Source organism: Mucilaginibacter sp. 3215 (genome assembly GCF_050433785.1).
GTDB lineage: Bacteria > Bacteroidota > Bacteroidia > Sphingobacteriales > Sphingobacteriaceae > Mucilaginibacter.
The window spans coordinates 1-57,671 of record NZ_JBNPWO010000010.1 but is presented as its reverse complement, the minus strand read 5'-3'; the positions used below and the strand labels follow the sequence as shown (position 1 = coordinate 57,671).

Here is a 57,671-nt window from a genome sequence, read left to right as displayed (position 1 = left end):
TTGCCTGTACTTGATATGGTTAAGCTGTTAACCCTGTAATTAAACACAGGTTTATTTGTATGAGCAATGCCTTTTTCACCACTTGCAATATAAGCCGATACATCATCCGAAAACCAAGCCAATGGGAGGTAAAAAAACCCCCCGCGTTTTTTCAAAGCATCTGTGCGATATAAAAAATCGGATATGTATTGCACCCTGAAACTGTTTATACGGTGCCAGATATTTTCATAAACTGATTCATACTCGGGCCATGAAGGAGTAAGCATCACAGGTTTTGAGTTTTCGTTTATTAAACGGGTACGACAGTGATAAACATCCAGCTCCGGATATTTTTGAATTAGCTTATCAAACTCCTCTAAATAATCAGGCTCCATACTGTCATCATCGCCCATCAACACAAAAAACTCCCCTTCTGCTTCATTCAGGCATTTATTCCAGTTGTTTACTACGTTTAACGCACCTGTATTAGTTTCGTTAACAAAGTATTTTATCCTTTCGTCATCAAATTGTTTAACAATGTCCCCAAGTGGTTCAGGAGAGCAATCGTTAATTATTATTAACTCAAAATCGGCATAGGTTTGGTTCAGTATGCTGGAAATGCATTCCTTAAGAAACTTGCTCTTGAACGCTGGTATCCCAATGCTGAACCGACTTTTGTGCGAGTTTTTTTTCATAAGATTTATCAACAAAATACAGCAGAAAGCAATAAAAAGGTATTGATCTGCCATTTGAATAAGATGTTACCAATACCAATATGATTATTGAATAATAAAAAAACAATCGGAGATATTTGTCTTCTTCGAGGTAATACCTCTTTCTTAAACCCTTGATGTTAAAGGCGATAACATTTAAAATGTAGAAGATTCCAAATTCATTAAAAGAGCCGATAATACCGATATCACTCAAATAAAATCCAAGACTTGTAGCGGTATTTTTTAACTCCAAGCCATAGCTTGAAATGCTGTGGGCGCGTCCGTTACCGAGAAATACGGCTGTCCAGTGAGGCCAGTATTCAAACATAAAATATTGTGCACATAAAATCCTTACATCACCATCTTTGTCATTAAACTGGTCACTTGTAAGCTCAATAAATTTGCTGAACAGCACATCCCGGTAAAAAATAAGAAATGTAGCTACAATGGCGATAAATATAATTGCAAGCACTTTTGTTTTACCGCTCTGCATAAATGCAGTCATGATAATAACCAAAATAAGGGCAATAGCAAACTGACGCGTACCAAAATAATAGAACCCGATTAATACGAACAATACATACAGCAGGTATTTGAATATTTTGGTTCTTAAAAATTTGTCAAAGAAATAAATAGCCACAAATTCACCAAAATCATATCTTGATAGCTGAAACCTGTAAATACCGGCTCTTAATATTGACTTACCTGTTTCTTCATCATCAGTTCTGGTAAAAAAGTAATAAACAGGATAGGTAAACTGTTGAACTATAGTAAGTGTAGCCCAAACAATACCTACAAAAGTCATCAGCCCTATTAATTTTTTAACCGGCACATTATAAATATGGAGTAAAAAATAAAAAAGCCAATAAAAGTTTGTTCGCAATATTAACAGGGAAAGATAAAATGGCTGATCGTGATATACAAACGCACCAAACATACTTATGACCGGGATAAGCATGAATAAAACTACATTATCCTTAAAAATTAGTTTTTTCCCTTTTATCTTTTTATAATTTACCCAAACAAAAAAGACGAGGAAGAAAAGTACAATTAATTCAAGCGCGTCATATATATTTTCAGGAATAGACTGAAACGACCAAGCCCTTATACTTACTATTGTCAAAAGAACAATGAAAAAGTATATCCCCCCTTTTTTCTTTTGCCGCCCTGTTACCAAATCAGTCATACTTAACTTTTTCTATACTAATTTCTTCCACAAAACTTTCAATTCGGCCGGCTTTACTATGAACGCGGTACAAAGCGTAAAAAACACAACAATCATAACTATTGTATTAATTATAAGTAAAACAGGCAGGCTACGCGTGTGAATCATATTATCCATAAGATGAATCAAAACGTATGGCACTATCCCAATTATTACTGCAGGCAAAAACGACTTAAAGAATATTTTCACCGAGCTCAAATCCAAAATCTTAGGCACATAATAAAAATAGTAAAAACTTATTTGAACTACCATATAGCCGCAATAGCCAACCATAGCCGCGCCCATACCATAATTAGCAGTTAAAATTGCCGTTAATACCAATGAAGCGATACATGAAAACCCTGAAGAATAGATCAAGAACTTTGTTTTCCCTGTTGATAGCACGAGGCTGGCTATAGGCGTTAAATGCATTTGAAGCAACTGCGTAATTAAACCAATTATTAGCCATAAAGAAAGATGCTCATATTCCTTGCCCACATACAGGTGTAATATAATTGTGGAATTAACCATCAATACAAAGATCATTATCGAAGAAAATATTGATATATACTTTGTACCGGTATAAATCAATTCTTCAATCTTCTTCTTTTCGTTAAGCGCCAAGCTCCTTGATGTAATTGGCAATAAAACCTGGAAAAATACACCGCCCAGCGTATTAACCAAAATAATTATGGTTTGAACAATGCGGTAATCTGTTAAAATTTGTGTGCCTTTAGTAGTGAAAATACCCAATACAATAGGGCGTAAACTATCGGCCGAATAGGTGAAAATACTCATTATGAATATCCCCATACTATAACCCAAAATCTCTTTAAATGCTTTACCATCCCATTTTGGCGTAAGCAGCCTGCCTATTTTTATATTGGTTTTGGTAAGCCTGATTGTATTTAAAGGGATTACTATTACCGTTGAAAGAATATACAACAGAAAATATACGGGCAGAGAAATCTTTAATTTAATAGCCACAAACGCGGTTATAAAATTAAAGATGCTGCTTATTGCCAGCGTCGCATTGATCCAACCCAATTCACCGCAGGCTGTTAATAATTGCCTAACAACAAAAGACATCCAGTTAAATATAGTACTGGCGGCCAAAATATACATCATCCATGCAAAAACTGTTGTTTGACTTGGCGGAAGATGGAAAAAATGATCCGAATAATAACCTGTTATGATAAAAATTATCGCGTTTATCAATCCAATTACACCATAAAAAACAAGGCTTGACTGTGCTACTTTTACTACTTTTTCCTTTTCGTCGTTTGCAAACCATATCGAGAAAAAGCGCACTGCTCCGGTTGTCATACCCAAATCCATTAGCCTCAAATAGGCATTCAATGAAAACGCCAACGCAATTAAACCATAATCGGCTTTTCCATAAAAACCAATAAGCATAGGAATGGTAACAAATTTGGCTATGGCATCCAGTATTTTAGCCAACATGCCCCACATGGAACCCGAGATAATCTTTTTAAAAGTGCTCATATAGTTTTATGCTGATGCAAGTATCATTTTTTTAATGTTATCGAAGCTTTTTTCAATTTGCTTAAATTGGTGTTCCCTGCTGGCTACCAACTCACTTTCGGGCACCTGGGTTAGTACGTCAAAGCGTTTTGGCATCGCATCAAATTCAACTACTCCTTTGAGCGATTCAACACCCCAGGTATTTATGTAGCTATCCAATTTTTTTATCCTCACACCAATATAAGGCACGTCAAAACTCATGGCAGTTATTGCACCATGCAGGCTGGTACCTATATAAGCATATGAGCTGCCTATCAGGTACATAATATCCCAGATAGTAACTTTCTCAAAAAAGTTTACCGGCACATCAAGCTGCTCTTTTATCTTTAGAAGAGGAATATGGTCTTCATGGCCTAAAGCCACGCCAATTGGGCATAAAACAATTTTCAAATCATGTTTCCTGGCTATCTCTGAAAGCTTTTCTGCAATAAGTGTTTCTTTGTTGATAGCCGACCCTTTGTTTGATTGAAAATAAATGTATTTCTTTTTATTTTGCTTTACATAACTTAAAATCTCGGGGGTTACCAGCTCTTCAAGTTTGCTTAAAGGAAAAAACTTTGACATGATAATTGCCGAATCGGGAAACAGGTTGACAGGGATCCCCCTGTTCGCCATTACATCATAAGTTTTTTTATCACGTACTGCAAAATAGTCTGCTTTTTTCAATTTACCTTCAAGTACAGCAAACTTTGAAAAAATCTGATCATTTATGCTTGAACCACCCAATGAATTCAGAATAACGTGATCAACACCTTTGAAATCTTCCTTAGCAAATATTAGCGGCAAATTTGTTTGGCCTTTAAGTATAAACCTGGCAATGCGATTAAGGTTAATAAAACGGGTTAGCTGCCTGTGATATTTATTAACCACGGCAAAACTGCCGCTAATACTTGAGAGCAAACCGTTCCAGGTAGCATTGATTGACTCGCCTCCGGCAATAATTACATTTACTCTGGCATTAACGTTATTACATTCTTTGTAAAATGAAAGTATATCAAGAGTTTTTTTTCCACCTACCTCGCTCAAATCACTTTTAACCAGGCCAAAATATTCAAACTCTATATTGGGATTATATGTTTTAAGCTGTTGCTCAATAATAAGCGGAAAAAGGAGATCGCCATAATTATATCTGTCAAATGCTCCCAAAACAAGTACCTTATTCATCGTCTTTTTTTTCTTTTAATGATTTTTAAGAAGGGGTTGCAAATACGGTAACGGCTCCCCCATTGCCGTCCTGAACAAACAATGGAGCAACTATAACAGTATTCAGCTTACCTGTTACTTTTTTTAAAGACATATCCTCAATTACAAGGATGCTCTTTTTCCCATTTTCAGGGCAAAGGAAAGCTTTGTGGCTTAACCTGCCTTCGGGACGATATTGATAGGAGGTTAGTGATATAAAATCAAATCCTACACAACGCAAAGCCGGAAAATTATTTCTGAAATGGTCAGCAAGTTCCGGAGCCAGCCCGGGGTTATTGTTCCAATATTTTTCTTCGTGCCTGTATTGTTCAAACCCTGTGCGGATGAGCAACAACTCGGTTTCGGGATGGATTGTTCCGGCATTGATAACATCGTTAATACCTATCAGCTTAGCCTCGGTGGCAGGGATATCAATGAACGAAACCTGATTGAAAATAAAATCATCCAGCGGGATCTCGAAGGTTTTTGCTCCATTTTCGCAAAAATGATAAGCAGAATCCATATGAGTACCTATATGATTATTTGAGAAAAACCAGCTTGAAGTATTAGCCGTATCCCCGTTACTTATTGACGAATTAGCTTTTATTGTGATCCTGTCCTTATTACCATAAGCAGGGGTATCTTCTGTAATAATATGTGAAAGGAGGATGCAATTCTTCATGCTCAGCTTAAATAGCTATTTTAATAGTGATCTTCTTAATAAGTTCGGGTTTATCAACGTAATGTTGAGGGCCATGCCCATCTTCAGGGAACATAATTGCAAATATGCCGTTGCCTATGTCAACTGAAGTTCCCTGTGGCGACGGGTCTTTATAAAAAGTGCGGTCGTGCTCCTCACTGTAAGGGATATTTACGTTCATCCCTTCAATAGGCGACCATTTAACCCTTTCAAGCCCTCTTACCGGGTATTGAATGTCAATAACATGTTTGTGAGCTTCATACCCACGTTCAAAATTTTCGACAGTGTGATATTCACTTACAATGGCTTTAACGTTTTCGCTAATTTGATATACACCAATAGCAATATCAGGATCGACGTTTTGAAGGTATTGTAAGCCTTCATATATATCAGCAGATATACCTTTGTATATGTCAATGTTTTTTAATTTATCTACAATCATGGGGTAATATTTTAAAGTTCGTTTTCGAAATATTCTTTAAGCCAGCCAACAAATTCCTCGTCCATAGCCCGCATATCCCTGAATATTTTGCCGTAGCCTTTATTTAGTATCAAGCCAAGGGTTTTGCCCACGTTCTTCTTATCCTTACTCAGGGCAACAGTAAATTTATCAAGTTCGATATCGTCAATGTGGGTACCTTCCCATATCTGGCTGGTTAACTCCCTGATATAATCCCTTGTTTCGGCAGATATATAACCTAATTTAACAGATACAAAGTTTGCCATATCCATACCACGGCTTACGGCAATGCCGTGCGGGATCCGATAGTTAGTTAACGATTCAATAGCGTGACCAAAAGAATGACCATAATTAAACACCAAACGTTCATTTTGATCAAATTCATCACGCTCTATATATCCTTTTTTAATTTCAAGGCTTCGGTTAATGATCCCAGCCAGCACTTTTTTATCGGTAAGGGCATCATTATATTCACGTTTAAAGCGTTCAAAATCAGCCTCGCCCGATACGATAAAATAATGAAGCATTTCGCCCATTCCTGATTTTATATCGGCAAGCGGCAGGGTATCCAAAAAATGTAGATTGATAAAAATTTGATTGGGCGGGTAAAATCCTCCTAACTGATTTTTAAAATTCTTGAAATTAATAGAGGTTTTGCTGCCTATACAGCTATCACCCTGTGCCAGCAACGAGGTTGGAAAAAACAACCACTTTACGCCCCGGTACATGATGGACGATATAAAAGCTGTGGCATCCTGGGTAATCCCCCCTCCTATTGCAACCAGGCGATGATTTTTGCGAAAGCCATTCTCAATAAGATCGTTGATAATTGGCTCAACACCCTGATAGCTTTTTACAGATTCATGCGCATCAATACCTATGTGCCTGTATTGAGCCAGTATTGGTTCAAGTGTATCGGCATACAAGGCTTTTATTTTATTATCGATGATGATAACATCACCCTCCTTAAGTTCATCAAGGAGTGTTTTTTGTGTATCCTCAATAAATGTTACACTATAATCATGAATTATAGATTTTACTGTAAAATTATACATTGGTGTATCCTCCGTCAATTATTAAATTTTGCCCGGTCATATATGAATTTAAATCGCTGCATAAAAACAGTATAAGGTTTGCTATTTCAACCGGTTGCGCAAAACGCTTAATGGGCACCATATTACTTAATCTTTCAATCTCTTCGGTAGTATTGGTTGCCAGTGTGAGCTCAGTTTCTGTAAATCCCGGCCCTACCGAGTTAACAAGTATATTATACTCTGCAAGCTCTACAGCCAGTGTTTTGGTAAGGCCGGCAATAGCATACTTGGTGGTAGTGTACAATGACCGTCCGGGGCGGGTAATCGCGCTCCAGATAGATGTCACATTTACAATGCGACCATACCCATTATGCTTCATCAGCTTACTTATTTCCCGGCAAAGCAAATAAGGCCCTTTAACATTGATATCATTCAAAAAGTTAAAATCGTCCAGGGTAGTTTCGGTATTATAAGCAACACGGTTTACGCCGGCATTATTAACAAGCACATCAATTTTACCGATAGAAGCAACCTTATCAAGGAAAACAGCACTGCTTTCCGGATCCGAAAAATCAACCTGGAGGTAGCTCACCCCTTCTATTTTATTTTCTTGATTAAGCTTATCAACCTCAGCCGCCTTTGTGCCCGTAAGGATAAGCGTTGCGCCCGCTTCAATAAAACGATTAGCGATGGCTTTCCCAATACCACGGGTACCACCTGTTATTAATACCACCTTACCGGTAAGATCAATACTGACTCCAGAAGTACTCATCCCGTAATTATTCTGCCAGGGCTAAAAACTCTTCATCTTTTGAAAGGTAGTTCACAATAATATGGTTTAATATCATGTGAACATCCTCGATTGGGCCATAATCGCCTTTCGGGTTTGGCGTATACAATGGTACTGTACATATTTCGTTAAGCTTACCGCCTAAAAAGCCAACAAAAGCAATGGTTTTACCACCCAGTTCGTTAGCATATTCAGCTGCTTTGACCAGGTTTGGCGAGTTACCGCTTGCGGATATTGCTATCAAAACGTCGCCTGCAACAAACTGACCACGCATTTGCTCAACAAATACGTCTTCAAAATTATTGTCATTACCAATAGCAGTAATCATTGGCATGTTATCAGTTAAGGCAACAATTTTAGGACGGAATTTTGAAAAATATCGTACGAAAAACCTGAAATCGGCCTGCATATGTGAAGCCGTTGCAGCGCTGCCGCCATTACCTACCACATAAATAGTGTTTTTGCTTTTAAAAGCCTCAATAAAGGTGGTAACAACTTCACCCAGTTTTTCAGGGTCAATTTTGTTTAAAATGTCGGTTAAACGGCCAACATAATCCTGTAAGTAATCTTTTAATAAACCTGTTCTTTCCATTTTATAATATTTTAAGGGGGTAGTCAATAAATTAAAAATCTTTTTGCTCGTAAACCTTATCAATAATGGTCATTAGTTTCAATGCATCATCTGAGCTACCGTAAACAACCGGTGAATGATTAGCAACACATTCAAAAAAATGATCCATTTCATAACGCCAGCTGTTGTTATTTACATATTTGGTAACAACCTCATCCTTCCAGGTTGCAGCAGGCGCTGTTGAACGGTTTTTGGCTATTGACAAAGTTTCTTCACCATATGACATAGTCGAAGTGATCAAGCCATTTAATACCATGTATCCTTTTTCGAGGAATATTTCGAGTGAAAAAAGGTGGCGCCACTGCGACATTGTTGAGTGTAATGAAGCAACCTTGCCTGTTGCTGATTCTTTAAGGATAACGAAGGCGTTATCTTCAACATCCATGTGCCAGTATAAATTTGACACTTCGGCCTTTACAACATCAAAATCGCCTGAAAGAAACAGGAAAAGATCCAGCATATGAATACCCTGGTCCATGAGGATTCCACCACCGGCAAGCTCCTTTTTAGCACGCCACTGATTAAAATAATCTTTAGTTACACTTTTTCCATAACGGCCGCGTAGCCAAAGTACTTTACCATATTCATTACTATCAATTAAGCGTTTCATATGCAGCACACTGTCATGATGGCGATGGTTAAAGCCATACATCAATGTTTTTCCGCTGCGCGCTTCAGCTTCTTTAATCTCTACGATATCGGCGGCAGTAAACGCAGGCGGTTTTTCACAAAAAACATGTTTACCCGCATTAAGGGAACGAATAGTTAGCTCCTTGTTTAAAAAGTTAGGCGTACAAACAATAACGATATCAATTTCAGGGTTATTGATGATATCTTCATGGCTTACATTTGGGATACCATCTTCTTCGGCACCAATAGATGGCTCAGATATAGCCACTATTGTCCCTTTTTTTAATTCTTCGATAGCAGTACGGCGTGTTTTGCCCATTACACCGTAGCCAATAATACCAATTTTGTAATTCATGGGATTAAACTTTATTTTAATTCGGCTATCAAATTTTTAACAGCTTCAATTTCCATCAGTAATTTACCCTCTTCGGCATAAGAACCTATGTGCGGGGTAAGGATAACATTATCAAGCCCGGTAAGTGGTCCCGAATATGGTTCATCAACAAAAACATCAATAGCAGCAGCAGCCAGCTTGCCTGTAGATAATGCTGTGTAGAGGGCGTCTTCATCAACAATACCACCACGTGAAATATTGATAAGCTGTGCGGTAGGCTTCATCAATTCAAGCTCTTTAGCAGCTATTACAGGAGATTTATCGGCATTGCCAGGCACATGCAAAGTGATAATATCGGCCAACTTTAAAACGGTTTCAAAATCAGCCAGCTCTACACCATTACTTGTAGCCCACGCCTGATCGGCAAAAGGATCAAATCCGATTACAGGGTTGCCAATTCCGCGAAAAAGCTGCGAAACCAGCCTGCCTATACGTCCTAAACCTATCACTCCAATCTTTTTATCAAGAATAAGGTTGCCGGTTTGTTTTTTCCAAACCTTATTCTTCAGAGAAGCATCGGCCTGGGGTATGCGGCGTAACAATGACAAAGTCATACCAAGTGTAAGCTCGGCCACAGCGCGGGTCGGTCCATCAGGCGTATTTTTAACAATAATACCTTTTTGCTTTGCATATTCAAGGTCAACGCTATCCATACCAATTCCTACGCGGCTTATCACTTTCAAATTAGGCAGTGCATCCATAACCCTTGCCGTAAGCGGTTCAACGCCGGCAACAATACCAATGCAATCTTTAGCAAGTTCAATTACTTCGTCTTCAGTGAGTTTACGTCCGTAGGGGTTATTGATTGCTTCGTATCCATTTTCTGCCAGCAAGGCAAATGGCTCGTTGCCAACCTGCCCAAATGACGATGGTGATGTTAGAATTTTCATAGGTGTCAATTATAAATACCTTTATAATCAAGTTATAAAGTAATGTTTTTTATTTCGACCAATAAGTCGGGGCTTCGTTTTCTGAAGTTGTGTTTTTTCTTGCTATTAATAGTGCCTCAGCCAGCCTAAAATCCTTTTCCTCGCTAACCTTAACCGCAACCAGCGGGTCTAACGGCCAGAATAATCGGTTTTTACCAAAATATCCACTACGGTTGCGTTCATAAAGCTCCTTAAAAGTAGCAGCATTCCAGATAGTTACTGCCCAGTTACAAATAGTGATAACTTCATTATTCTGCGATGGAGCAAGCGGTCCGTCAACAACAATATTTATCGGTTCATCACCCACAAATGATTGCATTTGGGTTTGAGTACAACCTATAAGGGTATCAGCGTCTGATTCTGCATAAGCTTTTAAAGCTGCATCAATATCCTTTGGCCTTATAAGCGGGCAAACCGGATTTATAAGCACAAGTGTATCCGGATTTTTGGCTTTAATAAAATCGTATGTAAAATCCTCGCCGGTAGCATCATCCCCGCCAAGTAAAGCAGGCCGTCTGTATATATTACAATTAAGGCTTTGGGCTACTGCCTCAAGACTGTCATCATCGGTATTTACGAACACATCGTTAAGTAAATTTGAACCAAGCGCACTTTCAATAGCATAGGCAATCATAGGTTTTCCGTCCATGAACCTTAAGTTTTTTGATTGTACCCTTTTGCTCCCTCCACGGGCCGGAATATGCGCTATAACGTTTCCTAATTCCATAAAAAGTAGTAATGTAATATAGTTTTAAGTTTATTCAATCAGTTTCTCAAGTGTACTATCGAGTTTTATCTTGCTCCTATCTTTTACAATTAATTTCTTAAATGCCTCAAATTCAGCATCCAGATCATGTAACCCTACTTTTTTTACAATTTTAAGCCCGTCTTCGAGCGAATTAAAGCTATCACGGTACCCTTTTACATAGCCAGTTTTCAGAAAAGTGAAACCAGTAATATAACACTCTTTAAAATCAGATTGTAAAACTGAATAAATAGCTGAAAAACCCGTTGTAGCCAATTTTCCGTTTATTTTATCGCGAATAATTGCTTTATCATCATCAGCAAATACCACCATTCTAATATCCTTCAGCTTGTGATGATATTTGCGCATAAAGAAATACATCAGCATTTGAGGCGATTTTATCCGCAGGAAAGGAAAAACAACATATTTGGTTTGTTGATCATGATATAAATCAAACAGGTACTTGCCCCCTGTTATTTCAGATTCGGAATGCGTACGAAAAAGCATATCAGTTCTTGAGCCAATATCCTTGCTGCTTCCTTCCTTTGCAACCATTAAGGGCGCCATATTCATCCTGATCACAATGTCGAAACCATCAATATATTCGCCCAGCCCGGTATTTAAAACACTATCGGCAGGGCCAACAATAGCAATCCTTTTACCATCAAAGATATCTTTAGTCCCAACAATAAACCTGTTTTTAAATGTTAACAATAACAAATCCCAAAACCAAAAGGTGGTATTATAAGTGGAAGTTAAAATAAACTGCTTTACCCGCTCTTTCATTCGTTGAAACCTATCTCTAAAAAATTAACGCTTAAATAATCTTTTCAGGAAACCTTCGGGCTTTTGCTCGCTGTAGTTACCATAACCATAACCGTAACCATAACCGTAGCCATAACCGTAGCCATAACCGTAGTAACTGCCCGTATTAATCTTGATGTCATTAACCACAATATAAGGGTTCTTGAATTTTCTTTCTTTTACCAGATTTTGAAGAATATTAAGTTGGTCTTTATAGGTATATGATTGACGAACTATGTATAGAACAGTATCAGCCAAATGCTCAATAATCAGGGCATCAGCTACAAGCCCAACCGGGGCACAGTCAATTACGATATAGTCAAACTCCTTTTTCAGTGTTTCAATTAACTCTTTGAGTTTACCGCTAAGCAACAACTCGGAAGGATTAGGAGGTACTGGACCGGACGAAATAAAGGAGCAATTTTCTGAGAAAAAAGTTGGTTTGATTATATCCGCCACACTTATCGTATTTGACACAACATAATTTGTGTATCCAAAATTATGGTCGGATCCAAGACTCACAGATAGCTTCGGTTTTCTTAAGTCAAGCTCAATCATACAAACTTTTTTATCCGACAGCGCGAGTACGCTGGCCAGGTTGGCGCAGATAAATGACTTACCTTCCCCGCTCATACTTGAAGTAAGCAGGATAACATTTGACTGATTTGGCTGAAGTACGAATTGAAGATTTGTTCGTAACGCCCTGAACTGTTCTGAAATATTTGAACGCGAATTATTAGTAACTACCAGCGAGGTTGCGTTTGCGTTATTACCTATCTCACCTAAAATACCAACCGATACTCCCTTAACAATATCATCTTTATTAAGAATCTTTACATTAAGCAGCTCTTTAATATATAAGAAAGCTCCCGGTATGAGAAGACCCAATGCTATACCAGCTAAATAATAAACCATTTTATTAGGTTTATATGGATTTATATTGGCGCGGGCCGAATCCAATATACGTGCTGTAGAGATTGTTGAAGTTTTGGAAATAGCAGTTTCTTCTTTCTTTTGTAAAAGGTAAAGGTAAAGTTCCTGCTTAAGGTTTTGCTGCCTTGAGTAATCAAGAAATATACGCTCCTTTTTGGGTACAGACTTTATCAAACCTGTTATATTATTATTCTCCCGTTTTAACTGATTATATGATGTTAAAAGCGATTGCTTGTAACCTTCGAAGGTTTTAGCCAAGCTCTGTCTAACACTCTCGATCTGATCATCCAGATTTTTTATGATAGGGTTAGAATCCATTACCGATAAGCCCTGGCGGTTACGGGTAGCCACGAGTTCATTATAACTTTTAACTCCGTCGGCAAAAACAAGATCAGGTATAGTTAACGAAGTCGGTATGATCTTTTTAGTATTTGGCGTATTAATATACGGAGCGATGTCATTTAGTATGCTCAATTGCAATTCCGCATCGCTTAACTTTTTGTAGTAATCTGATGCATTGCCCACTAAAATCTTTGATTGCTCAGAAACATCAGCAAGATTATTTTGCTGTTTAAACCCTTCCAGGTCTTTTTCAACACCATTTAGTTCTGTACTAACAATAGCTATACGCTTATCAATGAATTTTAAAGTACTGTCGGCAATCTGGTTTTTATTGTCCAGGTTAAACTTTAGGTACAGGTTCATTAATTGTTGCAAAATGAACTCCCCTTTTTTAGGATTGGTGTAGTTCAAAGTAAGATCAAGCGTACTGCTTTTTTTATCTGTGAGGGTAACGTCAAGAGCCAATGATAGTGCCGCAACTTTTGCATTTACGGATGTAACACGCATCAAGTAACCGTCTTTGTCATCTTCTTCTTTACTTGGTACTGCCTTAGGATTTGGTTGAAAAATAAGATCATAGCCATTTAATGAAAGTATTTGACCAAACTTTACTTTCTTACTCAATGTATCATCCTTACTTTTGATAGAAAGCCCATCGTTTTCAACAGCTACGTCAAAATCGTTACCGATTACCAAATCATTTTTTTGGATGAATCGAACTTTGAATGGCAGGTTTTCAAATAGCTCAACAGACCTGATATTCCCTTTTCGAAAAATGCTAACATTAAGCTGAAGCGAGTCGACAACTGCCTCCATTAATGTTCTTGAAGTCAGGATCTCGATCTCGTTCTCTGTATTGCTCGGCATATCGAACAGACTTGAGAGATCAATGCCACTGCCATTGGCCGCTTTGGTTTTAGTTTGATTGGCTTGGTCATCGATAATAACCTTACTGATTATTTTATAATCAGGCGTAGCATACCTTGCCATTAAAAAAGCTACGGCAAAGCATACAACAACACCTAAAACAAATAGGTACCATTTTGAAATAACAATTCCTATTAAGGCCTTAATATCAAAATCGCTCTCATCCTCAATATTATTATTTTTGAAATGCGGGATTTGATTTTTAGAATCACTGATCATAGTCTGGAAGCAATAATTATGAGTAATGAAAACAGGGAAGTAAGAATAGTAACGTTACGGGTTTGCGCAAGATCATTAGCTGCTGCTTTGCCCTTTGTAGGCTCAACGTATATAAGATCATTTTGGCGCAAATAGAAATATGGCGAATTAATAACTTTGCTACTATTTAGATTTACTCTATAAGCTATTTTTTCGCCTCCATTGCCTTCCCGTATAAGTAATACATTATCTCTTTTACCATATATGGTGAGATCACCGGCCATGGTAAGAGCATCTAAAATGCTCACTTTTTCGTTAGGTACAACATATACAGCAGGATGCGCAACCTCGCCGGTAACACTTATTTTAAAGTTAGTATACCGTACATTTACTATCGGCTCTTTAAAAGATAAGGCTGCTTTTTGCCTTATCAGTTCTTTGGCCTGGCTTGTTGTAAGACCAATAACCCTCACTTTACCTAAAATAGGGATATCAACATTCCCCTCTTTATCCACCAGATATCCAGAAGCCTGCATTGGATTTAAACTTGCCGCAGCTCCCGATATAGTACCGGTACCCGATGTTTGAATATTACCAAGGTTGATTGACTCTGTTGATTGAGGATCCAGGGTTTGAATATTAATACTTAAAATATCATCATTTTGAATGGTAGGTTCAACAAAAGGAGGAATACCCAACTTTGTAACGAGAGTTGAATCTGACAGATCTTCAAAATACTTAATGTGTTTAGCTGAGGAACATGATAATAGCGTTAAGGCCCACAACAATACCGGAACATAGAATATGTTCCGCGAATAGAGTTTTCTCATAAATATGACAATAGATGCAATTACTTATCTTAAACTTGTGCAAGTTAAAAATTCTTTTTCACAAAAAACATTAAAAAATTAAAATTTATTAAAAAAAAATCCATTAAATAAACTATTTAATAATATTAAAAGCGTTTTGATATAAATTTTTTAATTATGCTTGTCCCATTGTACCACCAAAATTCATCGGAAAACCCGGATGATCGGGCTGTACTTTGATGCGGCCGTTAATGGCTTCGTACTTTTCAATGTTATCTTCCAGGGCCGAAAGAAGGCGTTTGGCATGCTCGGGGGTTAATATGATCCGCGATTTTACCCTGGCCTTGGGTACGCCTGGCATTACCCGGATAAAATCTAATACAAACTCAGAGTTTGAATGAGTAATGATAGCCAGGTTTGAGTAGATACCTTCTGCAATTTCTTCTGAAAGCTCGATGTTGAGCTGATTTTCGTTCTGTTCTTCCATGCTACTAAAATAACAAAAAGACGTTCTCCATAAACAGCCTTTTTTTGAGGTGATTATTGAGCCTTGTTTTACTTTAGATAACTTGGATCAACCCCATATTGACCTTGCGCAAGGCCGAACGTAGAACATAGATGTTTTACTTTTGTTTTAACAATTTTAAAAAAAGACAAAAAAAAAGCCTCCCGGAAACCGGGAGGCTCAATAAAATATTCAAACCGCTGAAAATTAAGCTTCCAGCTCTTCTGCTTTTGAAGCCATCAGGCGGTCAAACTCTTCCTGTGAACCTACACGGATATTTTCGTATTCGCGTAAACCGGTACCTGAAGGTATTAAGTGACCTACGATAACGTTTTCTTTCAGGCCAAGCATATTGTCTTTTTTACCTGCGATAGCTGCTTCATTCAGTACTTTGGTAGTTTCCTGGAACGATGCCGCTGAGATAAACGACTTGGTGCCTAACGATGCCCTGGTGATACCTTGCAGTATCGGGCTCGATGTTGCAGGAATAGCGTCACGCACTTCAACCAGTTTAAGGTCGCGGCGTTTCAATACTGAGTTTTCATCGCGTAAGCGACGTAATGAAACTATCTGACCAGATTTCAGTGTAGTTGAATCACCCGGATCCGTAACCACTTTCTTGTCATAAATTTCATCGTTCTCGGTCATGAAATCCCATCCATCAACAGCTTCGCGCTCTAAGAAACGGGTATCACCCGCATCCTCGATAGATACTTTCTGCATCATCTGGTGAACAATAACCTCAAAGTGCTTATCGTTAATTTTCACACCCTGCAAACGGTAAACTTCCTGGATACCGTTAACAAGATATTCCTGTACGGCAGCAGGGCCTTTAATAGCCAGGATATCTGCAGGAGATATTGAACCGTCGGATAATGGCATACCAGCTTTAATAAAGTCATTATCCTGTACAAGGATGTGTTTTGAAAGCGGTACAAGGTATTTTTTAACCTGCCCGTCTTTCGACTCGATGGTGATTTCGCGGTTACCGCGTTTCACGCCACCTAAAGTTACCACACCGTCAATTTCAGTTACTACAGCAGGGTTTGAAGGGTTACGCGCTTCAAATAACTCGGTTACACGTGGTAAACCACCTGTAATATCTCGCGTTTTACCGGTTGAACGAGGGATTTTAGCAATAACCTGACCGGTTTGTAACCTATCGCCTTCATCAACAGCGATGTGTGCACCTACCGGGATGTTATACCCTTTAATGATGTTACCTTTTGTATCAGCAATCTGGATAGCCGGGTTTTTAGTTTTATCCCTGGTATCGATGATCACTTTTTCGCGGTGACCGGTTTGCTCGTCACTTTCTTCCCGGAAAGTGATGCCTTCCAATACAGCATCAAACTGAGCAATACCCGCAAATTCAGAGATAATTACCGCGTTGTACGGATCCCATGAACAGATACGGTCGCCTTTGGTAATCTTGCTGCCATCTTTTACATACAGGTATGAACCGTATGGAATATTATTAGTAACAATTACTTTATTGCTTCCTGCTTCGATAATACGGAACTCGCCCGAACGGCCTAATACCACATCAACAGCGCCGTCTTCGGCAGTTTCATAAGTAACGGTACGTACGTTCTCAAACTCGATGATACCATCAAACTTAGCGTTGATCTGAGATTCAGCAGCGATGTTTGACGCGGTACCACCCACGTGGAATGTACGAAGTGTTAACTGTGTACCCGGCTCACCGATTGACTGTGCAGCAATTACACCAACAGCCTCGCCTTTTTGCACGCGTTTACCGCTTGCAAGGTTACGGCCGTAGCACAATGCACATACACCACGTTTGCTTTCGCAGGTTAATACCGAACGGATCTCGATACCTTCTAACGGAGAATTCTCGATTTTTTTGGCAACCTCTTCGGTAATGTCCTGACCGGCTACCGCTAACAGTTCGTTAGTGATTGGGTCATGAACATCATGCAAAGTGGTACGACCTAAAATACGATCATATAATGGCTCAACAATGTCCTCGTTATCTTTCAGTGCAGTTGTGTAGATACCTCTTAAAGTACCGCAATCAACCTCACCAACAATCATATCCTGGGCAACGTCATGCAACCTACGTGTTAAGTAACCAGCATCCGCTGTTTTTAACGCCGTATCCGCCAAACCTTTACGGGCACCGTGGGTAGAGATGAAGTACTCCAATACCGACAAACCTTCTTTAAAGTTTGAAAGGATCGGGTTTTCGATGATCTCACCACCTGAACCTGATTTTTGAGGCTTAGCCATCAAACCACGCATACCTGCAAGCTGACGGATCTGCTCTTTAGAACCACGGGCACCTGAGTCAAGCATCATGTAAACAGAGTTGAAGCCCTGGTTATCGTTGCTCAGGATGTCCATCACGTTAGCAGTTAAGCGGTTGTTGATACGTGTCCAGATATCGATGATCTGGTTGTAGCGCTCGTTGTTGGTAATGAAACCCATGTTATAGTTGTTCATCACCTCATCAACCTGTTTAGAAGCAGTATCAATCAAAGTAACTTTTTCTGCAGGGATATTGATATCCTTCAGGTTAAATGATAAACCACCTTGGAACGCCATTTTAAATCCTAATTCCTTAATATCGTCAAGGAACTGGGCGGCACGCGCCATACCGGTGATTTTTACCACTTCACCAATGATATCACGAAGTGATTTTTTGGTAAGCAGCTCATTAATATATCCCACTTCTACAGGAACATGCTGGTTAAACAACACGCGGCCTACAGTAGTATCGATAATTTTGTTTACGATTTTGCCATCGCGCTCTTTAACTAAAGCTTTAACTTTAATGAACGCATGCAGATCAAGTTTTTTCTCGTTATAAGCGATAATTACTTCTTCTGCAGAGTAAAAAGTTAAGCCCTGGCCTTTAACCACGCGTGTTTCATCAGTTTTACGGCCTTTGGTTATGTAGTACAAACCAAGCACCATGTCCTGAGATGGTACAGTGATAGGCGTACCGTTAGCAGGGTTAAGGATGTTATGCGAAGCAAGCATCAGGATTTGGGCTTCCAAAATTGCCGCGTTACCAAGTGGTACGTGAACGGCCATCTGGTCACCGTCAAAATCCGCGTTGAATGCCGTACAGGTTAATGGGTGCAATTGGATCGCTTTACCTTCAACCAGTTTTGGCTGGAACGACTGGATACCCAACCTGTGCAGTGTAGGCGCACGGTTTAGTAATACAGGGTGTCCCTTCAATACGTTTTCCAAAATGTCCCAAACTAATGGGTCTTTACGGTCAACAATTTTTTTAGCAGATTTTACTGTTTTAACCACACCACGCTCAATCATTTTACGGATGATAAATGGTTTAAACAGCTCGGCAGCCATATCTTTTGGTAAACCGCATTCGTGTAATTTAAGGTTAGGACCTACAACAATTACCGAACGGGCAGAGTAATCCACACGTTTACCCAATAAGTTTTGACGGAAACGGCCTTGTTTACCTTTCAGGATATCTGAAAGTGATTTCAAAGCACGGTTACCTTCAGTTTTTACCGCGTTAACTTTACGTGAGTTATCAAATAACGAATCCACAGCTTCCTGTAGCATACGTTTTTCGTTACGTAAAATTACCTCTGGTGCTTTAATCTCAATCAAACGTTTTAAACGGTTGTTACGGATAATTACACGACGGTAAAGGTCATTTAAATCTGAAGTAGCGAAACGGCCACCTTCCAGCGGTACTAACGGACGCAACTCAGGCGGGATAACCGGAACAATCTTAACGATCATCCACTCAGGGTTATTCTCGATCCTGGTTTTTGCATCACGGAAAGCTTCAACAACCTGTAAGCGTTTTAAGGCTTCGTTTTTACGTTGCTGAGAAGTTTCGTTTGCTGCCTGGTGACGCAGGCTGAATGATAATTCATCAAGGTCAAGGCGTTTTAATAACTCTTCCAGAGCTTCAGCACCCATTTTGGCAACAAATTTCTGAGGATCTTTGTCGTCAAGGTACTGGTTTTCTTTTGGAAGGGTATCTAATACGTCAAGGTATTCTTCTTCAGTAAGGAAATCCATTTTATTGATTCCATCTGCCTCTTTAATACCTGGCTGTATCACTACGTAACGCTCGTAGTATATAATAAGGTCGAGCCTTTTGGTAGGCAAACCTAATAGATAGCCAATTTTGTTTGGTAATGAGCGGAAGTACCAGATGTGCGCAACAGGCACCACCAGGTTGATGTGGCCCATACGCTCACGACGTACTTTCTTTTCGGTTACTTCAACACCGCAACGGTCACACACGATCCCTTTGTAACGTATACGTTTGTATTTACCGCAATGGCACTCATAATCCTTAACCGGGCCAAAAATACGCTCGCAAAACAAACCATCACGCTCAGGTTTGTAAGTACGATAGTTAATGGTTTCCGGCTTTAAAACTTCACCGCTTGAACGCTCAAGGATAGACTCGGGAGAGGCTAAACTGATGGTAATGGTGGTAAAGTTACTTTTGATTTTATTATCCTTTTTGTAAGACATAGTCTACTTTGATTTTTTAAAGGTAATTTTTAGGCGAAAGGAAAGAGGTGAAAGGTAAAAGGCTTTGGAAGTTTCCTCCTAACCTTTCACCTTTAGCCTTTAAGCTTTAACCTTATTCTAATGTGATATCCAAACCTAAGCCGCGTAACTCGTGAACCAATACGTTGAATGATTCAGGAACTGATGGCGTTGGCAGGTTTTCACCTTTAACAATAGCCTCATATGTTTTGGCACGGCCGATAACATCATCCGACTTAACGGTCAATATCTCCTGCAGAATGTTTGATGCACCAAATGCTTCCAGTGCCCAAACCTCCATCTCACCAAAACGCTGACCACCGAATTGTGCTTTACCACCTAATGGTTGTTGAGTGATCAATGAGTACGGTCCGATTGAACGGGCGTGCATCTTATCATCAACCATGTGACCTAATTTCAGCATGTAGATAATACCTACAGTAGTTTGCTGATCAAAACGGTCACCTGTTAAACCATTGTATAGGTAAGTACGGCCTGATTCAGGTAAGTTGGCTTTCTTGATCCACTCTTCCACTTCTTCGTGGCTTGCACCGTCGAAGATAGGAGTAGCGAATTTAACACCAAGCTCTTTACCGGCCCAGCCTAATACGGTTTCGTAGATCTGGCCCAGGTTCATACGTGAAGGTACACCCAACGGGTTCAACACAATATCAACCGGTGTTCCGTCTTCAAGGAAAGGCATGTCCTCGTCACGTACAATACGTGCAACAATACCTTTGTTACCGTGACGGCCTGCCATTTTATCACCCACTTTAAGCTTACGCTTTTTAGCGATGTAAACTTTAGCCATTTGCACGATACCTGATGGAAGCTCATCACCCACGCTGATAGCGAATTTATCACGACGGTAAGCACCCAGCTCTTCATTGTACTTAATGTTGAAGTTATGAAGAAGGATCTTGATCTGATCGTTTTTATCGTCATCAGTAGTCCACTTAGTTGGGTTAATGTTATCGTAATTAAGCTCAACTAATATTTTCTGGGTGAATTTAACACCTTTAGGAACCTGTAACTCTTTGTAAACGTTATAAACGCCTTGCGAAGTTTTACCGTTAACGATCTCAAATAACTTTTCGATCAAAGTATTTTTCAGATCTTTTACAGCTTTATCATGCTTGTTATCCAATTTTTCCAACTGTGCTTTTTCTTCAGCTTTTGAAGTTTTCTTAGCACGAGAGAACAATTTGGTATCAATAACAACACCGGCAATTGACGGCGGGGTTTTCAATGAAGCATCTTTAACGTCGCCGGCTTTATCACCGAAGATAGCGCGCAACAGTTTTTCTTCCGGTGATGGGTCTGATTCACCTTTAGGGGTGATCTTACCGATCAGGATGTCGCCTTCTTTAACCTCGGCACCTACACGGATGATACCGTCTTCGTCAAGGTCTTTAGTAGCTTCCTCTGATACGTTAGGGATATCTGGTGTTAACTCTTCCTCACCGCGTTTGGTATCACGAACTTCAAGCTCAAACTCTTCAACGTGGATTGAAGTAAAGATATCCTGTGATACAACACGCTCAGAGATCACGATCGCATCCTCAAAGTTATATCCCTGCCAAGGCATGAACGCTACTTTAAGGTTACGGCCTAATGCAAGCTCGCCATTTTGGGTAGCGTAACCTTCGCAAAGTACTTCACCTTTTTCAACCCTCTGGCCTTTTTTAACAATAGGCTTCAAGTTCATGGTGGTGCTTTGGTTGGTTTTCTTAAACTTGGTTAAGCGGTAGCTTTTGCTATCTCCTTCAAACGAGATCAAACGATCAAGTTCGTTACGGTCATATTTAATACGGATTTCGTTAGCGTCAACGTACTCAACCACACCATCGCCTTCGGCGTTGATCAGGGTACGGGAGTCTTTTGCCACACGGCCTTCCAAACCGGTACCAACAATCGGCGCTTCCGGGCGTAACAATGGTACGGCCTGGCGTTGCATATTTGAACCCATCAATGCACGGTTAGCGTCATCATGCTCTAAGAACGGGATAAGCGAAGCCGCGATTGAAGTGATCTGGTTTGGAGCAATGTCCATCAAATCCAGACGCTCTGGCTCGATAACCGGGAAGTCACCCTCGAAACGTGCTTTTACACGTGGCAATTCAAACTCACCTTTGTCATCATACACAGCGTTTGCCTGGCCGATGGTTTTACCGTCTTCATCCTCAGCAGATAAGTAGATAACCGGCTCATCAACCATAACTTTACCGTCAACTACACGTTTGTACGGAGTTTCGATAAAGCCTAAGTTGTTGATCTTAGCGTGTACGCAAAGTGATGAAATCAAACCAATGTTCGGACCTTCGGGAGTTTCGATAGTACACAACCTACCGTAGTGGGTATAGTGAACGTCACGAACCTCGAAGCCTGCACGCTCACGTGACAGACCGCCGGGGCCTAAGGCTGACAGACGACGCTTGTGCGTGATCTCTGCCAGTGGATTAGTTTGGTCCATGAACTGTGATAACTGGTTTGTTCCGAAGAACGAGTTGATCACAGATGACAATGTACGTGCGTTGATCAGGTCGGTTGGTGTGAACACCTCGTTGTCACGAATGTTCATACGCTCACGAATGGTACGGGCCATACGTGCCAAACCTACGCCAAACTGAGCATAAAGCTGCTCACCAACGGTACGCACACGACGGTTTGACAAGTGATCGATATCATCCACCTCAGCTTTTGAGTTGATTAATTTGATCAGATATTTAACAATCGCGATGATATCCTGCTTGGTTAAAACTTTAGTTTCTTCCGAAGTGTTCAGTTTCAATTTACGGTTGATGCGGTACCGGCCCACATCACCCAGGTCATATCTTTTATCTGAAAAGAATAAACGATCGATGATACCACGAGCTGTTTCTTCATCAGGTGGTTCAGCGTTACGTAACTGGCGGTAGATGTGCTCAACCGCTTCCTTCTCAGAGTTGGAAGTATCTTTCTGTAAGGTATTGTATATAATAGTATAATCACCGCTGGTTGAAGCATCTTCCTTGTTAAGGATGATGGTTTTAACACCAGAGTCGATGATCATATCAATATGGTCGTCTTCCAGTAAGGTTTCACGCTCAAGGATGATTTCATTACGGGGGATAGAAACTACCTCACCGGTATCTTCATCCACAAAGTCTTCGATCCAGGTTTTAAGTACCCTTGCAGCAAGCTTACGGCCAATATATTTTTTAAGGCCTGATTTGCTTACTTTAACCTCGTCGGCCAGTTCAAACAGCTCTAATATATCTTTATCAGAGTCATAACCAATGGCACGAAGTAACGTAGTAACCGGGAATTTCTTTTTACGGTCAATGTAAGCATACATCACGTTGTTAACGTCTGTAGCAAACTCAATCCACGAACCTTTGAAAGGAATAACACGGGCCGAGTATAATTTTGTACCGTTGGTGTGGCGGCTCTGACCAAAGAACACACCTGGCGAACGGTGTAACTGTGATACAATTACACGCTCGGCACCATTAATAACAAATGTACCTTTTGGCGTCATGTATGGGATAGTACCCAGGTACACGTCCTGTACAATTGTTTCAAAATCTTCGTGCTCCTCATCATTACATGACAGGCGAAGCTTGGCTTTTAATGGTACGCTGTAAGTTAATCCGCGTTCGATACACTCTTGTATATCATAACGGGGCGGATCAATAAAGTAGTCAAGAAACTCCAGGACAAAGATGTTTCTTGAATCTGAAATAGGAAAGTTTTCGGCAAACACTTTAAACAGCCCTTCTTTGTAACGGTTGTCGGAAGTGGTTTCCAATTGAAAAAATTCCTGGAAAGATTGTAACTGAACATCCAGAAAATCAGGGTAATCAAGTACCTTTCTGCTGGTTGCAAAGTTTACTCTTTGATTATTATTGTTTGCCAAGGTATTTAAATTTTAGTTATTAATTTTTGTAGATGTGAGACTTGAGACATGAGATCTGAGATATGAAATAGCGATTCGAAAAATCTCAAATCTCATATCTAATATCTCACATCTAATTCAAAACCTTTATAAACAGCAATAGACCCCGACCGTTTATGGTCGGAGTCTTGATGCTATATTTCAGTAGGTTAAATTACTTAACCTCAACTACTGCTCCGGCTTCTTCTAATTGTTTTTTCAAAGATTCAGCTTCTTCTTTAGTTACACCAGTTTTAAGTTCTTTTGGTGCACCGTCAACAAGATCTTTAGCTTCTTTCAAACCAAGGCCAGTTAAGTCTTTTACTAATTTAACAACTGCTAATTTAGCGCCACCAGCTTCTTTCAGGATAACGTCAAATGCAGTTTGCTCAGCAGCAGCTGGAGCAGCATCGCCACCGTCAGCAGCAGGAGCAGCAACTGCTACAGCAGCAGCAGCAGGCTCAATACCATACTCATCTTTTAATATTTGAGCTAATTCGTTTACTTCTTTTACTGTTAAGTTTACCAACTGTTCAGCAAACGCTTTTAAATCCGCCATTTTATTTAAATTTTTACTTTTAATGCTTTTTGTTTGTTATTGTCGAACTTTTGTGAGGCGTTCGTTAACCTCTTTCTTGTAATGTTTTTACAAGGCCTGCAATTGTAGTTCCGCCTGATTGTAGTGCAGAAAGTACGTTTTTGGCAGGTGATTGTAGTAAGCCAACTATCTCGCCGATCAGTTGTTCTTTTGATTTCAGTTTGGTTAAAGTATCTAACTGGTTATCACCGATAAATACCGCTGAATCAATATAAGCTGCTTTTAAAATTGGTTTTTCACCTGTTTTCCTTAATTGTTTGATCAACTTTGCCGGAGCAGTTGCTGATTTTGAGAAAAGAATTGATGATGAACCTTTTAATACATCATATATCGGGCTGAAATCACCGCCTGCAGCTTCCATAGCTTTTTTAATCAAGCTATTTTTTGTTACCTGCATCGTAATGTCGTTTTCGAAACATTTACGGCGGATGTTGTTGATCTTGGCTACAGTTAAATCAGAGGTATCAGTGATATAAAAATTACCATACTCTTTGATTTGCTCAGTTAGGGCTACAACAAGGTCGTATTTTTCTTCTTTATTCATGATTAGATCCCCGCTACTGATTTAGTTTCAACTGTAATTCCAGGCGACATAGTTGAAGAGATATGAATACTCTTGAAATATGTTCCTTTTGCTGCAGAAGGTTTCAATTTAGAGATTGTTTGCAATACTTCTAATGCATTCTCATAAATCTTATCTGCAGAGAAAGATGCTTTTCCTATTGAAGTGTGGATGATACCGGTTTTGTCAACCTTGAAATCGATTTTACCACCTTTTACCTCAGTTACAGCTTTACCAACTTCTGGGGTAACTGTACCTGATTTAGGGTTTGGCATAAGGTTACGCGGGCCTAAAATACGACCTAAACGACCTACCTTCGCCATAACACTTGGCATAGTAATGATAATATCAACATCAGTCCATCCGCCTTCAATCTTGGCAATATAATCATCCAAACCTACGTAATCTGCACCTGCGTCTTTAGCTTCTTGTTCCTTATCAGGAGTACAAAGAACTAATACACGTACAGTTTTACCGGTTCCATGAGGTAATGTTGCGATACCACGTACCATTTGATTGGCTTTACGCGGATCAACACCTAAACGAACGTCTATATCAACTGATGAATCAAATTTAGTAAGGGTTAATTCCTTTACCAATGCAGATGCATCCTGTAATGTGTACGATTTGTTTGCCTCAATTTTGGAGAGTGCCACTTTTTGATTTTTTGTTAATCTTGCCACTGTCTTTAAACTGATTTGTATAAATTAATTAATTCCAGGGAGCTGTACCTGATACGGTAATTCCCATGCTGCGGGCAGTACCTGCCACCATTTTCATGGCCGATTCAACTGTGAATGCATTCAAGTCAACCATTTTATCTTTTGCTATAGTCTCAACCTGCTCCCAGTTAACACTGGCAACTTTTTTACGGTTAGGCTCAGCAGAACCACTCTTTAAACCGGTAGCTTCCAATAACTGGATAGCAACGGGAGGGGTTTTGATGATAAATTCAAATGATTTGTCCACATAAACAGTAATCAAAACAGGCAATACTTTTCCAGCTTTGTCCTGGGTGCGTGCATTAAATTGTTTGCAAAACTCCATGATGTTCACACCTTTTGCACCCAATGCAGGGCCAATTGGTGGTGATGGGTTTGCGGCGCCGCCTTTAACTTGCAGCTTAACCATTGCACCGATCTCTTTTGCCATTTTAATTTACTTTAATTATAAACTCAATGTTAGTAAGTGGAAGCTAAGTAACATTTAAGATTTTTGTGAGTGGTTGATTTTGTGAGTAGTGAGTAGTTTTCTCACTTACACTTTGCAAACGCTCTGTTTATTTTGTTGTTGGCTTGTTGTATGCAATTAACTATTCACTAATCAACTGCTCACTATTCACCAAACTTATTCTTTCTCTACCTGCATGTAATTCAATTCAAGCGGCGTACGGCGCCCGAATATCTTTACCATTACCTTCAGTTTCTTTTTCTCCTCGTTAACTTCTTCAATAACCCCGCTGAAACCGTTGAAAGGCCCGTCCATAACTTTAACTGCCTCACCAACATAGTAAGGTACATTCATGGTTTCGCCCTGTGTGCTCATCTCGTCAACCTTACCTAAAATACGGTTAACTTCTGACTGGCGAAGCGGTATAGCGTTTCCGGCTTTATCGCCCAGAAAACCTATAACGCTGTTTATATTTTTAATAATGTGTTCGGTTTCGCCATCTAAAACAGCTTCCATAAGCACATAGCCGGGAAAGTAGTTACGCTCTTTCGCGATCTTCTTTCCATCACGCATCTGGTAATACTTCTCCGTAGGTATTAATACCTGTGGTACCAAATGACTAATGCCCAAACGGCTAATTTCGGCATCTATGTATTGTTTAACTTTCTTTTCCTTACCACTAATAGCCCTAACTACATACCATTTCAATTGATCACTCATCTCCGTCTCCCCTGATATTATGTTAGTGATGTGTAAAACAGTTTAAGCAAATAATTAATGATCTGGTCCATACCTAAGATAACCAGCGCAATAATTATAGCGGCAACCAATACCAAAACAGCGCTGCTTTGAAGCTCGCGCCATGTAGGCCAGGTAACCTTTTCGGTTAACTCGATGTATGACTCTTTAATATATTCAGCTACGCCTGCCATTTTTATATTGTGCTTAAGCACGGGAACAAGGATTCGAACCCTGATCAAAGGTTTTGGAGACCTCTATTCTACCGTTGAACTATTCCCGTGTGTTATTTATAATAAGAAAACATAAGTTTGCCGTTGAAGGCTAAACTTATGTTTTCAAATTAACCTTTTTATTGAAATATTATTATTTCAAGATTTCAGTTACCTGACCAGCACCTACTGTTCTGCCACCTTCACGGATAGCGAAACGTAAGCCTTTTTCCATCGCGATAGCGTTGATCAACTTTACAGTGATTGTAACGTTATCACCTGGCATAACCATTTCTACACCTGGTTCTAATGAAATCTCACCAGTAACGTCAGTGGTACGGAAATAGAATTGCGGGCGGTATTTGTTGAAGAATGGAGTGTGACGGCCACCTTCTGCTTTTGATAATACGTAAACTTCTGCTTTGAAATCGGTGTGAGGAGTTACTGAACCTGGTTTGCAGATAACCATACCACGACGAATATCAGTTTTCTCAATACCACGTAACAATAAACCTACGTTGTCACCAGCTTCACCACGGTCAAGGATTTTGCGGAACATCTCAACACCAGTTACGGTTGATTTCAAGTTCTCAGCACCCATACCCAGGATATCAACAGGCTCACCAGAGTTGATTACACCACGCTCAATACGACCGGTAGCAACAGTACCACGACCAGTGATTGAGAACACGTCTTCAACAGGCATCAGGAAAGGAAGATCTGTCAAACGTGGAGGGATTGGGATGTAGCTATCTACAGCATCCATCAACTCCATGATTTTACCAACCCAGGTAGGATCGCCGTTAAGGCCACCTAATGCAGAACCCTGGATAACTGGAATATCATCACCTGGGAATTCGTAGAATGATAATAATTCACGAACTTCCATTTCTACTAACTCTAATAATTCCGGATCATCAACCATGTCAACTTTGTTCATGAAAACAACAAGTGCAGGTACACCTACCTGACGAGCTAACAGGATGTGCTCACGTGTTTGTGGCATCGGACCGTCAGTTGCAGCAACAACGATGATTGCACCGTCCATTTGAGCAGCACCTGTAACCATGTTTTTCACATAATCCGCGTGACCTGGACAGTCAACGTGTGCATAGTGACGGTTAGCTGTTGAATATTCAACGTGGGCTGTATTGATGGTGATACCACGTTCTTTTTCTTCAGGAGCCGAGTCAATTGAATCAAATGAACGAGCTTCTGATAAACCTGCATCAGCCAAAACTTTAGTGATAGCTGCGGTAAGGGTTGTTTTACCGTGGTCAACGTGACCGATTGTACCGATGTTTAAGTGCGGCTTACTGCGGTCAAACTTTTCTTTTGCCATGATCTATAAATTATTTTTGTAGGTTAATTTTAACTTTAATGTATGTTTTATAACACTGAGCCAACAATGGGATTTGAACCCATGACCTCTTCCTTACCAAGGAAGTGCTCTACCCCTGAGCTACGTCGGCTTATTTTTTGTTCATTGGTTCACTCGTTTATTAGTTCATTGGTCTTTGCAGCTGCCACTAATGAACAAGTGAACTAACCGACTAATGAACCAACCGAGCGGAAGACGAGGTTCGAACTCGCGACCTATAGCTTGGAAGGCTATCGCTCTACCAACTGAGCTACTTCCGCCTATTCAGTTTTCGGTTTGCAGTTTTCAATTAGCAGCTCAACCGCCCATGACACCCATTCCTCAAACCCTTTTAATCAAGTCAGCAGTTTACAATCCCGTTAACTTTATGCTAACCGCGAATTACAAACTGCTTACTTAATAAGTGGGGGGAGAAGGATTCGAACCTTCGTAGCCGAAGCAACGGATTTACAGTCCGTCCCATTTGACCGCTCTGGTATCCCCCCAGTAGTTGTTTCCGGATTTGCGATATCCAAAATTGAAGCTAAATACCTCAATCCGAAAAAAACTGAGCCTCCTATCGGGATCGAACCAATGACCTACTGATTACAAGTCAGTTGCTCTACCAGCTGAGCTAAGGAGGCTTATATTTATCTTGCCTTTCTATTACCTAAACCTAAAGTGGCTTTCGATAACGGAGCGCAAAAGTAATAAGCTTTTTGATATTTTAAAGAACTATTTTAACTTTTTTTCGAGGCGTTAAATACCTCCCCGAAAGGGACTGCAAATCTACAAAAAATAACGCCACGTCAAAATTTTTTATCAAAAAAAATCGGCAGGCTAAAAACCTGCCGATTTAGGCTTAAAACAAGCCTTTTTATAATATTAAAAACCCTCCTCAACTGCCGTTAAAACAGCTTTTTTTGCTGTAGCATCAGCAAGGGCTTTCTTTTGTTTATGCTTTTCAATTTGCTTCCTCAGGCTTTCAACCGCCAGGTCGGTAGCTTCCTCAAAACTCTTACATTTCTCTTTTGCAAATATCTGATTTCCGGGCAGCAATAATTTGATCTCCGTTATCTTATTACATTCATCTTCCACATTCTCAAGCTTTAAGTAAACTTCACCGCTAATAATATGGTCATAAAACGTATCAAGCTTATCAGCTTTTTTCTGAATAAAATCTAAAAGTTTCTTGTCTGCGGTGAAATGAATTGACTGCACTGTAATTTTCATGTTTCCTCCTTTTTAAGCCTTTGGATGGGCGAGTTTATAAATAGATTTTAGTCGTTCAACTGAATTGTGAGTGTAAATTTGGGTTGCGCTCAGGTTAGCGTGCCCCAAAAGCTCTTTAATTGAATTTAAATCGGCCCCGTTATTTAACATTGTGGTTGCAAAGGTGTGCCTGAGCACATGTGGGCTCCGTTTATTTTGGGTTGATATGTTAGATAGGTATTTTTGCACTATTAAATAAATCAATTTCGGATAAGCATCGGCTCCTTTATTTGTAACGATTAATGTGAAGGAATTGTTATCAAAATTTTGATTTTTCTTTGCCTCCAGATATTCGGGCAGCAGGGCCTTCAACTCATTATTAATAGGAATAATGCGCTCTTTGTTACGCTTACCCAGTACCTTTACCACTCCCCCCTCAAAGCTAATGTCCTGTTGCTTAATACCTAACAGTTCGGCAAGGCGGATACCTGTACCAAATAAAAGCTCAATAACAAGCTTATCGCGCAGGCCTTGAAAATCATTTGTAAAAATGTCATCACTATCTAACATTTTTGTGAGGCGCGTATCTTCAACCACTACGGGCAACGTTTTAGCAACTTTTTGCGACCGCACCCTCGATACCGGGTTTGTTTCAACAACACCTTCCTGCAATAAAAATTTAAAGTATTTGCGCAATGTGGCCATTTTGCGGTTAACAGAACGACCGGTAAGTTTTTGATCAATAAGCTCAACCATCCAGTTACGGATGTCGTGGTAGCTTACCTGCGATGGATGGGTAATAACCGGCTCAGGTGCGGGATCGGCACCGCCGGGATTGTTTAAAAAGCGCATAAACTGATCCAGATCAGACTGATATGCGGAAACAGTATGCACTGAATACCGCTTTTCGTACTTGATGTACTGGATAAAACGCTCTAAAAACATAAAAAACTATTTATACATCCGGGATTATGAATGTACAAATAGTTTTAATATAGTGTCAAGAAATTAATTAATTCTTTTCAACAAAAAAGAATTAAACAGTTTCCTGGTTTAAAGTCTGTTTGTAGATAGCATGTTTAACAACATGACGACGGGTTACAGATTTTTTTTCAAAAGCCTGACGACTGCGTAGTTCTCTTAAAACACCTGTTTTTTCGAATTTCTTTTTGAAGCGTTTCAATGCTTTGTCTAATGATTCGCCGTCTTTTACGTTAATAATGATCATAATTCCTAAAATACCTCCTTTCAAGGGAGGGCAAAGATAACCACAATGTTTTGAATATCAAATAGAGAGCGGGAATTATTTTTTAATTTGAAGATTACAACGATTGAAGTATGATTGCACCGATGGTATGATGAATTAAAGTACTATATCTTTTAATATAAAAACTACTTATCTAACTTTCTTAACAAACTTTACCCTCACATTCTTTTAATAGGACATTTGTAATAAATATATTGTAATATCAATCTAAATAGAATGAATTTCAACGACTACTTTCTTCATGACGCAACAGTTTTAAAGGTTATCGAATATCCAGAAACTCAAACATTCGACTTTCATATTAACTACCCTATAAATTGGGAAGAGAATATTTTTGAACCTAAGATTATAAGATTTAACAATGTTACTTTGTACCACCGCAATGAGATAAGATTTAATGGTCTTCCCACTATACTTAAAGTTGACATTATAAACGAGCATAAAATAGCGTTGATCACCAATTCAGGTGAAAGAATAATTGAATTTGAAACCTGGGTATTGATATAGATAAATCCTCCATAAACAACAAAGGCCGCCAATGGCAGCCTTTGTTGTTCTCATAACCTATAAGCAATAATTATTGTTTATCCCAATAAACCCTTGTATTAAGCGCATCCGGACCTTGACGGGCAATTACAGCATTGTAATTCGCAGTGTTAAGATCACTTTCTGTTTGTGGATATTGTTGCCTACGTGGAATTTTCTGGCCTGGGCTTAATGAACCAGGAACCGGGTCAAGCAATTTCGGCAAACCTGTACGACGGTACTCCGCCCATGACTCCCAACCATTGCCTAAGAAACCCGCTATCCATTTTTGGGTCATGATTTGATCCATAGCTGTTGCAGCCGAAAATTGAACCGATGCCTGTGCAAGATAAGCAGTTTCATTGGTAAGGCTAACGCCATTTTGCTCCAGCGACGCAGCTATACCTTTTTTATAGTAGTCTGCAGCAACTCCATCGCCACCAGCTATCCAGCCAAGATGAGCGGCTTCGGCCTGTGTAAACATAATTTGGGCATATGATGTCCAAACAGTTGGCGAAGCTTGACCAGAAACAGCTATACCTATTAATGATACGTTACCCGGTTTAGAACGTGTACCCTGATTGTAATCGCCTAAAGCATCACCATATGTACCATAGGGTAAACCTACGTAAGTACCTGAGGCAGTCGGTGCCGCGTAAACAGTCAACCTCGGATCATGAAGATTAGTTAGAGTATTAACAACTAAACTACTTACCGCGTAATCGTAACGGTTACGGTAGTTATTGTAGTATGGATTTTCGTTAGTTTGAGCTGCCAGATACGCATACACAGCATTATCACTGTTTGAGTTCATTAAACCACCAGCAACGGCTTTAGCATACTCATTTTTGCCGGTAGTCGGATCAACTTTCGAAAGCCTTAAAGCCATAATTGCATGCAATGAATTGGCCCAATGTTTCCATTTGGTAACATTACCTCCAAATAATATATCTTGCTGAGCCGGGAAAGATGCACCACCATCAAACTGTGCCTGCGCTTCGTCAAGCTCTTTCATTAAAGCTGTATACACATCTTTTTGAGCGTCAAAAGCCGGCGAAAAATTAGCCTTACCATTCAAAGCTTGTGAGTAGGGTATATCGCCCCATCTATCAGTAATTGTCAAATAGATAAAGGCAGTAAGAATCCTGGCTGTAGCTATTTGATTATTAGTAGATCCATATCTTTTAACAATCTCCTGATCCTTTTTAGAAGGATCGGTATTAACTTCAATAATTGTTTTTAAATCTTTTAGCGGACCTGTATAATAACCCTGATAATCATATTGCTTTAATGAAAATAATGATTCATTGGTATAAAAGGTTTCTGCCAGGTATTGTGAATATAATTCGCCTGTAAACGAGTTAATGTTCGTTGTAGCACCTCCCCCATTTACACCGCCAAGGTATTGAATGGCACTGGACAATAAAAAACCTGGCAGCGCAACTGGCGATTGATTAGGGTTAACATTCACATCGCCCCCGGTTTTACATGAGGCAAGGATAATCATACCCACCCCAACTATATATTTACTAATATTAGATAATCTTTTCATGATTTGTGCGCTAATTAGAACGTCAACTTGATATTAAACCCTAAATTCCTTGTGTTTGGTAACTGACCACCTTCATAGAAAGAAGTTTGCAGTTGAGACGGATCTACACCTTTAAGTTTAGAATAGATCATCCACGGGTTTTGAGAAGTTATGCCAAAATAAGCCGTTTGGAACGGTAGCTTACCCAACATCTTTTTGGGGAATGAATAACCTACGCTAACCTCCCTTAATTTTATATAAGAAGCATCATAGGTCCATTTTTCCCAGATTTGGCTGTATGACTGCTCATACAATGTACGGGTATCAACATAGGTAGTATTAGGTGAGCCATCTTCATGAACGCCTGCTACTAAAACACCGCCACCATCGGCAACGTCGTTACGCTTTGGATTGCCTTTAGCATTGTTGCCTACAGTTTCGATACCTAAGCCAGAACCGTTCAGGTTTTGCTGCGTAACCGATACAAATTTGCCGCCCTTTTGGAAATCAAGAGAGAACGCGAGTATAAAATTCTTATAGTTAAAAGAGTTGGTAAAACCACCAGTGTAACTTGGCAGCATGCTTCCTAAATTAACAGTATTGTTCACAATAGGTAAGCCGTCATCACCAACTACTATGTTACCATTTTTATCGCGGGTAAAACCTGAGCCTATGATTTGACCATAAGATTTACCTACGATGCCGTTAATACCAAAGCTTGGTGAACCGACAAAGCCAAAGCTTTGGGTACCCGCAGCCTGGTTACCACCCGAGGCGGTATAGCCACCTAAACCATCGGGAGTAACTTTCAGGTTGTTAAGACCGGGGTACAGTGATATAACTTTATTTCTGTTGAATGAAATATTGAAATCAGCATTCCAGGTAAATTCTTTCGATTTAATTGGTGTACCACCAAGAGTTATCTCGATACCATTGTTCCTGATCTGACCAGCGTTAATTACGGCTGTAGAGTAGCCAGAAGTCCCATTTACAGGAAGTGGCAGGATCTGGTCTTTTTGAGTACGCGTATAGTAGTTGAAATCAAACCTTACCCGGTCTTTGATGAAATGCAACTCGGTACCAATTTCATATGATGTAGAGAGCGATGGTTTCAGGCCGGGATTAGGTAACGTATTGGGCACAGTTTGAATTGCCGCGTTACCTGCTTTAGTTGGCCCGTATGGCGTAGTAGTTAAATTATACGTTTGATAAATTGAATAAATAGGTGCGTCAGAACCTAATTTCGCAGCAGAAAGCCTTAATTTACCAAATGTAAGGATATCATTTTTGGGCATCAGTTCGGTAAATACAAATGAACCTGACAAGCCACCGTACCAATATGAGTTGTTATTTATTGGTAAAGTTGATGAAATATCGTTACGCGCGTTGAAATCAAGATATAAAAAATCTTTATATCCAAATGAAGTAAAACCGTAATAGCTGTTTACCCTTGATAACGCTTTGTAGCTAAATGATGTAGGGGCATTCAACGAGTTTGTAAGTGTATACAAGTCAGGGATAGAAAGACCGCCATTTGTATTACCTGAAGTATAAAGGTAGCGATCCTGACGTGTTTCGGCATATAAGCCCGCTTTTACAGAAAGGTCTTTAAAATTGTGGCTATATGCTAAGTTAGCAACATAGTTATTCTCTTTGTAAGTATACTGGCTCTGAGAATATGAATCGGTATTAATAGTACCTGAACCTACGCGTGAGTTATCGTCGCGGTTTAATAAGTCTTCTCTGGCAATTAACGACAAAGACAGATCTTTAGTAAACTGATAAGTAGCGGTTAAGTTACCAAACACACGATTATTATTTGACTGTGAGGTATTCACATAAGACTCAGTGTACGGGTTATCCCAGTAATGTGGCGTTAAGTCGTCCGGACTGGTAATGTTCCATGAAGTGTAAGTACCATCGGGCCTTTTATAATTTTTAAGTTTGTTAATTTCAACATCTCTGTGGAACCACTGGCTAAATGAACCTGCAGTTTGTGTACCGTAACCTTCCTGAGGTATGTTGTTTGAATTGATTTGGGAAAAATTGAAGTTAGCGCTTACTGTTAATTTCTTGGTTAACTTAAGCTCGCCATTTAAACCAACATTGTTATGTTTTTGATTACTATTTGGAGTAATCCCTGTACGATCTATGTTCGTGTATGATACCCTGAAGTTGTAATTATCAGCAGCTTTTGAAAACGCTGCATTGGTATTGTAGGTTACGCCTGTACGATAAAAATCACGTACGTTATTTGGCTGCGGAACAAACGGCTTTAACTTACCAAAATCGGGATTTGACGGATCCCAGAAATACCATGGAGCGTACAGGGTACCATCCATTTTAGGTCCCCAGCTTTCGTCAACTCCGTAATCATAAATTTTTACGCCGTTAAACTTGGCAAATGATGCAGGAGAACCATTATCAGGATCATAAGTATAAGTATCCCATTTGGTGCTTGTTCCACCACCATATTCATTTTGGTACTCAGGTAACTGATAAACTTTTTCAAAAGTTGTTGATTGGTTTAATGACACTCCAATACCTTTATCAACGCCCTTCTTCAGTGTCACAACAACGGCGCCTTCAGATGCCCTCTGGCCGTAAAGCGCCGTAGCAGCAGGACCTTTAAGTACTGTCAATGATTCGATATCATCATTATTAATTGCATTAGGATCGGTAACGACACCGTTAACAATATAAATTGGATTTGCTCCCGATAATGAGTTGATACCGCGAATACGGATAGTTGAAGTACCAAACTTTGCACCCGAACCGCCTAAAACCTGTACGCCTGCAATTTTACCTGCAAGGGCGGTGTTAAGATCAGATTGCTTGGTTACTGTAAGGTCGTCGCCTTTTACCTGCTGAGCAGCGTAGCCCAGTGATTTTTGCTGCCTTGAGATACCTAACGCGGTTACGATTACCTCGTTAAGGCCGCGGGCTGATGCTTCCAAAACCACTTTTAGGTTTGCTGAAGCGCCTACAGGAACATCCTGTGTGGCATAGCCAATAAAACTAAATGATAGAACCGCGTTGTTTGGAACGCTGAGTGAAAATTTACCGTCGACGGTGGTTTGGGTACCGGTAGTTGTCCCTTTTATCTTCACCGATACACCCGGCAGAGGAAGGCCGTCCTCCTTGGCTGTTACCGTACCGGTAACAGTGTGATTTTGTGCAAAAAGCTGTGTTACAGCAAATACGAAACTGCACAAAATTAGTAGTAGTCGTTTTTTCATAGAAAAAATTTAGCTAATAGTTAAGGAAGCAAACTTAATAGCCAATGATAAAATAAAACAAATAATAAATGTAATATTTCTTTTACATGAATTTTTTTAACCACAGTGAAGGTTTTAGGAAATTATCAACAAGAAATTACCTTTGCTGTCGTTAATACCATATGGCCGTTAGATCCGGCCGGTAATAAGTCAGTTAATATTGTTAATTATAAGTTAGGAAAATGCGCGAGGCATTTTCCTAACTTGTTTTACAAGCTCTTGTAAATCAAAACACAATAAAGTTAACTGTTACGAGAAATCCAAAAGAAAAACTACAACTCACAGTTCCTTAAAACCTCTTTTTACAACAATAAATTGCACCATGCATAGCCCGTTGAAAAAGGCATGGCAGGAAGGAAAAAGCTTAATTTTTTCATACTTTTCGGCGAGAAATGGCCACGTAACAATATATTTACATGGTTTATTACAGAATATAGCTCATCAATCACTGCACTAAATGACTCAGGAGTGACAGAAAAAGGGCGTCACACTTCAAAAATTATTCAAAAATGGTTTAGAACATTTTGTTTAAAAAGCATATCAGTCCTTGTCTTCTTCCCCAATGGAGAGGGCGGGGGTGATGAGGCGACCTACCTTTACAAATCTCTCAAATACGGTTTCGGTATGTGGTGCGTCGGCAAGTTCATCTGTCAAATCCTGTCCGGCCCAGTGCTCATAATGTTTCCCGTTTCGCCATAATCGGCTTTCAGTTACATCATAAATATCACCTTTATAGGCAACCCAGATCCGGGGTTTATCCTGACCGTTGCGTAAAGCCAGCTGTGATTTGGTATATGTCGGCAACTCACTCATCGGCTTAACCTCTGTTGTTTAAAATATTCAAAGAACCCGATGTTCATGAGCAGTAAAGCCATCAGGTAAAAATGATCCTCAAATGGGATAGTGCCAACCCGCTTTCCCAGGTTTTCGGCATTGTTGTACAACACTATTGGGACAGAGGTTAATATGCCGTTTACTATATAAAATGGTAAAAGTGCTACAATATAAGCCAGGTAATAACGATTAACCCAATCGGCCTTAAAAACGTATTGAATCAACACCACAAGCAGTAGCAATAAGCCAAACGTAACCGCGGTATAAAGCCGGTCGTGATAAAATATCAGCATCAGGATACTCAGTAATATTACCATACTGCTTATAATACCGGTAAGCCTGAAAGGCATCAGCCATTTAACATAGTGATTAAGGCAGGCGTAAATAAATATACAGGCAAACGGTACCGTTAAAAAGAATAGTATTTCCTCTAAAGGCAAACCAAAAAACTTAACGCCAATGATGTATGCCGAATTGAACGACCAAACACCCCTGACGGTAAAAAGCACATCCCAAAACAAAAAAAACAAACCAGTAACGGCCATGCCGGGCCATATAAATTTCCAACTTTTGTAAAACCGCACCCTTTTATCAAACGAAAGCACAACGGGAAAAAATACCGTTAGCAGGTTGATCAGTAAATAGGTGTATCTCACGTAAGTTCGGTTAAGTGTTTATTGAGCGCCTGGCTTTGGGCAGGAGTACATCTTTTTGAATGAAGAAGGAATTTGATAATCTGGATGGTCAATTCCTTATCGGCCGAGCCATAATTCTTTTTACCCAGTTGGGCTATGATATCGTCGGTATCCGCCGCGAGGTCTTTATTAAAACCTAAAATGGAAGGCACGTTGTGTTCAACAGAAAAGCGCATGAACCTGATCTCGATATTATGCGGATCGTCAATTAATGCCTGCTTAAATACCTTTTCCGATCTGTTAAGATATTTCAATTTTAAATATGGGTTCCAGGCATGTTTCGCTTTTAAGGCAAGCAGGCCGCCTATGAAACCATTGACAATACCACTCTTTTCTTTGATACCATTAAGATTATTATACAACGAATCGGTGGTTTTGCTTTTATCAATAGCAATGAGCATTTGCTTACGCAGCATTTTCAGATTGGGTTCCTCGGCTTTAGCCATTCGCAACCCGAATACTACTACCAATATACTGGCTATAAAAAAGATCTTCTTTAACATTAAATAACATTTAACTTTTGCTGCAGAACAGCTTTGATGTACAAACTCATTTTACGCGCATCAGAAATCCTGATACGTTTTTGTAGTATTACTTTTGCAGGAGTGTAACTTATTTTTTTAAACAACTGCAGGTAGTAAATATAGGCAATATAAACCCCAAGCCTGGTGCCAGCCGGCAGGCATTTTATTCCCTCAAATGCTTCGTCAAAATCGTGTTTAATTTCCGCCTCAATGGCAAGCTTATCCCGCTCGGTAAAATTATTGAAATCGATCCCCGGAAAGTATGTGCGCCCGCGTTCTGTATAATCTGCCTTAACATCCCGTAAAAAATTGATCTTTTGGAAAGCGGCACCCAGGCTTCGTGCCTTGGGTACAAGAGCCTGGTAAAGGGTATCATCATTGGTAAAAACACGCAGGCATATCATGCCGATAACCTCTGCCGAACCATAGATATAAGTTTGGTAGCTGTCCTTATCATAAGCTTTGTTATCCAGGTCCATTTCCATTGATCTCAGAAAAGCCCTGATCAATTCATGATCGATCTCAAACCGGTTAACTACCTGTTGAAAAGAATGAATTACGGGATTAGTGCTGATCCTTTCTCTGATAGCCTTGAAAGTCTCTTCCTCAAACCTGCTGATCAGTTGCTGCTGGTTATACCCATGAAAGGTATCTACAATTTCATCGGCGTAGCGTACAAAGCCGTAGATGGCATAAATGGGATAACGAAAACTTTTATCAAAAGTTTTAATGCCCAGGCTAAAGGAAGTGCTATATTTTTTAGTTATCAGTTTACTGCATTCAAAACAAGTTTCATCGTACAGGCTCATCATCGGCACTCGCGTGGTCATTTTTTCAAAAGTACAAATTCAAAGCGGTATTGTTTTTTATAGGCCTAAAACAATTTGCTTATCTTAGGCTTCACATTAAACATGAGCAGCAAGCGTATTATTGTTATCGGTTCGGGCTTTGCTGGTTTATCGGCGGCCTGTGTTTTGGCTAAAGAAGGCTATAAAGTGACCATATTGGAAAAAAACGACCAGCCGGGCGGCCGTGCCAGGGCTTGGGAGCAGGATGGTTTTAGGTTTGATATGGGGCCAAGCTGGTACTGGATGCCCGATGTATTTGAAAACTTTTTTGCACTGTTCGGCAAAAAAACTTCCGATTATTATCGGCTAAAAAGGCTTGATCCCGGCTACCGTGTTTATTACAGCAAAAACGAAATATTTGATGTCCCCGCGGATATGGTTGAGCTTGAAGCCCTGTTTGAACAAGCCGAACCTGGTAGCAGTAAAGCATTACGCAATTTTTTAAACCAGGCGGCATATAAATATAAGGTAGGCATGGGTGAATATGTCTTCCGCCCTTCCCATTCCATCACCGAATTTATCGACTTTAACCTGATCAAAAAAAGCTTCAGCATGCAGCTGCTTACCAGTATGAGCAGCCATGTACGCAAATATTTTAAAAACCCCAAACTAATTAAACTACTGGAGTTCCCCGTGTTATTTTTAGGAGCCACCCCGCAAAATACCCCGGCCATGTATAGCATGATGAACTATGCGGACCTTGCCCTGGGCACCTGGTACCCTATGGGTGGCATGAACGAAATAGTAAAAGCTATGGTAAGCCTGGCCATCGAACTGGGAGTTGAGATCAGGCTCAATACAGAGGTTACAAAAATCAATATACAGGGTAAACAGGTTGATAAAATCCAAACCAATAATGGCGTATTCACTGCCGATATGGTAATTGCAGGGGCCGATTATGAACATATTGACCAGCATTTAATCGAGAAACCACATCGTAATTATACTACTAAATACTGGGATAACCGGACGATGTCGCCATCGAGCTTATTGTTCTATATCGGCACTAATAAAAAAGTGCCGGACATACAGCATCATAATCTATTTTTCGACGAAGATTTTGAATTGCATGCCAAAGAGATCTATACTGCGCCCCAATGGCCTACCAATCCGCTGTTTTATGTTTGCTGTAGTTCAAAAACCGATAGCACGGTTGCCCCGGAAGGCGGCGAGAACCTGTTTTTCCTGATGCCCATAGCCCCGGGACTAAACGATGACGAAACTATCCGCGAAAAATATTTTAACCTGATGATGGAAAGGTTTGCTCATATTACCGGGCACGATATCAGGGATTCGATCGTGGTGAAAAGAAGCTATGCGCTTAATGATTTTACAGCCGATTATCATTCGTTTAAAGGCAATGCTTACGGGTTGGCAAATACACTTGCCCAAACCGCTTTTTTTAAACCCGCCATACGGCCAAAACATATCAACAACCTGCTGTATACCGGGCAGCTTACCGTGCCGGGGCCTGGCGTGCCGCCGGCAATTATCTCGGGGCAGGTGGTAGCGAAGGAGGCAATGAAGAAGTTGGCGTATTAGCAATAACAGCGATGTCGTAAACATGACGTAAACAAGTCGGCAGTTAATATCTTTAGGGAGTTATACTTTTGTTCAGCAAAATATATCAATATGAAAACCTATAACCCCGGAAAAAAGATTAAGGAATTGCGCAACCGTAAAGGATTAAGCCAGGAAGAATTGGCTGAACAAGCCCAACTAAGTTTAAGAACCGTGCAACGAATAGAAAACGATGAAACAGATGCAAGGGGCGATACACTTAAAAGACTGGCAACCGCGCTAAATATTACCCCTGAAGATTTAACAGAATTACCTTTCGAGCCGGCAGGAATTTTGAATTATGATAGCAGAAACTTCTTACTACAATTCAATTTATCAGCCCTAAGCTTCATTATATTCCCGATGTTAGGAATAGCATTGCCACTGGCCTTGTGGTTATCCAACAGGAAAAAAATAAAAGATATAGATAAACCTTGTAAACGGCTTATCAATTTTCAAATATCATGGTGTTTAGCTATCGTTTTAACAGCTATTGTTCTTTTTAACCACGATTTTTTTCATATTCCCTCATCTATATTGAACCTTGGCGCGGGTGAACTTATCTTATTGAGTATACCGTTGTTTTATGCTATAAACTTTATTTATATCGTTTTCAACAGCGTACTGGTATATAACACCCGGCAAATATTTTATCAGCCAGCTGTACCTTTTTTTAAGATAACATAAGCCCGTTAATAACCTGGGCTAAAACAAGAAACCCGCCTCATGGGCGGGTTTCCTATTTATATATATGATGGAGTTTAATTGAACATTAATTCTCTGCGTAAACGGGTTTGGCGATTCCGTTATCATATGCCTTAAGGTTTTTCTTGAGCAGCTTGCGTGCTACGTGTATGCGGGTTTTTACCGTACCGATCGGAATGTCCAGGTGATCGGCAATTTCATGGTATTTATGACCTTCAAAGTACATGGTGAAGGGTACATAATAATCTTCGGGCAGCCTGTCTAAAGCTTTTTTAATATCATCCATAACAAATTTGGCTTCGCCCTGATTTTTGGTTGAACTAAATACCAGGTTTGGTGATGATATTTCATCACTTTTGGTAACGAAAGTGCTCATTTTAACAAAACGGCGATAGTTGTTGATGAATGTGTTTTTCATGATGGTATATAACCATCCTTTTAAATTGGTGCCTTCCTTAAACTTGTTATAGTAAGTTATGGCCTTCAACATTGTATCCTGGACAAGGTCGTTAGCATCGTCTGCGTCGTGCGTGAAATGTAAAGCGTATGATCTTAAAGAAGTCGCCTGACGTAGTACAAGGGTGTTAAACTCAATCTTTGTCATTTTGTTAAAGTTTTGTGTTAACAATTAGGCAAGCATGATGCCATTAAGCCAAAGTGTGTAGTAAAAAGTCCACATTTAAACATCGGTATTGAAACTTACCCATTGTGTACTCTTCACACATTGGCAACAAATACAATACTGAAAAACAGAATGTTATGAATTTTTACACCAGAAAATCAAACTTATTTAGGGAACATTTGTAACAGGAATGTTATTCAGAAGAAATTTTATTAAAAATGAAAATTCACTTTAAATAAAGTTATTTAACTAATAATATTAACCTCCCGTTGTAGTGTAACGCCAAATTTAGTGTACACACTGTCTATGATTTGCGACGAAAAGTTATACACTTCCTGCCCTGTGGCGCCTCCATGGTTCACTAAAACCAGGGCCTGGTTCTTCCATGTTCCTGTGTGACCCACGGTTTTTCCTTTCCATCCACATTGTTCAATGAGCCATCCGGCAGCCAGTTTTACGCCGCCATCAGCAGCAGGATAGTTTACCACATCAGGAAATTTAGCTTGCATTACAGCAAATTCTTCGGCACTGATCACCGGGTTTTTAAAGAAGCTGCCCGCGTTTCCTATAGTTGACGGATCGGGGAGTTTGGATACCCGGATATGCGCCACCACCTGCGATACATCTTTAATAGTAGGGTTTGAGATACCCCTGTTTTGTAATTCTTGCTCAATGGCCCCATACCTGGTGTTAATGCTTGCCACCAGCGATAAGTGGAACTTTACCGATACTATAATATACTGTTCTTTCAGTTCGGCTTTAAAAATGCTTTCGCGGTAACCAAATTTACAATCCTCTTTGCTGAAAGTTCTGAATGTTCCTGTCGCTATTTCAAAAGCGCGGCAACTGTGAAATACATCTTTAAGCTCAACGCCATAGGCGCCAATATTTTGTATAGGCGATGCCCCTACCGAACCCGGGATCAGGCTCAGGTTTTCGACACCAGCATAACCGTGATCAACACAATAATTCACCAAATCGTTCCATACCTCTCCGCCACCTGCTTCTACATAAACATCATTGTGGCTGATGCGGTGCTCAATACCACGGATGTTCATGCGCACAACCAGTCCGTCAAAATCATCAACCATAAGCATATTGCTGCCGCCACCGAGTATTAGTCGCTCTGTTTGCTGCCACTGCGGGTCGGCAAACAGTTCTGTTAGTTCGGTTTCATGGGCTATCTCTACAAAATAACGGGCGCTGGTATCAATACCGAAGGTGTTAAAATTTTTGAGGGATACGTTTTCTTGTATTTGCAGCATGTTTTTTTGATGTCGGATTTGAGATATTCGATTTCGGAGTTTTTATTTTCCGAATCTATTGAGTACAAAAGTAACCAAAAGATAGTGATTTTGCCTGAACCGGGATTTGGGGGAATTTTGTCTGTTCAGACCATCTTCTGTAAATTCTTAAATCCTGAAAATTCTGATTCAGACAATTACTCCCCCCCCACCAACCGTTAAAATTTGTTAAATAATTTCAAAACCACTTGCAAATACGAAATCTATCGTAGATATTTGTACGAAGAAATTCGTAATAGAGAGACAGATGGAAATTAAACCAACAGAAAGCGAACTTGAAATTTTACAGGTGATCTGGAAAAAGGGCCAGTGCACCGTACGTGAGGTTCATGAAGAGCTTGCTAAAAACAAGGATGCCGGCTACACCACTACTTTAAAATTGATGCAGATTATGCATGATAAGGGAATGGTTGAGCGCGACACCACTTCAAAAACCCATGTTTACAAGGCTTTATTCACAATGGAGCAGGCCCAAAGCAACGCTTTGGATAAAATCTTGTCTACTGTATTTAAAGGCTCTACTTCCGATTTGGTGATCCAGGCGCTTGGCCAGCACCGCGCATCAAAAGACGAGATTGACGCTATTAAAAATTTTTTGAATCAATTTGATCAGGATAAAAAATAAACGTGATGGAAAATTTATTCTATAATATAAGCCAGGTGTTGGGCGTAACTATTCTGCAATCGTTATGGCAGGGTTTGTTAGTATGGTTTGCCTTAAGGTTAGTGTTTATTTGCAGGCCGCAGTTATCGGCCATTAAAAAGCACAATTTGGCCATGGGCGCCATCCTTGCCATAAGCGCCTGGTTTATATACACGTTTATCCATCAGTTCAGGCTGCACGAGTGGATCAATTATACATCCGCCAATGCACCATCTTTATTACCACGTTTCTACCTTCCGCTGCATGAAGTAGCATTCAAACCGCAAAGCAATTATTACGAATACGTTATAAAAGGCTATCTGCCTTATATATCAGCCCTTTACTTTGCTGGTTTGGTATTTAACCTGCTTAAAGTTAGCTTAAGCTGGCAAAGGATCAGCCTGATAAAACGTACCATGGTACCCGCCGACAGGCTGCAGGACTTTGCCGATGCGCTTTGCCAAAAGCTGGGCATTACTAAAAATGTGTGGGTAAACTTTAGCCGTATGGTTGATGCCCCTTGTATGATAGGCTTTTTAAGCCCCATTATTTTGTTGCCGATAACCCTTACTACATACTTATCGGCTACCGAGGTTGAAGCCATTTTACTGCACGAGCTATCGCACATTAAACGTAACGATTACCTGCTGAACCTGATGCAGCAATTTATTTCCATACTGTTATTCTTTAATCCCTTTGCCCAATTAATTAATCGAATCATTAACCAGGAGCGCGAAAACAGCTGCGATGACCTTGTTGTGCAAACAACACAGCAACCCTTGATCTATGCACACGCGCTTTTGAAGCTTGAGCAAACCAGGCAGCAGCATTTACAACTGGCCCTGGCTGCTAATGGCAAAAAATATCATTTATTAAACAGAATTGAACGCATCATGAAAACAAAGAAACCTATAGGCAATATCCGCCACCTGCTTGTGGCCATTGCTATAATGACTGCCGGCGTTAGCAGCATTGCCTGGCTAAACCCCACCATAACAGATGGCAAGCTCACAGTTAAAAAAGTTGCTGCGCCTGTCGCCTTACATGCTCTATTTGTGGAAGATACCATACGCAAGGTGGCTCCTAAAACTAAAAAGCCTGTAACCTATAAAAAGAAAACCCAGGCCGAAATAGTTAAAGCCAAACAACGCCATGATTCTTTTAACTACGACGGTTTTAACGATACTGAGCTTGAAAAACTCAGCGCTGAAGTAAACAAACAAGGCGAGCTGATTGGTAAATACTACAACAGCAATGATTTCAAAAAGCAACAGGAAATGCTTGAAGCTAAAAGTAAAGCCCTGCAGGCCTATTATAACACTGAAGGTATGGAAAAAATGAAGCTGGAAATGCAAAAAATGGGCGAAGATTTTCAAAAGGAATATGGCGAAACATCCGAATCTAAAAAAACCAGTGAACAGATGGGTGAGATAGGCCGCAAGATCGGTGCTTATTACAGCAGTCCTGAGTTTAAAAAAATGAACGAAGAGCTGGAGAAAAAGTATGGCATTCCGCATAACCGCGGCTATAATAGCTATAATGACGATAGAGACCCTAACTACAAAAAATATCAGGATGAACTGCAAAGCAAGATCCCGGCTGATGTGAAGGCGCAAACAGAGCAGTTGAAAAACCTGGGCCAAAAAATCCGCAGCCGCTATGATTCGCCGGAGTTCATTGCTAAAAGAAACCGCATGCAGGCCATGGGCGATAGCATCAGGATGGCCTACAACAATCCCGACATGAAAAAACTACAGGAGGATATGAGGGACATTGGCCGGCAAATGCGCGGCTTCCAGGATAGCCCTGAAATTAGAGCGGCACAACAACGGCTTAAAGAAGCCAGCAAAAAACTGCGGGACTATATGAAAAGTCCGGCATTTAAACAAAAAATGAAGCTTTACCGCGATAAAATGGATAAAGACTTTGATTATAAGTTTGACACCGACGATAAAGAGGAAATCAAAGCCGATAGCGCTACAAATTGATACTCTGTCAGAAGTCTTAAGCCTGGAGTCTTAAGTCTCAAGTCCAGCTTCGACTTTGAACTTTGGGCTTAAGACTTTTGACTTAGTCCATCAAGACTAAATAAATTAGCAATTAGCATTAAAAATCTTTTTTAAAGAACCTTAATTTGTAATTTAGTGTCCTCAATAAAATGAGGACACTTTTTTTATGCTTCAAAAGCTAACCATTAATAATTACGCGCTTATCGATAACCTGGAGATAGGTTTTGATAGCGGCCTGAACATATTAACCGGCGAAACCGGTGCAGGTAAATCGATCATATTGGGTGCCCTTTCACTTATTTTAGGACAACGGGCCGAAAGCAAGTACTTTTTTAACCAGCAAAAAAAATGCGTTATTGAGGGCACTTTCAAAATCAGCGGCTTTCATTTGGCCGATTTCTTTGAAGAAAACGATCTCGATTACGAAACGGAGACCGTGCTGCGCCGGGAGATCTCGGCCGATGGCAAATCTCGTGCTTTTGTGAACGATACCCCGGTTAACCTCTCAGCCCTGAAACAGTTGGGCGAAAAACTGATAGATATCCACTCGCAGCACGCTACATTGGAAATTAATGACCCGGATTTTCAATTGTTAGTAGTTGATTCGGTTGCGCGTCATTCAGATTTACTGTTTGATTATCAAACAAAATTCCGAGCCTATAAAAAATCATTGAGTAAGCTTAACCAGTTAATTGCCGAAAGCGATAAAGCAAAAGCCGACCTGGATTATTTCCAGTTTCAGTTTGACGAGTTGGAAAAAGGTGCATTGGTTGCCGATGAACAGGAACATTTGGAACTGGAACTAAACACGCTCAACAATGCCGAAGAAATAAAACGCAACCTTTTAGGCGCTAATTACCTTTTACGGGACGGCGAAGCCGCTGCATTAACGCAACTAAAAGAGGCAGGACAGGCTTTGGGTTCGATAGAAAAATATAATCCTGCTGTTGCTGAACTGCACCAGCGCATTAATAGTGTCGTTATTGAACTAAAAGATATAGCTGCTGAAATTGACGCCCTTGAACAGCATACTTTTATTGATGAAGCTCGTGCCGAAGAGGTGAACACTCGCCTGAGCATGATCTATCACCTGCAAAAAAAACACAGGGTAAGCACCAATGCCGAGTTATTGCAGATTCAGGAAGAATTATCAGACAAAGTGCAGCAAGCCCTTTTTGGTGACGAAGCTATCGAAAAACTGCAAAAACAAATTGCCGCCGATAAAGCCGAACTTGAAAAGCTGGCGACACAGTTATCAGTCAACCGCAAAAAAGCTATCCCGGATATTGAGAAACAAATATTGGCAACACTGGCCGAGATGGGGATGGGAAACTCGATGTTAAGCATTGAGCAAACGCCCCCCCCGCCCCCTAAAGGGGGGGCTACTGAGCAATCTCCCTTACTTACTGCTACGGGGATTGATAACATTAAATTTTTATTTTCGGCTAATAAGGGACATGCTTTGGCTGAGATGAGCAAGGTGGCATCCGGTGGAGAGCTTTCGAGGTTGATGCTGAGCATTAAATCTATTGTGGCGCAATACACTGCCTTGCCTACTATTATTTTTGATGAGATTGACACCGGTGTATCAGGCGAGGTAGCCAATAAGGTTGGGCAGATAATGGAGCGATTAGCGCAAAACCTACAGGTAATCACCATTACCCACCTGCCGCAAATCGCCAGCAAAGGACAAAGCCATTATTTTGTTTATAAAGATGATAGCGAAGCCGCTACCTTTACCCGGATCAAGCAATTGGACAACGATGAACGCGTATTGGAGATAGCCAAAATGCTAAGCGGGGACAAGCCGGGCGAAAGTGCTTTGCAAAATGCGAGAGAGTTACTCTTCAGTTAGCAGTTTTGAGTTTGCAGCAGGCAATAACGGCCGTTAGTTTAAACAGCCAATCAGCAACTGAAATAAAATTATAACTTTGCTTCAATTATAAAAACTTAACAAATGGCTTATAATTTATTAAAAGGTAAAAAAGGCATCATTTTCGGTGCGCTAAATGAGCAATCAATAGCCTGGAAGGTAGCACAACGTGCCGTACAGGAAGGTGCTGAAATTGTATTATCAAATGCCCCTATTGCTTTACGCATGGGCGAACTCAATAAACTGGCCGAAGAATGCAACGCGCCGGTTATTGGTGCCGATGTTACCAATGGCGATGATATCAATAACCTGTTCACCAAAACCATGGAGCATTTTGGCGGCAAGGTTGACTTCATCCTGCACTCAATAGGCATGAGCGTTAACGTACGCAAAAACATCCCTTATTTTGAAAACAACTACGAATTTACCCACAAAGGTTTCGATATATCAGCATTAAGTCTTCACCGCATTTTGCAGGCTGCCATGAAACATGATGCCATTAATGAATGGGGATCAGTATTGGCATTAAGCTACATCGCAGCTCAACGTTACTTCCCTGGTTATAATGACATGGCAGATAACAAAGCGGTATTGGAAAGCATTGCTCGTAACTTTGGTTATGAGTACGGCATGGCTAAAAAAGTACGTGTTAATACCATCTCTCAGTCGCCAACCCGTACAACCGCAGGTTCGGGAGTAAAAGGCTTCGACGGCTTTATTGAGTTTGCCGAAAAAATGAGCCCGCTGGGTAACGCCGATGCCGATCAGTGCGCTGATTACTGCGTTACCATGTTTAGCGATTTAACCAAAATGGTTACTATGCAAAATCTTTTCCATGACGGTGGTTTTTCCTACACTGGCGTAACCCAGGCGGTTATTGACCAGATGGGGAAATAATTTCAAATGGTCTTAAACAAAAAGGAGCGTTGCGTTTGCAAGGCTCCTTTTTGTTTTGAGTTAGATTGGATTACGGCACCAATACTATTTTCACTTTTAATGGCCCGGGAATCCCTGCTCCTGTGGGTACGCTTCCATCCGAATTTTGAGCATCAATGTATAGCTTGCCTGTTTGATATACAAACCTGTAACTTATCCCCCCATATACGTCCGGTAGCTGTTCATAGGTACCATTATCTTCCAAATACACCAAAACAGCACCGTGATTATTATAGTAGTCAGTAATTTCGGGTACATTTAAAGTCGTGGTATAGCCGTTAATACTATTGTCGAGCGCAAAATTTGGAGTGGTATCAAAAATAGTGGTAGCGCTCGGGCTGGTAGTTACATATTCCTTTTTACACGATGTTGCAGCAAGTACTATAGTGCAGCAAATTAAAGTCAAGATTTTTTTCATAAAGTATTGCGTTAGTTATATAACTGTTTGAACAAAAAATTGTTCAAAGGTTTAAACGTTTTTTAAATTATTTTATTTCGAACCTTATTTCCTGATGTTTTTTCGCCACTTTTGATTAACTAATACCTTAGTTTAACTTTGGCTATGCATAAGTCCTTTTTGCTTTTATTGTTACTGATACCAACATATTGCCTTGCCCAAATAAAAATTACCGGCAAAGTGATTAATATGACCGATACCAAACCTGTGCCCAACGCAAGTGTATTTTTAAACAACGCCCAGGTAGGCAATAAAACGGCCGATGACGGAACTTTTACTTTAAGTAATGTAAAGCCCGGCAAATATGATTTTATTATATCTATAGTAGGTTATGAAACCTACACCTATAGTTTGCAAACGGGCAGTGCCGACGTCAATTTCGGTACCATCAGCATTATCCCCAAAACCTTTCAGCTAAATGAGGTTAAGATCAGGCCTGATCCTAACCGTGAAAAATACTATGCCATTTTCAGGCAGCAATTTTTAGGCTATTCAGACAATGCCGCCAAATGTAAAACCCTGAACTCAGATGTGCTTGACTTCGATTATGATGAAGCTACCCGAATCTTAAAAGCTACTTCTCACGATTTTTTGGAGATTGAAAACAAGGCACTGGGTTATAAGATCCGATACAAATTGACCAACTTCAATTACAACCCGGCAAAAGCTATGTTGTATTATGAGGGAATCTCCAACTTCGAAGACCTGAAGGGAACCGAAAAACAAAAGCGTAAATGGCGTAAAGAACGACAATTAGCGTACCTTGGTTCATATATGCATTTCTATCGGTCGGCTATAAAAGATAGTCTCACACAAGAAAACTTTGTTGTGATGCGCCTGATCCGTAAACCCAATTCAAATTACCACGGTGGCCTCAATAATAAATACCTGCAAAGTCTTGTCAATAAACCCTTAGACAGGGCCGACTTTTTCAAGCTAACAGACCAGGACGGCTTATTTGCTATAGGATTTACCGATTGCCTGTATGTTATGTATACTAAAAAAGGCCGAACCCCTTCGGATAATACCGTACAGGCTTTTAATATGCCTAACAATGCCACAACTATTATTTCTTTCGATGAGCCATATGCCTTTTTTGACAACAATGGTATTGTAGCTAATCCTCATTCCGTAATCTATGAAGGTGACTGGGGCATAAGTCGTGTTGCCGAAATGTTACCGGTTGATTATGAGCCGGTGGTAGATAAAAAGTAAGTCTGACAAAATTATGCCGTTGCGAGCATAGCGCGGCAATGGCACAGGAGCAGAGCCGCTCTGTACAGTATGCGATTGCCGCGTTGCACCCCGCGCTCTGTCCCATCTCGCTCCTCGCAATGACATTTTTTTCAATTTAAAACCTCTCCTTAAACAAAAACCCCGTTCCAAAAGAAACGGGGTTTTAATATTACTCACAGTACTGCAAAATTACTTTTGCTCTTCCTGCTCTGGCTTTTTGCTTTCACCTTTCCTGTCGGTAATTTTGATCTCCTTGGTTTCGGTATCAAAATCAACTACCATTACGTCACCTTCGGCTAATTCACCTTTAAGGATCTCTTCGGCAATTGGGTCTTCCAGGTATTTCTGGATGGCACGTTTAAGCGGCCTCGCACCAAATTGCGAGTCATAACCTTTATCGGCAATGAAATCTTTTGCAGCATCGGTAAGCTCAATTTTGAAACCTAAGCCATTTACACGGCTAAACAGATAAGCAAGCTCGATATCGATGATCTTGAAGATCTCTTCTTTACCTAATGAGTTAAATACGATAACATCATCAATACGGTTCAGGAACTCAGGAGCAAATGCACGTTTCAATGCATTCTCAATAACACCACGTGAATGGCTTTCGGCCTGTAAAGTTTTAGCGTTGGTGCTGAAACCTACACCCTGGCCAAAGTCTTTCAACTGGCGGGCACCGATATTTGATGTCATGATGATGATCGTATTCCTGAAATCAACCTTGCGGCCTAATGAATCGGTCAACTGACCTTCATCCAACACCTGTAACAGGATATTGAATACATCAGGGTGAGCTTTTTCGATCTCATCCAATAACACTACGGCATAAGGTTTACGGCGTACTTTTTCAGTTAACTGTCCACCTTCTTCATAACCTACATAACCCGGAGGCGCACCTACTAAACGAGATACCGCGAATTTCTCCATGTACTCGCTCATGTCAATCTGGATCAGGGCATCTTCAGTGTCGAACATAAAACGGGCAAGCTCTTTAGCAAGTTCGGTTTTACCAACACCTGTAGGGCCCAGGAAGATGAATGAACCAATAGGTTTTTTAGGATCTTTCAAACCGGCACGGGTACGTTGTATAGCGCGGGTAAGCTTTTTGATAGCTTCATCCTGACCAATGATCTTGCTGGCAACAGTATCGCTCATATGCAACAGCTTCTGGCTGTCGGCCTGGCCTACACGTTGTACAGGGATGCCGGTCATCATAGATACTACCTCAGCAACATTATCTTCGGTTACAGTGTAACGTTTTGATTTTGTTTCGGCTTCCCAAACAGCTTTTGCCTGGTCAAGCTCAACTAACAAATTCTTTTCAGTATCACGCAATTGGGCAGCTTCTTCGTATTTCTGACTGCGGACAACTTTATTTTTCTCGATCTTGATCTGTTCGATCTTTTGCTCAATATCTAAAATGTTTTGAGGCACATGGATATTGGTTAAGTGAACACGTGAACCTGCTTCATCAAGCGCGTCGATAGCCTTGTCCGGTAAAAACCTGTCGGTGATGTAACGGGTGGTTAAGTTAACGCAAGCATTGATAGCTTCTGGAGTATAAGTAACACCGTGGTGCTCTTCATATTTATCCTTAATGCGGTTCAGGATCTCGATAGTTTCAGTCGGCGTAGCCGGCTCAACCATTACTTTTTGGAAACGACGGTCCAAAGCACCATCTTTTTCAATGTACTGGCGGTATTCATCTAAAGTGGTTGCGCCAATGCATTGTATCTCTCCCCTCGCCAAAGCCGGTTTAAACATGTTCGATGCATCAAGCGAACCTGAAGCACCACCAGCACCTACTATAGTATGGATCTCGTCAATAAATAAAATTACATCAGGTGATTTTTCCAGTTCGTTCATTACCGCTTTCATACGCTCTTCAAACTGGCCACGGTATTTGGTACCGGCAACCAATGAGGCTAAATCAAGTGTAACTACACGCTTGTTGAACAATACACGTGATACTTTGCGCTGAACAATGCGCAATGCAAGACCTTCGGCAATGGCCGATTTACCTACACCCGGTTCACCTATTAATATAGGGTTGTTCTTTTTACGGCGCGATAGAATTTGCGACACCCTTTCGATCTCTTTTTCACGACCAACAATAGGGTCAAGCTTGCCATCTTCGGCGGCGCGGGTTAAATCGCGGCCAAAGTTATCAAGCACCGGTGTTTTTGATTTAATGTCAGATACTTTTTTAGGCTGACTGAATGACTCTTCTTCTTTAAAGTCATCATCACCGCCTGTAGGTGATCCCGGCATTTCGTCAGTAACATCGTTTTTATGTGATTCAACTTCACCCTTAAATACCTCGTAGTTTACATTAAACTGTACCAGTATTTGTGAGGCGATGTTGTCCTCATCGCGAAGGATAGATAGCAGCAGGTGCTCTGTACCAATCACATCACTTTTAAATATTTTGGCTTCCAGATAAGTTATCTTCAATACCTTCTCGGCCTGTTTTGTTAACGGGATGCTGCCGATATGTACGTTTGTTCCAATAGTTCCCTTTACTGCATCCTCAACGGCGCGGCGAAGTTTTGCGGTATCAACGTTCAATCCCTTCAGCAATTTAATTGCTACACCATCCCCATCGCGGATAAGCCCAAGCAAAAGATGTTCAGTACCTATATAGTCATGCCCAAGACGTAATGCCTCTTCCCTGCTATATTGAATAACATCTTTTACCCTCGGCGAAAATTTAGCTTCCATATATACCTTTCTAATTATTGAACGCCCTAATGTATAAATTATGATTTTACAAATTACGACGCCTGTTTTACTTTCATCAACAATATTGCCAACATTTAATGCTTTGCAGAAACAGACATTGTTATGATACGCAATGTATCAAAGTTTGGTATCAATCGGCAGTTTTTATCTGAAAAGCCCGCTAACAAGCATTTTTTTTACAATATACGAACGAAACTCACCTGTTTGATATAAATATCTTAAAAAAGTTTAAATAAATTTCAAATATTTAATAACATTTCCACCTTTTAAGGCATTTCGTCATAAACATGACAATTAGGCATTAGCCAGCAGATATCGTCATATAACTTTATATACGGGAAACCCGCGGTGATGGTTGTGCTTCTTTGCTTAAGGTTCAATTAAATTTAAATTAACATTATAACTCAAAAATCAGTTTAAAATTACTAATCCTAATCATTTAATCTGAAGCCTCCTTTTCATCTATTTTAGCCATATTTGAATTTCTATTTATCGATCAATTATAATGGCAGACGAAAAGATAATTTTTTCAATGGCCGGGGTGAGCAAAGTTTATCCCCCGCAAAAAACAGTATTAAAAAACATATACCTGTCGTTTTTTTACGGCGCTAAAATTGGCGTTATCGGCTTAAATGGCTCCGGTAAATCGTCATTGCTCAAAATTATTGCAGGGATTGATAAAACCAATATAGGCGAAGTGGTGTTTTCGCCGGGCTATACCGTTGGCTACCTGAGCCAGGAACCGGAACTTGACCCTGAAAAAACCGTGCGCGAAATAGTTGAGGAAGGGGTTTCTGAAACTACTGCCTTACTAAAGGAGTATGAAGAGATCAACGAAAAATTCGGTCTTCCGGAATATTATGAAGATGCCGATGCCATGGAAAAACTCATGAACCGCCAGGGCGAATTACAGGATAAAATTGATGCGGTAAACGCATGGGAGCTGGATAGCAAACTGGAACGCGCCATGGATGCCCTTCGCTGTCCTGAACCGGATACCAAAATCTCAGTATTATCTGGTGGTGAGCGCCGCCGCGTAGCTTTATGTCGCCTTTTATTAAAGGAGCCGGATGTATTGTTGCTTGATGAGCCTACCAACCACCTGGATGCCGAATCTATTGATTGGCTGGAACAACATTTACAGCAATATAAAGGAACTGTTATAGCTGTAACGCACGACAGATATTTCCTTGATAACGTTGCCGGCTGGATCCTCGAGCTTGACCGTGGAGAAGGTATCCCATGGAAAGGAAATTATTCCTCATGGTTAGATCAAAAAGCCAAGCGTTTGGCCCAGGAAGAAAAGAGTGAAAGCAAACGTCAGAAAACCCTGGAGCGCGAGCTGGAATGGGTGCGTATGGGCCCGAAAGGCCGCCACGCCAAATCAAAAGCCCGTTTAGGAAATTACGAAAAACTGGCATCTGAGGAAACTAAAGAACGCGAAGAAAAACTGGAGCTGTTCATTCCGCCGGGCCCGCGTTTGGGTAATGTAGTGATTGAGGCCAATGGCGTAAGCAAATCATACGGCGATAAATTATTGTTCGATAACCTGAGCTTCTCCTTGCCACCTGCCGGTATAGTTGGCATCATTGGCCCTAACGGCGCGGGTAAAACTACACTGTTCCGTTTAATCACAGGGCAAGATCAGCCGGATGCCGGTACTTTCCGTGTGGGTGAAACCGTAGCCTTAGGTTATGTTGACCAGATGCATGATGATCTTGACCCTAACAAATCTGTTTGGGAAAACGTAACCGGTGGTTTGGAAACTATTATGGTGGGTAACCGCCCGCTTAACTCAAGGGCATATGTATCCAAGTTTAACTTTAACGGTGCCGATCAGCAGAAAAAAGTAGGTGTACTATCAGGTGGCGAGCGTAACCGTGTGCACTTATCTATCACCCTCAAAAAAGGGTCGAACGTATTGCTACTGGATGAGCCTACTAACGATATCGACGTAAACACTCTACGTGCATTGGAAGAGGCACTGGAGAACTTTGGAGGCTGTGCTGTAGTGATCAGCCACGACCGCTGGTTCCTCGACCGTATTTGTACGCACATCCTGGCTTTTGAAGGTAACTCTCAGGTCTACTTCTTTGAAGGCAACTATTCTGATTATGAAGAAAACCGGAAGAAACGCTTAGGCGATGTTGCTCCGAAAAGGATTAAATATAAAAAGTTGACGGCGTAATAGGCCCTCCAAATCTCCTCCAAAACTGGGGGAGATTTTTAAAAAACAAGCTGCCCAAAATATGCAAATGGCTAATATTCTGTTTAAATGATCAGAAACTACTACGGGCCTCCAATTGTACCTAAACTATCTCGAAGAACCCGATTTTTTATATTTCTTGCCTTCTTTGCCGGATTGTGTGCGTTAGTTCCTGAAATCGGTTTGTTCAGACTTACGTTTATACCTCTGTCTGCTTGCTTAGAAATATGGACGGCATTTACTATAATCAGCTTTACAATACACATCCGTTTATTCTGGAAACGCTACTCTGTATCTAATGCGTTATGGCTTTCTGTGCTCTATGGCTACGCCTCGGCAGGACTTCCGCTGTATATTTTTATGGCAACAAATTATTATTGTGCCGATAACAAAACCTCGCAACAAACTTTCGGCGTGATATCGGCACAGGTTGGACAAGGAAAGCTTTCGCCCAATGTTGTGATCAATTATAAGGGATTAGATAAGCAGCTATTTTATCCATGGGATGCCCCTGTTACGAAATATAAAAGCGTTACATTGTCAATAAAAAAAGGTTATTGGGGCTTCGATATTATTTATCAGCAAGACATTAACACAGGCCTGTCAGAGCAATGATGAACAAAATGATCTTTTTTTACATCCCTCCTTTTCAGCTTTGACGTTATCGAAAGCAAAATCTTATCTGAATGAAAAATGCCACCCGATCAGGATGGCATTTTTTTATATTATCAGGACTACTTTATCCCGTAATGGTCATTCATCAACTTCTCAAACAAACCGCCCGGCAATATAGCTTTAAGCGTAGGCACAATGGTTTGGCCAACCTGCCCAACCAAATAACGATGTTTAGGGCTTGGCGAAGCTACTATCGAAACCAGCTTTTTAGCTAATGATTCAGGGCTTGGGGCAATGCTTTCGTCTTTTTCCATAGCGGCAACGGCGGCATTGTATTCAGTTTCAAGCTTATCATTTTTGATAGGAAATTTAACCTTAGCGCGGTTCTGGCTGAAATCCGATTTAAAGTCACCCGGGTTAAGCAGTGTTACTTTAACGCCTGTATTGCGCAGTTCCATCCTTAAACTTTGTGAGTAGCCTTCGATAGCATATTTTGAAGCGCTATACATACCCTGATAAGGCAAACCGAACAAGCCGGCCAATGAGCTAATATTGACGATAAGTCCCTGACCTTTTTCGATCATGCCGGGTAATACCGCTGAACTAACACGGATCACACCGAAAAAGTTAACTTCAAACTGCTGCTTGGCGCTTTCAACCGGCATAGCATAAGCCGGACCGGTTACACCATTGCCGGCATTGTTCACCAATACGTCGATTTTGCCTTCGGCCTTAATAATGGTGTCGATTGCTGCCTTTACCGAAGCATCGTCGGTAACATCAAGTTGAACAGGTTTAAATGCAACTGATGTCATGCGGCTTAAATCGCGCGATGAGCCGTAAACCGTATGGCCGGCGGCATGCAGGGCGTTAGCACAGGCTAAGCCAATACCAGAAGATGCTCCTGTTACTAATATTACCTTTTTCATTGTTTGTAAGGGTGAGTTTGTTTTATTGTTTATTGGTTTGATTGCGCCGTTTTTTGGCAACGTAAAGATGTGAATTTATCATGCAGCAAAGCAAGGGGATAGATTAAAAATAATGTTATCTACACGAAAAATTCATGATGGGAGAAGGAGGTTAAAACACATATCGTCATGCTGAGTATAAAAACCCGCAGGCCTCTGAAGGTGAAATGACAAAGAGGGCCTGTCAGTCTGAGCCTGTCGAAGACTCGTGCGCAGAGGCCCTGCCCACCATGCTTCGACGGGCTACCCATGACATAATAATTTAAGCAGGTACAAGTTCCCTATTTAATTCAAAGGCGAGTTTCTCTAATCGCCTTTGTTTCTGTTCCTTAATGATATTTTCATAGGCTTGCAGCCCCTTTTCCACAAAGTCGGCTCCTTTTACAATTAAACGCCAGTATTGAGCGGCCAGTTTTCTGGCCGTTGCTTTAATAGCTATTGCCGGACCTTTTCTGCTCCTTAATCTTCTTGCAAATGAACCCCAGCCGATATACTTGCTGTTCAATAATCCATGGGCCATTTGTTTGAATATTTGCCCGACGGCCGGTTTACC

Annotated in this window: 48 protein-coding genes, 5 tRNA genes and 1 pseudogene (1 of these 54 running past the window's edge); 9 read left to right on the top strand and 45 right to left on the bottom strand. The window is 40.4% G+C overall.

The genetic code is table 11. The features are described from left to right. The 39 genes from ABIC84_RS16945 to ABIC84_RS16755 all read right to left on the bottom strand — a co-directional run. On the bottom strand, positions 1-674 hold the 5' portion of the coding sequence (locus ABIC84_RS16945) for a glycosyltransferase family 2 protein (protein ID WP_426585151.1). The gene continues 307 nt to the left of window position 1, outside the view; only the first 674 of its 981 coding nucleotides appear in the window; the start codon lies at positions 672-674; its stop codon lies off the left edge, out of view. Then, a complete protein-coding gene (locus ABIC84_RS16940) occupies positions 607-1,497 on the bottom strand; it encodes a hypothetical protein (protein ID WP_429264310.1) in 891 nt (296 codons plus the stop codon). Before ABIC84_RS16940 ends, ABIC84_RS16945 begins: the two co-directional genes overlap by 68 nt. 393 nt (positions 1,498-1,890) lie before the next feature. Next, positions 1,891-3,402, bottom strand: a complete 1,512-nt coding sequence (locus ABIC84_RS16935) for a polysaccharide biosynthesis C-terminal domain-containing protein (RefSeq protein ID WP_426585147.1) — start codon at positions 3,400-3,402, stop codon at positions 1,891-1,893. Positions 3,403-3,408: 6 nt separating this feature from the next. Continuing rightward, positions 3,409-4,605, bottom strand: a complete 1,197-nt coding sequence (locus tag ABIC84_RS16930; protein ID WP_426585145.1) for a polysaccharide pyruvyl transferase family protein — start codon at positions 4,603-4,605, stop codon at positions 3,409-3,411. A 25-nt stretch (positions 4,606-4,630) separates the two neighbouring features. Next, positions 4,631-5,305, bottom strand: coding sequence for a cyclase family protein (locus ABIC84_RS16925; protein WP_426585143.1), 675 nt, complete (start codon positions 5,303-5,305; stop codon positions 4,631-4,633). 7 nt (positions 5,306-5,312) lie between these two features. After that, positions 5,313-5,765 (bottom strand): YhcH/YjgK/YiaL family protein, encoded by a 453-nt coding sequence (locus tag ABIC84_RS16920; protein WP_426585141.1) that lies wholly within the window; start codon positions 5,763-5,765, stop codon positions 5,313-5,315. Between the two features lie 11 nt (positions 5,766-5,776). Further along, positions 5,777-6,838, bottom strand: a complete 1,062-nt coding sequence (locus ABIC84_RS16915) for an AroB-related putative sugar phosphate phospholyase (cyclizing) (protein WP_426585139.1) — start codon at positions 6,836-6,838, stop codon at positions 5,777-5,779. Next, a complete protein-coding gene (locus ABIC84_RS16910) occupies positions 6,831-7,589 on the bottom strand; it encodes an SDR family NAD(P)-dependent oxidoreductase (protein WP_429264309.1) in 759 nt (252 codons plus the stop codon). Before ABIC84_RS16910 ends, ABIC84_RS16915 begins: the two co-directional genes overlap by 8 nt. Positions 7,590-7,596: 7 nt before the next feature. Next, positions 7,597-8,199 carry a D-sedoheptulose-7-phosphate isomerase gene (locus tag ABIC84_RS16905; protein ID WP_426585135.1) on the bottom strand — a complete coding sequence of 201 codons (603 nt, stop codon included), beginning with the start codon at positions 8,197-8,199 and terminating at the stop codon, positions 7,597-7,599. 31 nt (positions 8,200-8,230) lie between these two features. Further along, a complete protein-coding gene (locus ABIC84_RS16900; RefSeq protein ID WP_426585133.1) occupies positions 8,231-9,223 on the bottom strand; it encodes a Gfo/Idh/MocA family protein in 993 nt (330 codons plus the stop codon). A gap of 11 nt (positions 9,224-9,234) precedes the next feature. Next, positions 9,235-10,152: a phosphoglycerate dehydrogenase gene (locus tag ABIC84_RS16895; RefSeq protein WP_426585131.1), complete on the bottom strand. Its 918-nt coding sequence runs from the start codon at positions 10,150-10,152 to the stop codon at positions 9,235-9,237. A 49-nt stretch (positions 10,153-10,201) separates the two neighbouring features. Further along, positions 10,202-10,918: a cytidylyltransferase domain-containing protein gene (locus tag ABIC84_RS16890; protein ID WP_426585129.1), complete on the bottom strand. Its 717-nt coding sequence runs from the start codon at positions 10,916-10,918 to the stop codon at positions 10,202-10,204. Between the two features lie 30 nt (positions 10,919-10,948). Continuing rightward, complete coding sequence (locus ABIC84_RS16885; RefSeq protein ID WP_426585127.1) at positions 10,949-11,722, bottom strand: glycosyltransferase family 29 protein; 774 nt, start codon at positions 11,720-11,722, stop codon at positions 10,949-10,951. Between the two features lie 24 nt (positions 11,723-11,746). Continuing rightward, the gene (locus ABIC84_RS16880) at positions 11,747-14,161 is read right to left on the bottom strand and encodes a GumC family protein (protein WP_426585125.1); all 2,415 of its coding nucleotides are present in this window, start codon (positions 14,159-14,161) and stop codon (positions 11,747-11,749) included. Continuing rightward, positions 14,158-14,970 (bottom strand): polysaccharide biosynthesis/export family protein, encoded by an 813-nt coding sequence (locus ABIC84_RS16875; RefSeq protein ID WP_426585123.1) that lies wholly within the window; start codon positions 14,968-14,970, stop codon positions 14,158-14,160. Before ABIC84_RS16875 ends, ABIC84_RS16880 begins: the two co-directional genes overlap by 4 nt. A gap of 154 nt (positions 14,971-15,124) precedes the next feature. Then, on the bottom strand, positions 15,125-15,436 hold the full coding sequence (locus tag ABIC84_RS16870; RefSeq protein ID WP_090528662.1) for a DUF3467 domain-containing protein: 312 nt from the start codon (positions 15,434-15,436) through the stop codon (positions 15,125-15,127). A 225-nt stretch (positions 15,437-15,661) separates the two neighbouring features. Beyond that, the gene (rpoC, locus tag ABIC84_RS16865) at positions 15,662-19,951 is read right to left on the bottom strand and encodes a DNA-directed RNA polymerase subunit beta' (protein ID WP_429264308.1); all 4,290 of its coding nucleotides are present in this window, start codon (positions 19,949-19,951) and stop codon (positions 15,662-15,664) included. 112 nt (positions 19,952-20,063) lie between these two features. Next, positions 20,064-23,867, bottom strand: coding sequence for a DNA-directed RNA polymerase subunit beta (gene rpoB / locus ABIC84_RS16860; RefSeq protein WP_426585118.1), 3,804 nt, complete (start codon positions 23,865-23,867; stop codon positions 20,064-20,066). 193 nt (positions 23,868-24,060) lie between these two features. Then, positions 24,061-24,444, bottom strand: a complete 384-nt coding sequence (rplL, locus tag ABIC84_RS16855) for a 50S ribosomal protein L7/L12 (RefSeq protein ID WP_022833154.1) — start codon at positions 24,442-24,444, stop codon at positions 24,061-24,063. 64 nt (positions 24,445-24,508) lie between these two features. Next, complete coding sequence (gene rplJ, locus ABIC84_RS16850) at positions 24,509-25,027, bottom strand: 50S ribosomal protein L10 (protein ID WP_090528670.1); 519 nt, start codon at positions 25,025-25,027, stop codon at positions 24,509-24,511. Between the two features lie 2 nt (positions 25,028-25,029). Beyond that, positions 25,030-25,728 (bottom strand): 50S ribosomal protein L1, encoded by a 699-nt coding sequence (gene rplA, locus ABIC84_RS16845; RefSeq protein ID WP_090528673.1) that lies wholly within the window; start codon positions 25,726-25,728, stop codon positions 25,030-25,032. Between the two features lie 28 nt (positions 25,729-25,756). Continuing rightward, complete coding sequence (rplK, locus tag ABIC84_RS16840; protein WP_090528676.1) at positions 25,757-26,197, bottom strand: 50S ribosomal protein L11; 441 nt, start codon at positions 26,195-26,197, stop codon at positions 25,757-25,759. 195 nt (positions 26,198-26,392) lie between these two features. Beyond that, a complete protein-coding gene (gene nusG / locus ABIC84_RS16835; RefSeq protein WP_090528679.1) occupies positions 26,393-26,935 on the bottom strand; it encodes a transcription termination/antitermination protein NusG in 543 nt (180 codons plus the stop codon). 17 nt (positions 26,936-26,952) lie between these two features. Continuing rightward, positions 26,953-27,147 (bottom strand): preprotein translocase subunit SecE, encoded by a 195-nt coding sequence (gene secE, locus ABIC84_RS16830; RefSeq protein ID WP_090529653.1) that lies wholly within the window; start codon positions 27,145-27,147, stop codon positions 26,953-26,955. Positions 27,148-27,165: 18 nt separating this feature from the next. Continuing rightward, a tRNA-Trp gene (locus ABIC84_RS16825) sits at positions 27,166-27,236 on the bottom strand. 83 nt (positions 27,237-27,319) lie between these two features. Beyond that, positions 27,320-28,507, bottom strand: coding sequence for an elongation factor Tu (tuf, locus tag ABIC84_RS16820; protein ID WP_090528682.1), 1,188 nt, complete (start codon positions 28,505-28,507; stop codon positions 27,320-27,322). A gap of 58 nt (positions 28,508-28,565) precedes the next feature. Beyond that, positions 28,566-28,637 (bottom strand) — tRNA-Thr (locus tag ABIC84_RS16815). Between the two features lie 96 nt (positions 28,638-28,733). Continuing rightward, a tRNA-Gly gene (locus tag ABIC84_RS16810) sits at positions 28,734-28,806 on the bottom strand. A 144-nt stretch (positions 28,807-28,950) separates the two neighbouring features. Then, positions 28,951-29,031, bottom strand: a tRNA-Tyr gene (locus tag ABIC84_RS16805). Positions 29,032-29,096: 65 nt separating this feature from the next. Beyond that, positions 29,097-29,169: transfer RNA gene (locus ABIC84_RS16800), tRNA-Thr, on the bottom strand. 241 nt (positions 29,170-29,410) lie between these two features. After that, complete coding sequence (hpf, locus tag ABIC84_RS16795; protein ID WP_091166593.1) at positions 29,411-29,758, bottom strand: ribosome hibernation-promoting factor, HPF/YfiA family; 348 nt, start codon at positions 29,756-29,758, stop codon at positions 29,411-29,413. Between the two features lie 12 nt (positions 29,759-29,770). Continuing rightward, entirely contained in the window at positions 29,771-30,682 is a 912-nt protein-coding gene (locus ABIC84_RS16790; RefSeq protein ID WP_429264307.1) for a tyrosine-type recombinase/integrase, read from the bottom strand. Positions 30,683-30,773: 91 nt separating this feature from the next. Further along, positions 30,774-30,965, bottom strand: a complete 192-nt coding sequence (gene rpsU, locus ABIC84_RS16785; RefSeq protein WP_090528691.1) for a 30S ribosomal protein S21 — start codon at positions 30,963-30,965, stop codon at positions 30,774-30,776. A gap of 616 nt (positions 30,966-31,581) precedes the next feature. Further along, positions 31,582-33,081 carry a SusD/RagB family nutrient-binding outer membrane lipoprotein gene (locus tag ABIC84_RS16780; RefSeq protein ID WP_426585109.1) on the bottom strand — a complete coding sequence of 500 codons (1,500 nt, stop codon included), beginning with the start codon at positions 33,079-33,081 and terminating at the stop codon, positions 31,582-31,584. 14 nt (positions 33,082-33,095) lie between these two features. Beyond that, positions 33,096-36,299 (bottom strand): SusC/RagA family TonB-linked outer membrane protein, encoded by a 3,204-nt coding sequence (locus tag ABIC84_RS16775; RefSeq protein WP_429264306.1) that lies wholly within the window; start codon positions 36,297-36,299, stop codon positions 33,096-33,098. A 579-nt stretch (positions 36,300-36,878) separates the two neighbouring features. After that, complete coding sequence (locus tag ABIC84_RS16770) at positions 36,879-37,151, bottom strand: cytochrome b5 domain-containing protein (protein ID WP_429264305.1); 273 nt, start codon at positions 37,149-37,151, stop codon at positions 36,879-36,881. Beyond that, positions 37,148-37,828 (bottom strand): lycopene cyclase domain-containing protein, encoded by a 681-nt coding sequence (locus ABIC84_RS16765; protein ID WP_090528706.1) that lies wholly within the window; start codon positions 37,826-37,828, stop codon positions 37,148-37,150. Before ABIC84_RS16765 ends, ABIC84_RS16770 begins: the two co-directional genes overlap by 4 nt. Further along, positions 37,825-38,370, bottom strand: a complete 546-nt coding sequence (locus tag ABIC84_RS16760; RefSeq protein WP_429264304.1) for a hypothetical protein — start codon at positions 38,368-38,370, stop codon at positions 37,825-37,827. Before ABIC84_RS16760 ends, ABIC84_RS16765 begins: the two co-directional genes overlap by 4 nt. Beyond that, the gene (locus ABIC84_RS16755; protein WP_429264303.1) at positions 38,370-39,221 is read right to left on the bottom strand and encodes a phytoene/squalene synthase family protein; all 852 of its coding nucleotides are present in this window, start codon (positions 39,219-39,221) and stop codon (positions 38,370-38,372) included. The genes ABIC84_RS16760 and ABIC84_RS16755 overlap by 1 nt, the downstream gene beginning before the upstream one ends. Before the next feature lie 81 nt (positions 39,222-39,302). Here ABIC84_RS16755 and ABIC84_RS16750 point away from each other — a divergent pair, with 81 nt between their 5' ends. Beyond that, positions 39,303-40,781, top strand: a complete 1,479-nt coding sequence (locus tag ABIC84_RS16750; RefSeq protein ID WP_429264302.1) for a phytoene desaturase family protein — start codon at positions 39,303-39,305, stop codon at positions 40,779-40,781. Positions 40,782-40,871: 90 nt separating this feature from the next. Next, on the top strand, positions 40,872-41,486 hold the full coding sequence (locus ABIC84_RS16745) for a helix-turn-helix domain-containing protein (protein WP_429264301.1): 615 nt from the start codon (positions 40,872-40,874) through the stop codon (positions 41,484-41,486). Between the two features lie 85 nt (positions 41,487-41,571). Here the strand turns inward: ABIC84_RS16745 and ABIC84_RS16740 are convergent, their stop codons facing one another. Further along, positions 41,572-42,108, bottom strand: coding sequence for an RNA polymerase sigma factor (locus ABIC84_RS16740; protein ID WP_090528721.1), 537 nt, complete (start codon positions 42,106-42,108; stop codon positions 41,572-41,574). A 263-nt stretch (positions 42,109-42,371) separates the two neighbouring features. After that, positions 42,372-43,418, bottom strand: coding sequence for a UDP-N-acetylmuramate dehydrogenase (murB, locus tag ABIC84_RS16735; protein WP_429264383.1), 1,047 nt, complete (start codon positions 43,416-43,418; stop codon positions 42,372-42,374). A gap of 259 nt (positions 43,419-43,677) precedes the next feature. Between murB and ABIC84_RS16730 the strand changes: the two genes are divergently transcribed. The 4 genes from ABIC84_RS16730 (at position 43,678) to ABIC84_RS16715 (ending at position 48,852) form a co-directional block, all read left to right on the top strand. Next, complete coding sequence (locus ABIC84_RS16730) at positions 43,678-44,055, top strand: BlaI/MecI/CopY family transcriptional regulator (protein ID WP_091165901.1); 378 nt, start codon at positions 43,678-43,680, stop codon at positions 44,053-44,055. A gap of 5 nt (positions 44,056-44,060) precedes the next feature. After that, positions 44,061-46,061: a M56 family metallopeptidase gene (locus ABIC84_RS16725; protein ID WP_429264300.1), complete on the top strand. Its 2,001-nt coding sequence runs from the start codon at positions 44,061-44,063 to the stop codon at positions 46,059-46,061. 187 nt (positions 46,062-46,248) lie between these two features. Further along, on the top strand, positions 46,249-47,937 hold the full coding sequence (gene recN, locus ABIC84_RS16720; RefSeq protein WP_429264299.1) for a DNA repair protein RecN: 1,689 nt from the start codon (positions 46,249-46,251) through the stop codon (positions 47,935-47,937). A 102-nt stretch (positions 47,938-48,039) separates the two neighbouring features. Then, complete coding sequence (locus ABIC84_RS16715) at positions 48,040-48,852, top strand: enoyl-ACP reductase FabI (RefSeq protein ID WP_129569045.1); 813 nt, start codon at positions 48,040-48,042, stop codon at positions 48,850-48,852. Between the two features lie 70 nt (positions 48,853-48,922). Here the strand turns inward: ABIC84_RS16715 and ABIC84_RS16710 are convergent, their stop codons facing one another. Continuing rightward, positions 48,923-49,309, bottom strand: a complete 387-nt coding sequence (locus ABIC84_RS16710; protein WP_426585088.1) for a hypothetical protein — start codon at positions 49,307-49,309, stop codon at positions 48,923-48,925. Positions 49,310-49,453: 144 nt separating this feature from the next. Between ABIC84_RS16710 and ABIC84_RS16705 the strand changes: the two genes are divergently transcribed. Then, positions 49,454-50,563, top strand: a complete 1,110-nt coding sequence (locus tag ABIC84_RS16705) for a carboxypeptidase-like regulatory domain-containing protein (RefSeq protein WP_429264298.1) — start codon at positions 49,454-49,456, stop codon at positions 50,561-50,563. Between the two features lie 210 nt (positions 50,564-50,773). On the opposite strand, the gene ABIC84_RS16700 is transcribed toward ABIC84_RS16705, so the two are convergent. Continuing rightward, complete coding sequence (locus ABIC84_RS16700; RefSeq protein ID WP_129569047.1) at positions 50,774-53,308, bottom strand: ATP-dependent Clp protease ATP-binding subunit; 2,535 nt, start codon at positions 53,306-53,308, stop codon at positions 50,774-50,776. A 526-nt stretch (positions 53,309-53,834) separates the two neighbouring features. Between ABIC84_RS16700 and ettA the strand changes: the two genes are divergently transcribed. Both ettA and ABIC84_RS16690 read left to right on the top strand, forming a co-directional pair. After that, positions 53,835-55,517: an energy-dependent translational throttle protein EttA gene (gene ettA / locus ABIC84_RS16695; protein WP_090528750.1), complete on the top strand. Its 1,683-nt coding sequence runs from the start codon at positions 53,835-53,837 to the stop codon at positions 55,515-55,517. 87 nt (positions 55,518-55,604) lie between these two features. Beyond that, complete coding sequence (locus tag ABIC84_RS16690) at positions 55,605-56,150, top strand: hypothetical protein (protein WP_429264297.1); 546 nt, start codon at positions 55,605-55,607, stop codon at positions 56,148-56,150. A gap of 119 nt (positions 56,151-56,269) precedes the next feature. Here ABIC84_RS16690 and ABIC84_RS16685 read toward each other — a convergent pair whose 3' ends face one another. Further along, positions 56,270-57,079 carry an SDR family oxidoreductase gene (locus ABIC84_RS16685; RefSeq protein ID WP_429264296.1) on the bottom strand — a complete coding sequence of 270 codons (810 nt, stop codon included), beginning with the start codon at positions 57,077-57,079 and terminating at the stop codon, positions 56,270-56,272. Positions 57,080-57,380: 301 nt separating this feature from the next. Beyond that, positions 57,381-57,671, bottom strand: a pseudogene (locus tag ABIC84_RS16680) (hypothetical protein); the annotation flags it as partial.

What these genes read in the sequence shown, in the direction of transcription:
- ABIC84_RS16780 (WP_426585109.1), bottom strand. Translation starts at nt 33,081, where the DNA reads ATGAAAAGATTATCTAATATTAGTAAATATATAGTTGGGGTGGGTATG.
- ABIC84_RS16770 (WP_429264305.1), bottom strand. Translation starts at nt 37,151, where the DNA reads ATGAGTGAGTTGCCGACATATACCAAATCACAGCTGGCTTTACGCAAC.
- ABIC84_RS16930 (WP_426585145.1), bottom strand. Translation starts at nt 4,605, where the DNA reads ATGAATAAGGTACTTGTTTTGGGAGCATTTGACAGATATAATTATGGC.
- ABIC84_RS16690 (WP_429264297.1), top strand. Translation starts at nt 55,605, where the DNA reads ATGATCAGAAACTACTACGGGCCTCCAATTGTACCTAAACTATCTCGA.
- ABIC84_RS16710 (WP_426585088.1), bottom strand. Translation starts at nt 49,309, where the DNA reads ATGAAAAAAATCTTGACTTTAATTTGCTGCACTATAGTACTTGCTGCA.
- recN (WP_429264299.1), top strand. Translation starts at nt 46,249, where the DNA reads ATGCTTCAAAAGCTAACCATTAATAATTACGCGCTTATCGATAACCTG.
- hpf (WP_091166593.1), bottom strand. Translation starts at nt 29,758, where the DNA reads ATGAAAATTACAGTGCAGTCAATTCATTTCACCGCAGACAAGAAACTT.
- ABIC84_RS16745 (WP_429264301.1), top strand. Translation starts at nt 40,872, where the DNA reads ATGAAAACCTATAACCCCGGAAAAAAGATTAAGGAATTGCGCAACCGT.
- ABIC84_RS16715 (WP_129569045.1), top strand. Translation starts at nt 48,040, where the DNA reads ATGGCTTATAATTTATTAAAAGGTAAAAAAGGCATCATTTTCGGTGCG.
- rpsU (WP_090528691.1), bottom strand. Translation starts at nt 30,965, where the DNA reads ATGATCATTATTAACGTAAAAGACGGCGAATCATTAGACAAAGCATTG.
- nusG (WP_090528679.1), bottom strand. Translation starts at nt 26,935, where the DNA reads ATGAGTGATCAATTGAAATGGTATGTAGTTAGGGCTATTAGTGGTAAG.
- ABIC84_RS16920 (WP_426585141.1), bottom strand. Translation starts at nt 5,765, where the DNA reads ATGATTGTAGATAAATTAAAAAACATTGACATATACAAAGGTATATCT.
- ABIC84_RS16775 (WP_429264306.1), bottom strand. Translation starts at nt 36,299, where the DNA reads ATGAAAAAACGACTACTACTAATTTTGTGCAGTTTCGTATTTGCTGTA.
- ABIC84_RS16900 (WP_426585133.1), bottom strand. Translation starts at nt 9,223, where the DNA reads ATGAATTACAAAATTGGTATTATTGGCTACGGTGTAATGGGCAAAACA.
- tuf (WP_090528682.1), bottom strand. Translation starts at nt 28,507, where the DNA reads ATGGCAAAAGAAAAGTTTGACCGCAGTAAGCCGCACTTAAACATCGGT.
- ABIC84_RS16700 (WP_129569047.1), bottom strand. Translation starts at nt 53,308, where the DNA reads ATGGAAGCTAAATTTTCGCCGAGGGTAAAAGATGTTATTCAATATAGC.
- ABIC84_RS16870 (WP_090528662.1), bottom strand. Translation starts at nt 15,436, where the DNA reads ATGGAAGAACAGAACGAAAATCAGCTCAACATCGAGCTTTCAGAAGAA.
- ABIC84_RS16905 (WP_426585135.1), bottom strand. Translation starts at nt 8,199, where the DNA reads ATGGAAAGAACAGGTTTATTAAAAGATTACTTACAGGATTATGTTGGC.
- ABIC84_RS16725 (WP_429264300.1), top strand. Translation starts at nt 44,061, where the DNA reads ATGGAAAATTTATTCTATAATATAAGCCAGGTGTTGGGCGTAACTATT.
- ABIC84_RS16705 (WP_429264298.1), top strand. Translation starts at nt 49,454, where the DNA reads ATGCATAAGTCCTTTTTGCTTTTATTGTTACTGATACCAACATATTGC.
- ABIC84_RS16685 (WP_429264296.1), bottom strand. Translation starts at nt 57,079, where the DNA reads ATGAAAAAGGTAATATTAGTAACAGGAGCATCTTCTGGTATTGGCTTA.
- rplL (WP_022833154.1), bottom strand. Translation starts at nt 24,444, where the DNA reads ATGGCGGATTTAAAAGCGTTTGCTGAACAGTTGGTAAACTTAACAGTA.
- ABIC84_RS16750 (WP_429264302.1), top strand. Translation starts at nt 39,303, where the DNA reads ATGAGCAGCAAGCGTATTATTGTTATCGGTTCGGGCTTTGCTGGTTTA.
- ABIC84_RS16875 (WP_426585123.1), bottom strand. Translation starts at nt 14,970, where the DNA reads ATGAGAAAACTCTATTCGCGGAACATATTCTATGTTCCGGTATTGTTG.
- rpoC (WP_429264308.1), bottom strand. Translation starts at nt 19,951, where the DNA reads ATGTCTTACAAAAAGGATAATAAAATCAAAAGTAACTTTACCACCATT.
- ABIC84_RS16885 (WP_426585127.1), bottom strand. Translation starts at nt 11,722, where the DNA reads ATGAAAGAGCGGGTAAAGCAGTTTATTTTAACTTCCACTTATAATACC.
- rplJ (WP_090528670.1), bottom strand. Translation starts at nt 25,027, where the DNA reads ATGAATAAAGAAGAAAAATACGACCTTGTTGTAGCCCTAACTGAGCAA.
- ABIC84_RS16895 (WP_426585131.1), bottom strand. Translation starts at nt 10,152, where the DNA reads ATGAAAATTCTAACATCACCATCGTCATTTGGGCAGGTTGGCAACGAG.
- ettA (WP_090528750.1), top strand. Translation starts at nt 53,835, where the DNA reads ATGGCAGACGAAAAGATAATTTTTTCAATGGCCGGGGTGAGCAAAGTT.
- ABIC84_RS16790 (WP_429264307.1), bottom strand. Translation starts at nt 30,682, where the DNA reads ATGTTTTTAGAGCGTTTTATCCAGTACATCAAGTACGAAAAGCGGTAT.
- rplK (WP_090528676.1), bottom strand. Translation starts at nt 26,197, where the DNA reads ATGGCAAAAGAGATCGGTGCAATGGTTAAGCTGCAAGTTAAAGGCGGC.
- ABIC84_RS16760 (WP_429264304.1), bottom strand. Translation starts at nt 38,370, where the DNA reads ATGTTAAAGAAGATCTTTTTTATAGCCAGTATATTGGTAGTAGTATTC.
- ABIC84_RS16740 (WP_090528721.1), bottom strand. Translation starts at nt 42,108, where the DNA reads ATGACAAAGATTGAGTTTAACACCCTTGTACTACGTCAGGCGACTTCT.
- ABIC84_RS16730 (WP_091165901.1), top strand. Translation starts at nt 43,678, where the DNA reads ATGGAAATTAAACCAACAGAAAGCGAACTTGAAATTTTACAGGTGATC.
- ABIC84_RS16935 (WP_426585147.1), bottom strand. Translation starts at nt 3,402, where the DNA reads ATGAGCACTTTTAAAAAGATTATCTCGGGTTCCATGTGGGGCATGTTG.
- ABIC84_RS16910 (WP_429264309.1), bottom strand. Translation starts at nt 7,589, where the DNA reads ATGAGTACTTCTGGAGTCAGTATTGATCTTACCGGTAAGGTGGTATTA.
- ABIC84_RS16880 (WP_426585125.1), bottom strand. Translation starts at nt 14,161, where the DNA reads ATGATCAGTGATTCTAAAAATCAAATCCCGCATTTCAAAAATAATAAT.
- ABIC84_RS16755 (WP_429264303.1), bottom strand. Translation starts at nt 39,221, where the DNA reads ATGACCACGCGAGTGCCGATGATGAGCCTGTACGATGAAACTTGTTTT.
- ABIC84_RS16890 (WP_426585129.1), bottom strand. Translation starts at nt 10,918, where the DNA reads ATGGAATTAGGAAACGTTATAGCGCATATTCCGGCCCGTGGAGGGAGC.
- ABIC84_RS16915 (WP_426585139.1), bottom strand. Translation starts at nt 6,838, where the DNA reads ATGTATAATTTTACAGTAAAATCTATAATTCATGATTATAGTGTAACA.
- ABIC84_RS16925 (WP_426585143.1), bottom strand. Translation starts at nt 5,305, where the DNA reads ATGAAGAATTGCATCCTCCTTTCACATATTATTACAGAAGATACCCCT.
- ABIC84_RS16940 (WP_429264310.1), bottom strand. Translation starts at nt 1,497, where the DNA reads ATGACTTTTGTAGGTATTGTTTGGGCTACACTTACTATAGTTCAACAG.
- secE (WP_090529653.1), bottom strand. Translation starts at nt 27,147, where the DNA reads ATGGCAGGCGTAGCTGAATATATTAAAGAGTCATACATCGAGTTAACC.